A 57,671-nucleotide genomic window follows, 5' to 3' on the forward strand; every position below is an offset into this window, starting at 1 on the left:
CATTATCTATTGAAGCAACAAACCAACGCTGGTTTGTTTTCCTTTTTATTGAACCTTAATACAATAAGGCTGACTGCAAGAACATAGGTGTTTACTTCCCCTTACTTTGCCGGACGAGCTACTATCGGACTCAGTTGACCTTATTCGCAGAAATTCCCCATTTTGCTGATCCTATCGGACCCCAATGCACCTATTGGCGCACAAAACATCATATTTAGGGCCCTTTCTAGGGAATAGCTGCACTGGAGTCCGAAACTACGCTAGAACTGCGAAAAACATACTAATAGTGTCATTGGGGTCCGTTAGCCTTGCTTGCCCCATTATCTATTGAAGCAACAAACCAACGCTGGTTTGTTTTCCTTTTTATTGAACCTTAATACATTAGTTAGTTAATTACCCTGGACGAGATACTATCGGACTCAGTTGACCTTATTCGCAGAAATTCCCCATTTTGCTGATCCTATCGGACTCCAATGCACCTATTGGCGCACAAAACATCATATTTAGGGTACTTTCTAGGGAATAGCTGCACTGGAGTCCGAAACTACGCTAGAACTGCGAAAAACATGCTAATAACATCATCTGGGTCCGTACCACAGTGGATGATTATGAGTCGGCGGTGTGATTGAGATTTAGATGTCGATTGTTGATATTGATGTTGGTGATATTGACGATGTTGATAGTGATGTTGGATGATGTTGATGTTGATGATGTTGGTGATGTTGGTGATGTTGGTGATGTTGGTGATGTTGGTGATGTTGGTGTAAATTCAAGCGAACGGAGTCAAAATCAGCTAGTTAAAACACAAAACCGCGGTTCTCCCATATTGGGGAGAACCGCGGTTTTGTTGTTTTTTTATAATCAATAAAATAGTTAATCATTGCTAATGAATACACCAACTTGAATACGTTGACCTATTAATGTCGTGTACGGAGCATGCGTCCAACAAAATAAAGCATTTGTTTACGTGTGAAAAAACGTGACATTTGAGCAGAAATATAGTTTGTAAATCCTGGGACAACAAATACTTTTTTAGCCTGAAGCGACCGAAGAGCCACTTGAACGACATTTTCTGGCGTGTCTCGTTTCCCTACCGAAGCCTCATCGGCTCCCACGACATTAAAAAATTCTGTTTCCGTAGACCCCGGACATAACGCAAGAAATTGTACGCCCCGTTTCCGATTTTCCTCCCATAGCGCTTGAGTAAATGATAATACAAAAGCTTTTGTCGCTCCATATACAGCCATATTAGGGAGAGGTTGAAATGCAGCTGTTGATGCAACGTTTATGATCACTCCACTTTTTCTATTTAACATCTCTGGCAAAAACAAATGGGTCAGATCTACAACCGCCAAAACATTTAGCATCACTTCTTCATGTTGTCTCGAACCAGATAGTTGTTCAAAAAGCCCATGCGTAGCAAAACCTGCATTATTAATAAGAATATCAACGTTCAAGCCACGTTCTACACATTGTTGATAGAGCCTTTCAGGGGAACCTTCTTGAGATAAATCAGCAACCAGAACCTCCGCTTGAATTTGAAATTCTCGTTTTAATTTTTCCGCTAAAGCAATCAGTTTATCTTCAGAACGGGCGACTAAAATTAAGTGACTTCCTTTGGCTGCAAGTTCTCGAGCAAACGCTTCACCTATACCCGAAGAAGCTCCGGTAATCAACGTCCATTTATTTTGAATTGTAATCATTGTTATCCTCTCTCCCTTTAACGACCATTTAGAAACAGTGTTTCAATAAGAATCATTGTATCCAAGTGAAGTTGCGTTGTCAAATAAAGTTCTACACATTTAATTATTGGCTATTTCTCTTCTACATCAGTAAAATAAGGTTTAGAAATAACGGCTATCTAAAAAAAGCTAAAGTAAAGTTCTAAGGAAGTGAAACTACATGCAAAAATCGTCCAAAATATCTTCTATAGATGCACAATCTGTTACAACCTACCCAAAAGCAAAACAACAGCATGCGGAAACATTAAGACTCAACATTATCGAAGCCGCTGCGGCCATTATGCATGAATCTGGACCCGAAGGTGTAACCATCCGTAAGGTTGCTGAAAAAATGGAATGTCCCACAAAAATCATTTATAACTTGTTTGGAAACAAGGAAGGTTTAGCGAAGGAGCTTTTTCTGCAAGGGTGTAAATTGTTGGCTGCTGCCTTTCAAGCGGTTCCAAAACAAGACAATCTAAATTTATATCTTCGCGAGCTTGGACAAGCTTATTGGGATTTCTCACGGAATCATACTAGCTATTATATGGTTATGTTCGGAGGAGCCTTTAGCGAATTCAAACCGGAGGAGGAAAGCTTACATGCTATCTTTACGGCACTACAACAAGTGATAGCCCTTATTACAGAAGCCATCGAACAAGGATTTATTAACGAAAAAGACCCTCTGCTTGTTGTGAACCTGGTGTGGGCGTCATTGCATGGCGTCATTCATCTGCATTTAGGGGGACATATTCAAAATGAGGAAACAGCTAAAATATTATATGATAGATCGGTCTCCAATTTAATTCATACCTTCTTTAAAAAAGATAATTAATTCTAAAAAGGCCTCTTTGCAAGTCCCTACTCAATAAATTCAAGCCGTAATCTTGGGATATCCTTAGATCACGGCTTTTTTAACATGCTAAAAAAACACAAAAAAAAACGGCATTTCTGCCGCTTCTTCATCTCTCTAATTATGTCCGGCGCATATATGCACGCACAGTGATAGGTGCAAAAACCGCAACAATCACAGCAGCTCCGATAAGTGAGATAGCGAAATCCCAGCCTACGGTTCCAGAGTTAGCAAGCTCACGGACAGCTGACACAAGATGCGAGATTGGATTGACTTTGACAAACCATTGCAGCCAGTTAGGCATCGTATCTACAGGCACGAAGGCGTTGGATAGAAACGTGAGTGGGAACAACACAATCATTGATATCCCCTGTACGCTGGAAGCGGTTCGGGCAATCACACCAAAGAAAGCGAAAATCCAGCTAATCGACCAGGAGCAGACAATAACCAAAAGCGCAGCAATTGCGACATGCTCCAGACCGCCATCAGGTCGGTAACCCATAATATAGCCCATGACAAAAGTAAGCACAGTAGCGATCGTATATCGAATCGTATCTGCCAACAAAGCTCCGGCTAGTGGGGCTATTCGGGCAATCGGCAATGACTTAAAGCGGTCAAACACCCCTTTATCCATGTCTTCCCGCAGTTGGACACCAGTGACGATGGAGGTCGTGATTACAGTCTGCACTAGAATACCAGGAATAATAACGGGCAAATAGCTCACTACATCTCCTGATATGGCTCCACCAAAAATATAAGTAAACATTAGTGTGAAAATAATTGGCTGCAGCGTTACGTCGAACAATTGCTCGGGTGTGCGACGGATTTTCAATATCCCGCGATAAGCCATCGTTAACGAGTTACGAACAGATTGTTTGAAGCTCGTATGGTTTTTCAATTGTCGGGTCGCACCTGGACTAATAGTAGAAGTTCTCATACTCATGCTCTTGCTGCCTCCTTATTCATTGATTCTTGTGATGCTTGGGATGCCTCATCCGTAGCTCCATGGCCAGTGATCGTCAAAAACACTTCATCAAGCGTCGGTTTCTGCACACTCATCTCTGCGAGTGGAATCCCCGCTTCGCGGAGTGCAATAAGCAAATCAGTGACTAAATCAGCGTTCGCCATCGGTGCAGTAATTTTTCCAGCCTCATTCGGCACAATAGACTGGATATGCAGCACATGTTCCACAATCCGGCGCGCTTGAGCGATATCTTTAAGATTTTGGACTTTTAAGTGCAGCGAGGTGGTGCCCACTGAAGCTTTTAGCTCATCCACGGTGCCTTCTGCAACGACATGGCCATGATCAATAACTGCAATACGATCTGCCAGCTGATCGGCTTCTTCAAGATACTGTGTAGTTAACAGCACTGTTGATCCTGTGTTCACCAACCGACGAATGGTATCCCACATTTGCGAACGTGTCCGTGGGTCCAGACCTGTTGTTGGTTCATCCAAAAAGATAAGCGGAGGCTGGGCAATCAGACTCGCTGCAAGATCCAGACGTCGGCGCATACCACCAGAGAAATTTCGAAGCGGCCGTTTCGCCGCCTCCGTCAAACCAAACTCTTCTAACAACTCCGCTGCCTTTTGCCGCGCCTCTGCCCGCCCTAACCCTAAAAGACGTGAAAAGATAATCAGATTCTCTGTAGCACTAAGTGACTCATCTACAGAAGCATATTGTCCCGTAACCCCTATCAATTGCCGAACAATCTGCGACTCCTTTACCACATCATGCCCGAAGATTCGCGCCGCCCCCGCATCCGGACGAAGTAACGTAGCCAGCATCCGAATTACCGTCGTCTTTCCTGCCCCATTGGGACCAAGAACGCCGTAAATCGTGCCTGCCTTAACGTTTAAATTTACTCCATCAACTGCGCGATTGTCACCAAACGTTTTGACAAGCCCACGCGCTTCGACGGCCCAATCTCCAGGGTTGGGCTCAATTATTTTTTTGCGTTCATTTACCATTACAATTCCTCCAACGTTTTAGTTTGTATTGTGATGGTAACTCCCTTTTATAAACTGAATTTAAACAACACAAAAAACCGGGGAGCGCGATCTCACGCCTCCCGGTTTATTACTTCTCCTCTGAGTCAGCCTCAACATATTCTTTAAGCGCAAATAATTTATTAGCCCAGTAACCTTCAAAAAAGGCAAGCCAATCTTGCAGCTCCAGCAAAGGTTCTGGCTGAAGCTTATACCGGGTCTCCCGTCCGACTTTCTGACTGCTAACAAGCTGCGCATCGGACAATACCTGTAAATGCTTATTAACAGCGGTTCGGCTGATCGGGTAGCAATCCGTAATAGATGCTATAGACATTTCCTTATTAGCGAGCAGCTTTAGCAGACTGCGGCGGGTAGGATCTGCTATCGCTTGAAATACATCATGTCCTGCTTCTGCAACCGGCATATTAAGCCTCGATATAAGCAGGAAGTTTTTCTTGGACGATTTTTTCCCAGCCGCTGTTCATAAAGCCGCGTACGATTGGATGTGGTTGGCCAAATTCAGTAATTTTTTCAGGGTCCCATCCAGAATGAATCAAGGTAAATTCAGTTTTCCCTTCGATTTCTTTCAGTTCAAAAGCAAGATGCCAATCCTTCCCCCAATTAAAACCAACACGATTCGGAGGATCAACTTCGGTTACTTTACAAGGAGAATCTCCGAATTGTCCAGCATGCAGGATGAATTCATGCCCAACAACAGGCTCAAATGTACTAGGCATCCACCAGGCTGCCATTCCTTCTGCCGTGGCAACAGCTTTCCAAACCTTTTCTATTGGCGCATTTAGTAAAATCGTTTGACGAATTTCTTGTAAGGGTTCTTGAGTTTGCATAATAAATAGCCTCCAGCATTCATTTAATATAACACCTTTTGGGTTCGCTTTTCATTATAACACCTTTAGGTGTTATGTCAATTTACAGATTCCCCTAATTCTCCGTTCGTTATTCAACGTCTCAATCCCTCAATAATATCCTTTAACTGCTATAAAAAAGCCCATCCCTCAGTCATCCCGAAGAAAGGGCCTTCCTATTACATCAGCTCTATGGTCAGTTTCTTGGCTTGACAGTTACTGTGATTTTCTCGCTAGATGTCTCGCCTGATGCATTGACTAATACCGCGTAGTATTCATATACACCTGGTGTCTTATCTTTAAGTTTCGTAACTGTCATCTGAGCCGCAGGGGTAGCCGTGCTTAGTGTCTGTGTGTCGATTACTTCTCCATTCTCATACAAACGGTACTCAGTACCATTGGTTCCCCACCACATATTCATCACAACGTCGTAAGTTCCATCCCCACTCCAGTTGTCGTGGGATACTATAGGCTTGCCCGGCGCTGCATCTGTAACAGTAAGGATTAGCGGATCGCAGGTAGTCGAACCGAAGCTGTTGACTAGCTCGCACGTGTACGTGTAGGTTCCATTTGATTTGCCCACAATATCCGTACTCATGGCTTGTGCATTCGGTGAGCTGTCCGTCAGCATCTGGGTACTGATCAGTACATCGTTTTCATAGAGCTTAAACTCGGTACCGTTGTTCCCCCACCAAAGATTCATCGTGACGGCATAGCTACCATCTCGAAGCCCGGTGTCGTGCCCATTATTGTCAGATAACACTGGCTTTCCAGGGGCTCCACCAGCAAGCGGAGTTGTATTCTGGAGCCATTGTGACCAACGGACTAGAACCTCTGCCTGCTCAGAAGTGAACACCTGATTGCTCTGGAGATTCACTTCACTATTAAAAGCTTCCAGCAAGCTGTGAACTTCTGCGCCAGCATGCTGCTGAGCTTTTTCTTTGGCGTTAGCCAGCTGCTGCTTAAGTGAATTGGTTACATTTTCTAAATCTGGAGCATCTGTCTCAGCTGCAAAATTTTTGGTTAATGCCGACAAGCTGTCAAATGTCGCATATACACTATACGAATGTTTTGCCAACCCGACATTGCCCGCCGCATCCTCGGCTTTCGCAGTTACACTATGAGTTCCCGCTTCCAGCGTATACGCTTTAACATCTGCGAGCGTTGAATCACATGGCGAATAAGTGATGCCTGATACAGTATCAGCTGCACTACAGGTGATGTTTAATGTCTGCTCTATGGTATAGGAAATCTCTCCGTTAATTACCACCTGTGGTGCGGTCCGATCAATCTTCACCACAGCAGTCTTCTGCGGCTGTTCCACATTACCCTCTCTATCAACGCTCCAATAAACTAACTTATGTGTTCCTTCATTGGACAAAATAACTGAATTCCCGGTTTGCTGCTCGCCATCGTTTACAGTGAAATAGGTTGCCGCAACACCAGAGCCCGCATCTGTAGCTGTGAAGGTTACCAACGTATCCTTGTTGGTCCAACCTTGTGGTGCATCATCCATTGTCACCGGAGCTGTATGATCTGCCCCTTTCACTACACCATAAAAGCGTAATTCTGCCATGTTTCCAAACCAATTACTACTATTATAGATACGGATATAACGATAGGCTTCTGCGTTACTAATACTTAAGGTCTGCCAATCCATCGTTTTTCCTGCAGGAGAGGAGATTGTCGTCCAGCTTGTATTATCATTCGAACCCTGAACCACAGTCCCATTGATTCGTGTAAAATAATTATCTTGCCTGGAAAGCACCTCTGCCTTGAACAGCTGAACCCTATTCCCTTCTTTAAAATCAAACGTTATAAATCCTCCATATCCACTGCCATTTACCCGAAAATCCGTAATTGAGCCTGCATTTCCATCGAATAATAATCCCGCAACATTCCTGAGATCAGTTGGTGTTCTCCCACTGGAATCACTTAAATTAGTAATCGCAAGCACATTACTAATCAACTCGGTCTCATCGGGAATGTACAGAGATGAACCATCTGTAGTTGATGTTTTTTCCGGCCCCTCGATTCCCTCCTTTGACTTGTATTTAATACTAAAGTTCACAGGCCCAGGTTGTACGTTATTGCCCATGACCGCTTCAGCCGTCCAATTGATCTTATCGACAGTAGCAATGGTTGCGACTTGACCCTGAATATTGACATTCACTTGGTTAATTGCATCGCTTGCTTTAAAAGACAATTTCACCGTGTTCCCAGACACAATTCGTTTCTGGATACTTTGGTCGGAGCTAATGGATACCGCATCAAGCTTTGAATTGATTGTAACATCACCATACAAACGTAGTTCAGCCATGTTTCCATACCAGTTGTTTCCATTGGTGATGCGGATATAACGATAGGGTTCTGTGCTGTTAATCGTCAACGTCTGCCATTCCGGCGTATTTCCTGCTACATTAGAGATCGTGATCCACGTCACATTGTCATTGGAGCCTTGCACCACTGTTCCATTAATTCTGCCCGCATAATTATCTTGCCTTCCGATTACTTCTACCCTAGACAGCAATGCCTGGCCGCCTTCTTTAAAGTCAAAGGTTAGATATGCACCATAACCACTGCCATTTAAACGAAAATCAGTGATGGAACCTAAATGATTATCAAATAAAACTTTTGCTGTTGCCAAAAGATCAGCCGGATTTCTTCCACTGGAATCGATTAGGTTTGCTATCTCAAGCACATTAGCGACAAGTCCCGTCTGATCTGCAATGAATAAAGTAGAACCATCTGTTGTAAAAATAGTCTCTACTGCATCCGCTCCAGCTGCCGTTTTATAATTAATCTTAAATTTCACAGTACCTGATGGAACATTTTCATTCACCACAAGCATAGCTGTCCAGTTGATATTGTCCACAGAACTGACTGCAACAGGTTGACCCTGTATATGGGCCGTGACATTATGGATCATTTCTGTAGACTTAAAGGATAATTGAATCGTATCCCCGGGTATAATTCGATTTCGTAAGCTTTGGTCCGAGTGAATGGACACGGACTCTAATAGATTTACTGTCTCATACCGCTGGCCAAAGATTCTAAATTCAGCAATTTCCAGCATAGTACTCGAAGGCTTTATCATTTCCATTTTCAAAAATCGGAATTTTTCATGCTCCAGGCCTGCTTGAACCTCAAGTCTCTGCATATCTTCAGTAACTGTTGTCAAGCCGGGGGTTAAGCGGGTCCAATTTTCTTTGTCATTCGATCCGAACATTGCAACGCCGCCAATTCTCTCCGGAAAACTAGCTCTTACCTGAAGCTCAAAGCTTTCTGCTGATATTTGAAAATCCGGTCCTAAATCCATGTAATGCGCCCGATCCTGCGCTGTATAATACCCCACAAAACTATCATTTGTGTTGTCCAGCAGATTCGGGACAGCGTTACCAAAGGTTGAGCTAACAAACATATTCGTAAAATTAACACTTCCATCTTTCATTAATGGCGTCAATTCTTTAAGACTTTGCACTGCGAGATTCAGGTCAAATAACTTTTGATAGAAGACCTCGTCAGTGGCAGTAGTAATTACATCCATTACCTCAGCGTGCACTTGCTTATAGTAAGCTAACGTTGCCGAAATGTAAGGCACATCAACATGATAAGGAGAAATGACGGCGTTGACGGCAGATTGCCGATCATTCGCTACTACAACACTAACATCCTTGGCTGTAACCGAAGTTCCATCTGCGGCACTCACTACAAAGGAGTAGGTTCCCGCATGTGCTCCAGACCAAGAGAAAACACCTGAAGTCTCATTGAACACTGCACCCTCAGGTAACTGATCCGCTTGATAGGTAACAACATCCGTTGCACCTGCGTCTGTCGCAGAGAAATCAAATTGAATTGCAGCTGTAGATCCCTCATAGGTAAATAAAGATACTGGTGCCTTTCCTGATGTAAATACTGGAGGGGTAAGCTGTGCCCCAGCTTTTAAATTAATATGGTCAATATCGACTGTTGTTCCATTTCCTTTTACATTAAAATAGACAAGATCGCTGAAGCCTTGGAACTCATTGAACTCATACTGAATATACCTCCATTGCCCCTTTGTATCAGGCAGCGTAACGGTATCGCCAAACACCTCCATGGTTGCTATGCCATTAGTCCGAATCTTAAAAGCAATGATTCGTTCGCCACTGCTTGCACCCACAAAAGCAATTTTACTGCCCTCATCTGTTGCGGTAATTTCAACGTAAGTAGTGTCTCCTTCTTGTTTTGTGGTGGAGTGACCATCAAGCTTCGTGTACCGGTCTTCTAGTTCTCTCAAATCTGGATTCGTTATCACCTTCGGCAAATTGAGCGTACCCTCGCCCTCTGCTTCTTTAGGAATGTACAGCCAATAATCCCCGCCTCCATCCGGAGACTCCCAATAGAAAGGCAATCGCTTAGCAAACATCTCGCTAAAATAAGGAGCTTCAACCTCCATATTTATTCCAGCTGTATATTTATAATAATAATAAAGATCATAGACATTACCGCCAATTCTCCCCCTGTAACCGCCAGCCAAGTGTTTATAGATAATCGTTGGATTTCCATTTACATCTGTATGTGCCGCCACTGGAATCCATGGTGTATCATGGCCAATCATATACTGAGCAAAGTAGTCGGCAGCTTTTAAAATCCGTTGATCTAGAAATTCATACGGACCCACCGCATTTGGCGCACTAGAAACAGTCCCCTCTACCGGATCTACCTTTGTTTCCTGAGCCAATAATAAACGTGATAAAATCTCTACATTCGTTATATCCCCAGCGCCATGCGCCTGATCTCTGCCCATTTCAACATGCTGAACTACGGGTGGATTAACTTTTTCCCCTGTTACAATATTTGTATCAACCCATCTGAATAAAGCTTTTATCGCGCCATTTTGCCCCTGATCGACAGCGGTTTTATTGACGGTAAACCATTCAACTCCCTCATTGTACCTCTCTGTATTTCCTGTAAAAATATAACCTGACATAGCTCCAAGCAGCGGATAAAGATGCTGGTTCATAAAACGATCATTTGTGTGTTGGAACGTTTCAATAACCGGATTAATAAGATTATTCGTAAAATCAGCGACATCTTTTTCCGTCCATTTCAGCTCTTCAGTTTGAGCACTTGTGTACCTTAAGATTTCCGCCGCAGTAACCATTCGATTAAGTGGAATTCCTGTATGAATATGTGCATCATTAAAATACACGTATTTCTCAGGGTCCATCTGTGACCAAATCCGGATAATATGCATGGCATTGGCTCTGTAAACCTCATCACCCGATATTACATACAATAGAGCTTGTGTATAAGCCTTCAAACCATCCGCTATAAATCTTGAATTAAAGCCCTGGCTATTAAAAGCATCGCTCGCTGGTTTCAACGGATCCGCACCACTTTGATTGTTGGAAGTGACCGTCCTTGAAGCTGCCGGAGAGAGAAGCATCTGATTATAATAAGCGATCCAGGGTTCTTTTTGCGCCCGTACCTGTGTCCTAATATTCTCAAGAATATCCTTGGTCAGGCCAACACCCGGATGTTTGAATCCGCTTTCATCTATAACCTCATTAATGGTAGGTTGGTAATCCGTAATTATCGACAGCTCTGTCGATTCTACTGCGGCTCCTTCTGCCGATAAAGGCACTAGCGTTACCAACAAACTTAAGGAAACTGTGATCCTAAAAATACGTTTAAGCGATTTTCCAAAGAGTAGCTCTTTAAATGAATTCATTGTTCTCCTCCATTCATTTACATCCTCTGATTTAATGCAAATAAATACCGCTGGCAAATTCATTCACTACAAAATGTTTGTTATTCAGGTCGACAATAACCTCTCCATTAATCTGAAGATTATAAAAATAAATATCCTTCACACCTCTTTCCTCGTCATAGCCGAATATACGGGAAGGATTGATATTCTTCCCATTGTAGGTGATATCGCTAAACTCTATATTTTCGATACATCGTCCTGGCACCGGATTATAGGTTTTATTCCACACCACGCGGACATCAAACAGCTGCCCCAGTTCAAAATCCTCCACCCGGATATTTTTGAAAGTAACCTTACGAACGGTATTGTTATCCCCTGCACAGATTGCCATAACCCCCCAATAATTTTCCTGCGGCTCGTGATGCTCAAGCACATCGATATTTTCAAACCAAATATTTTCTATAAAATCGCCATTATGTTGGTGATCACCATGAATACCGACATGCATGGCATGAGCAACGTCCGCCCAGAGTATGGAATCTTTAACTGTGATATGGCGTGAGTCTCCATAATACTCTCCACGGCTGCCGTAAATGGCAATGCAATCATCAGAAGTTCTCAAGAACACATCTTTAATATCCACATTTGAGCTAGCCATCATATCAATTCCATCACACCAGCCGCGTGTACTGAAAGCTTTGAAGTTATGAATGCGGATATGCTTAGACGCTCCGATATATATACTGTAATGCGGAGGATCAAGCGTGATGATCCCTTCGATCTCAACCTGTTCAGAATGCTGGATTTGAACGCCTCTTAAATAAGTGGTTTTCTCCATATCCGCCAAATACAGAACACCTCTGCCGCGAACAACAACATTCTCAGCATGGTCAATCATTATGGATCCGCAAAGGATCGCGCCTCCGGCAATATAAACTGTGGTCCCAGAAGGGATATGCAGCATTGGATTCTCGAATTGATGAAGCCCGGGCATAAAATATATCGTTTGACGCTCCCCATTAGCCCTTTCTGACAAATGCTGAGCTTGTTCTGCGATAGCCGCAAATTGATGTATTCCTGGTTGGACAAGCACTACATTATCATCGTCAAGTTTAGGTGGGGCTGTCTCCAAGGGGTTGGCAAAAAGATGCAAGTTACTAAAACGTTCTCCATTGATTTCAATGGAAAGCTTACACGGGTGCTCCAATGTGAACAAAAGGGTATTCTCTTCGATTTGAAAGGGAATATGGGTTGCCAAAGGGCGAATAACCGCTTGTTCAATCTGCCGGTTATTACAATGAACAGAGACCTCCACCGTGCCTTCCATATCAAAATAAACCATCGATGTCGATCGAACCTGATGCATATCCACCTTTGCTTCAAAAACAAACAGTGCTTGCCATCCCCCACCAGGCTCTCGTACACTCACTGTAAAATCGTCTTTCCCCAGGGCTTCATTCGGCTGCTCATAAATAATTAATCCGCTCATTTCTACCTCCGTTATCTTAAAATCAACTCTCTTAAGGGTTTAATAAATAGGCTGGAGCAAGCTTTTGCTCCAGCCTATCATCCAGTACTAATCAGCGAACGCTGCTATTTACGATCTGCCAGCACTTTATTTACCTCATCCGTTACTTCCTGACCTCCGGCCTTTAGCCAGCTATCCTTGAAATTATCAAAATCTTTACCCGTGTTCGCTTCTCCTGTAATTGCTTTGATAACAAACGTATCTTGCAACGTCTTCAGATTGCCCCAATACTTGGGTTTGCTTGTTAATACGGCTGGTCCCAGTACATCTAGCAATGGTGTAACACCTGGAGTGATCTTGTCTCTCAAATCTAGCAATTCTTGTTTTACCGTATGTTTTTCCATTGAAGTGTCTGTGGAGCTAAGTGGATTATAGAAATTGCCCGCTCCCATCTTCGGAGCACTAACCTCTTCATCCGCTTTTGGAATGGCAAGGTCCCCTTCCATATCATAGCTCACACCCAATTGACCGAAACCTGTCAGCAGAAAACCTTCGGAATCCGTAGACACATATTCGAGAATTTCCATAATCTTATGACGTTTCTTCTCATCCTTTTCGAGTTGAACACCGAACAATACTGGCGCCTGTCTTGCACCATACGCGAAAGAATAAGCAACGCCATCTGGAGCTGTAAACGGCTTGCCAGGCACGAATATTTGACCTTTCTCTAGACCAGGTTTTGCGACAAACCCAGATTCTTTATAAAAATTGCCCCACTTCCCGTTATCCACCATACCCACTTTTTGGTCAGCAAATTTAATATTGATTTCGTTATTATCACTAGTTATGAATTCAGGATCAATCAGACCTGCTTTGTACCATTTGCTCAATAACGCCAATGCTGATCGCGTCTCTTCTGTAATGCCTCCATAAACTACGTTCCCGGAAGCATCCTTTTTGAACTGATAAGGGGAAACAGCAAATGCTGAGAAGACACTTGTGAACAATTGCTCTGGAAGCTTGCCGCGGCCGATTAAACCGTAAGTATCCTTCTTCCCATTTTTGTCCGGATCTTCATTAACAAATTTGGTGAGTACATCCTCAAGCTCTTCCAATGTCTTGGGTGGTTCTGAGTAGCCAATATTTTTCAGCCAGGCTTCATTATAGCCCGGAATAAATCCATCAAGACCACCTGGCCAAATTTTCGGGATCCCCCAGTTTTTTTCGTTGTATAAGCCTACGCCCCATGCCCCGGAATCAACCGAATCCAATGCTGCTGCATATTTCGGCATCAGGGATTCAATTTCAGCCTTATCAATCGTCGCAATAATCCCTTGATCTGCCCATTGCACCATATCCGTTTCGTTTGCATCGACCGGGAAGATATCAGGAATATCTCCAGAAGCTAGAAGCACTGAAAATTGTTCTTTCCAAGTTCCACGTTCCAATTTAATATTTTTGATTTTCACATTAAATTTCTTCTCGAGCTCGGTTTGCACATAGTTACCGTCTTCTTCTGGCGTATTAAAGTTGTTCGCCCAAATAATTTCAATCGGAGCTTCAGCTGCTGATGCCCCCCCTTGACCTTGATTCGTCGGCTTCGTTTCGTTAGTGTTATTATTCGCCGCATTCCCGCCGCAACCACTCATGACAAGTGAAGCCGATAGGGCTATCGCAGCAATTTCCAACCATTTCTTGGATGTATGCCTCATATTCTTTTATTTCCTCCCTTTTTTTGTTCATCTATATATTTAGACAGCCCGCGGATATAGCGGACTGTTTAAACCGTTCTGAGCCTTCTAACCCTTAAGTGATCCAACCATAATTCCTTTGACGAAGAAACGTTGCAGGAATGGATAGATCATTAATATAGGCAGCGCTGTAAACATAATAATAGCCGCTTTGACCATTTCAGGAGCCTGCTCATTGGTAGGAAGTGGTAACATCGGATCTCCTTCGGCTGAAATAACAAGCCGTCTTAAGAAAAGCTGCAGTACAATCTTTGATTGATCCTGCATATACAACATTGCATCAAACCAAGCGTTCCAGTGCCCTACTGCAGTCCATAGGGCTAATGTTGCTAGAACAGGCTTCGACAGCGGAATAACAATCGTAAATAAGATCCGCATATCATTAGCCCCATCTATTTTAGCTGAATCCTCCAGTTCCTCCGGTATACCCATAAAGAAATTTCGCAGGAGCAGAAGATTAAACGTGCTGAGCAGGCCGGGGACAATATAAACCCATAACGAATTTATAAGTCCCAGACTTTTGATTAGCAGATAGGTAGGGATAAGCCCGCCGCCAAAAAACATCGTTACGACAATGAACATTGTATAAAATCCCCGGTGCGGCAAATATTTACGAGATAGCGGATATGCTCCCAGTGACAGAAACACGAGTGTCAGAACTGTTCCTACAACTGTGCGGAAAACCGTATTCCCCATCGTTTGCCAGACCGTATCTGTTGTCAGTACACGCTTCCAAGCAAAGAAGGAAACTTCTTTGGGATAGAAATGAATTCCCGGCCGTAGTGCTTCCGCAGGGGTGCTAAACGATATAGAGAGCACATGCAAGAAGGGATAAATCATCGTAATACAAAGAATGATTACAAATAGGATTAGAAAGACTTGGAATACTTTTTCACCAGTGGATAGCTTCAATTGTAGTTACTCCTTCCTTACATTCATTCATTAATAAAGACCTTCCTGCCCCATTTTTTTCGTTATGAAGTTAGCAAATAACACCAGGATAAGACCCACCACATTTTTAAATAATCCAACAGCCGTCGTTAGACTGAACTGAAAGTTTTGCAGACCTATCCGGTACACATAAGTATCTAACGTATCCGCCACCCCATATACAGCTGGTGAATAAAGTGTTAAGACTTGATCGAAGCCAGCATCCAGCACACTCCCTACCCGAAGAATAAGCAGAATAGCAATCACCGGCAGGATCGAAGGAATGGTGATAAATAACGTTTGTTTCCAGCGATTGGCTCCGTCCAGAACTGCAGCTTCGTACATTTGGGAATCGATGCTTGCTAATGCTGCTAAGTATATAATCGTTCCCCAGCCGATTTCCTTCCATATTCCTGACATAACGAGCGTAAAGCGGAAATATTTCTCGCTGCCTAAAAAGTAAATGGGATCAAAGCCGAGCCACTGAATAATATAATTGACCACACCGGAATTCGGAGATAACAAAGCGATCAATATCCCCCCAATAACGATCCAGGATAAGAAATGGGGTAAATAGGATATCGTCTGTGCAACCTTCTTGAAGAAGGAAAACCTAAGTTCGTTAAATAACAGAGCCAATATGATCGGTGCAGGAAAACCAAAAATGATATGGTAAAAACTGATAATAAGCGTGTTCTTAATGATTTTCCAAAAGTCGGGTGAAGCTGTGAACAAATATTCGAAATGCTTTAAGCCGACCCAAGGACTTCCCCAAATTCCATCACGAATAAAATAATCTTTAAAGGCCAGTTGAATGCCATACATCGGGCCATAAGCAAATACGGTATACCAGATGATCACGGGAGCTAGTAATAAGAATAAATATTTGTTTTTTTTGTATTGGCGCCAAGTATGTGTCCACCTCGAGACTTTCGGCTTAAGATTCTCTCCCTGTTTTTGAATGCCAGCAGTGCTTGCCGGGTTCATAGTTGTTTTCTCCTTCCGAATACGATTTTGCGTTAAGACTGTGTCTGAACACCCCTTACGTTAGGGCATTGTAAGCGCTTTTTCTATTGTAAATTCATTAAAATCAGTAAATTATCTTCGTATTGGGGCTATAATTTTTCGAACAAAAGAAAAGACAATCGCGAGACGATTGCCTTTTCCACATGGATTGGAGAATTATGCACTTGAATGGTTCGAATGGTTTGCATTGCCTGCGTTCCTATACTGGACCGGTGTAACTCCGTAACGTGTTTTGAATTTGTTGTGAAAATATTGCGGGTTACGATAACCCACCTGAGCAGAAATCTCAGCCACGGACAGCTGCTTTTTTTCTCTTAATAAATCAGCCGCCTTCTCCAACCGCACTCGGGTTACATATTCAGTGAACGATTCATTCATAACGGTTCCGAACAAGGTAGAAATATACGATGGCGCCAACGAAGCAACCTCAGATAATTTATTTAGCGATAAATCCTCTTGAATATTATCATCGATAAAGATTTTTAATTTATGAATGATCTCTGTATGTGCGTGATTTCCTGACTCTTGAATATAAGCTGTAATTTGTGCCGATAAATCACGAATGGAATCAAGGGTTTCGGCCAACGTCTCCTTTTTGAACTCATCGAACAGACTGGAAGGCGAAACGATTTGTTGCAGATCAAGCTCAATAATGGTCTGATACAGGACCGTAACCAACTGAAGCAGGCCTAACTCAACCGTCTCCAATTGGACATCACCTTTCTCCATGACCCTTTGGAAATCGTCCATAAACCTGTTCATCGTAACGTCATTGCCCGCCTTTAAGGCATTTTTATAAAGATCAAAAGAGAATAAGTGTGGCGTAACATCGTTAAGCGGGATATGTGAATACCGCGCAATAGCTTCCGAACCATAGATAAACCGATATCGATAGGCATGTAAGGCATTTTGATACGAAAAGGGGATTTCTTCAGGTGCCTGAACCTTCGATCCAAGCGCTGCTCCAAAGTGTAGTTGCTCAGGCAACACATTTTTTATAAGCTCCAGTTCCTTCAATAATAAAAGCTCCAGCTCCTCGTGATCCTTATTCAACTCACTGAAATAGATAAGCGCCGCTTCCTGGGTATTTAAGCTGACGAATTTATAAAAGCTATAGGCAGCATGCTGTTCATAAAAAGCCCTGAATTCCTCGCAATCTCCCTTAGTTATACGAATATAGCTAGTCATGTAATGACATTGCAAAGGTAAATAATCGTAGTAATCCGAGCCAACGCCTGCACCTAATACCAGATTTTTTAGTTCATTCACTTTAGCTTTAGATTCTAAGGTTTCGATTTTTTGACCTAGCTTTGAGATTGTACTACCAATAATAGCGAATTCATTTTGCGAATAGTTTACGGTGCCTGGATGATAAAAGCTGCGAACATTGTTAACAAGCTTCTTCATCGGAACATATACACGTTTGGAAATCAAATAAGCGAATAGAAGCCCAATTAACAATACCAGGATACAGCTGACAAATATTTGGCTCTTCAGCTGCTTTGATGAGGATACAAATGAATTCATAGGCCGTATTAATACGTATTTCCATTGATTATTCGAGGTTTGGTCATTTTTAAAAGACAACACATATTTGTCGCGTTTATTATAATGAATTTCCTTATTATTCCTTGCTGACTTCATCCATTGCTTAGCAGTCTTAAGCCCCTCTTCGACGTTCGAGCCCGTATGGATAATAGGGCTGCCCTTTTCATCAAAAGCATATAGCTTTTCCATCGGCGAGCTCATCGTGCTGGAAATCATTTTATTGATGTATTCTAAGCTAACGTCAATGTACATGGTGCCGGTTGATGTTTTTGATAAAGCACCATAGGGAAGGGCGATTGCGTAAGTCAACACCTCTTCTTCATCCGATAACGTTCTATATGTCCAGCGGTTTAAGGCTGGTGTCACTGAAGTTTTCAAGAAGGAAGCATCTGGAGAATTGTCCAGCTTCGAATAAAATTGGCTGTTATCGATGATATAATTTCCTTTCTCGAAGTATGTGGATATTTTGTAAACGCCTTCATTAGTAAGCTTGAAAATTTCGAGATCCTTGCGAAAAGCTAATATTCTGCTCGTATTGCCTTCCCATTCACTATCCAGTAAATAATTCAGCATAGATTGATTTTCTAACGACAAGGTAGACACTGCTCGGTTGCGGATACTGTTTTCGTATTTTTGCAGCAGCGTATTCTCCACAAAATCACTTGAAGTCATCAGTCGTTGCTTACTGTCTCTGGCAATCTCATCCACCATTAAGCGATTAGCCTGAACATACAGATAACTGCCCACAAGTCCGATTAAAACAACGGCTAATAATGTGAATGAAAAAATCAGATGGGTAAACCATGTGCCTCCATTTCTTACTCTGCCGCCGATCTTCATCACAAGCCCCCCTTTAGTTCATAACCCTATCTCTGTAACTTTCTAAATTGAAAGCATTTATAATTAAAGATACTAAAATACACCAACTTTAGCTATTATAAAATCTTCTGTTTAAAGATAACGCATCTTATAAAACCGAAAAAAAACAGGCTTCCCCGAAATTAATCGCTGGAAACCTGTTTATTAACCTATACAAAACATCTATCGCGACAAAGAAAGTAACTTCAATGCCCCCGCTCCCTTTTTGAATATTCCTTCACCCATGCAATCCATTCTAACCTGTGCGTATACACAAGGATCACAAAGCTCCCAAACCATACCCACAGGATAGGAGCAGACCACTTACTGATGCACAAATAGACAAAAAGGAGCAGCATTCCGCTAACCACTTGCACACCATCCGAGACAGGTGAATTCCCTCTGCTTTTGTACCCGCTGCCGAGCACTTTCAACACTGCCAGGATAACTGCTAACGCTAAAGAGGCCTTGAATCCTGTCAACGCGCTCCATACCCCAAAGGTTACGGCAATCGCCTTCCCTCCTTTTCCTTTAAGAAATGGAGAGAAGGCATGACCGGCAATAGGAGCTAAGGCTAGCGGAATAATGAAATAACCCTGACTATAATGACTTTCCATTACCCATAAAAGAGGCAGATATCCTTTTAAAAAATCCAACAACACCCCAAAAATTCCGAATTTATAGCCAGATGACTTCCATAGATTCAAAGCCCCCGGATTACCGTCGCCAATGTCTTTCAAGTTCTTTTTACGCGCAAGACCAAGCCAATAGGAAAACATAAGAGATCCCGACAAAAATAAACCCGCGACCCACAATATGATCATTAGTCCCTAGGGCCTCCCACCTGAATATGCCTTCCTTTCCAGCTTACATGCCTCAGAAAAACAACCTGATAAATCGAATACAGCATGATCAAGATAAAGAAAACAGTTGCCACCACGTGAAATACAGGAATAACGATGCCAAATACACCTACATATTTTATAAAATAAAAGAGCTGGAACATATAAAGGAGATAACCGATCAATAAAGGCATAAACCATGTAGTATTCGCAAAAATAAACACAGTTTCTGAGATGATGAGTCCGATCACCCAAAGCGCGATTGGAATAATTGTCCGCGGGCTTATCGTTGAGGTGCTTAAGACAGCCCCTTTACTGAAGCCTTCAATCTCACTTTTTATCCCCTTCGGATACATACGAAAAGATACTAAGCCATAACCGATAAAATTTCTAATGGGAACACCTGCAGCGATAAACTTCTCTCCTAAAGACAAATCATCCAGCACTTCAGATCTAATGCTTTGATGGCCATTAACTTTTTCATAATCCTGCCTTAAAGCTAGAATACACGAACCGTATAATCCTTTTTTAGCGTTATTCTTTTCAAAAACAGAGGTGAATGTGAAGATCCCCAGCATATTCATGATTAAGGCAAGTTTCTCAAACAGCTTTTCTGTATGATGAAAAGGAACTACCGAAATGACACCTTTCGATAGCTCCCTTGCTTTTAATAATGAGGCCAGAGCGTTAGGCTTTAACCGGATATCTGCATCCAAGAAAGCAAAAATATCGCCCGAGGCTTGTAAATATCCATTCCAGACTGCCCAGCTCTTGCCCGTCCATCCCTCAGGGAGACTGCTGTTGGCAATAACCTTAACTCCATAGCTTTCGGCAATTTCCTTGGTCCGATCCTCCGAGAAATCATCCACAACAATAATTTCATAGGGGGCAATGGTTTGGAGCTGGAGTGAGTCGAGCAGAAAACGCAAATTGTATTCTTCATTTCTTGCGGGGATAATGATGGACAATTTCTCCGGTCCTTGAACATGTTCGTGATCGGCGGCCAATATATTCTTTCTAAACAATATAAAACCGGAGAGACATCCAACACCTATAATAATTAACAACCACATTTACAGCTCCCCCCTCCTATAGCTATATATATGAAGGGTTAGTCCGTAATATATTCAATTCAAATTTAACCGACATTTACTTTTGCTGAGTATTGATTAAGCTTTTCTGTACACAAGAGCATAACGATGGCGAAAAAAACGATCATCGCAGGAAAAATACCCAGCGTGAATTTCGAAGCTAATAAGCCGATAAAAGGCGGCATCAGCGTGGTGCCGGTATAAGCTGTTGCCATCTGAAAGCCCATAATCGACTGAGCATGTTTCTTCCCGAATCGTACAGGGGTTTCATGTAGCATACACGGAAAAATAGGGGCTAACCCTAAACCTATAATCATAAATCCTACAAGTGAAACTATAGTTGGAAGCGGCAATACTAACAGCACCGTACCGATTAAAGCAATGAGCTGGCCATATCGAATTAGCTGTTTATTACTCATTTTAAAAGTAATGAAACCCGTCACCATTCTACCAAAGGTAATCCCTAGATAAAAAAATGATACCCATGTCGCTGCAGTTGATGCAGGAATGTCTTTAATGTTTACAAGAAAGCTGCTCCCCCATAAGCCCATACTCGTTTCGATGGCAGAATAAAATAAAAAGGTTAACATTGCTAGCTTTACCCCTCTTAATTTCCATGGTTTTGTGTTCTCTGCGGCATGCTCTAGCTCCGGATGATTGAACTCAGGATCACTTTCAGCATTCGGGTGGTTATTGCTCCCAGCCACTCTATCCCATAAAGGCAGTGTAACGAATAGAATAATGACTAAGCACAATTGTATGTAAGCAACCGTAAGATAACCTTGCCGCCATAGACCTTCTCCAGAGATAAAAGAGCCCATAATAATAGGACCCAGCGTGGCGCCCACTCCCCAGAAACAGTGTAACCAACTCATATGATGGGCTTTATAATGCGTAGCCACATAACTATTTAATCCGGCATCTACAGATCCCGCACCTAAACCAAGTGGAATTGCAGCAATAATTAACCAGACTAACGAAGGTGACCCTGCAAAACCAAGCAACGCTACAGCAGTCATGATACAGCTAATAAGAGTTACTTTCCCTGTACCAAAACGTTTAAGGATAACACCACTCATTAAACTGGACACAATTGTCCCTACTGCAATAACCATCGAAAGAATTCCAGCAGTACCTAATGAAGCATTTAAGTCCATTCTCATCACTGGCCAAGCGGAGCCAAGCAATGAATCCGGCAAGCCTAAACTAATAAATGCTAAATAAATAATAATAAGAAAAAAAGTTGCCATCGTTATCTCCTTAATTGTTCTCATCTATTTGTTGTGAAACTAATAAGCCTAATCCAAGACTTTGTAATCCATTCAGATAATCACGTTTCAAGTTACTTACCGCTAACGCTGGAAGATGCTCCTTCGGAACGTATGTTGCACTCCGTTCATAGATTTGATTAAGCATGGCTGGAGCTAATTCATCCTCACAAAAAATAATATAATGCGGATTCAAAATAGAAGTCATAGTAGCCACTAATCGACTAATCGCATCCACACTATGATTCGATTGCATATTTGATCCACCAGGATCTCCAGTTAATGCCTCTATGAAATTTTTATGATCATACTGTGGCAAAAATTGAACTTCTCCTGAAAAAAACGTCTTTCCTCGCACGATTTCACCATTGACCGCGATCCCAGCCCCCGGACCATTTTTCCCTAAATACAGATACATTAGAGATATATTCTCTTTCAAATTTCGTTGCGTCATATAGCCGATTACAGCGGCATTCATATCATTTTCCACGATTGTCGGAATAGATAGTTGATCTTCTATGTGTCTTTTCAAATCTAAATTCTGATATTTCTCATAACCCGGAATCAGAAAAATCTGCCCATGATTCACCGCACCTGGAACTCCAATAGCCACAGATTGGATTTTAGGATTGGCCTTTTTTTCATCTTCAATAAGCATGACCAGTTTACTAACATCTTCCTCAAGAATACTGGGCAAACTCCCTTCTTTGATTACCTCGCCAATGCAATTATAGATGGTAAAATTGGTTTCATTTTTTTCCAAAAAAACAGCCATCCCTAACCGATAATTCGGATTATAGGTGTATCTTATTGCCCTTCTTCCCCCACTTGACTCATCCAGACCGCTGACCGTTATTTCCCCTGCCTCTTCCATCTGCATTAGAAATTTACTTATCGTTGGGAAACTGTATTGCAATTTATGGCTTAACTCTGCCTTCGTTGCTTTTCCTAGTTCTAATAATGCTGTTCGAATATTTCGGATAATTTCAGATTTCATTTGCTGTGAAGGAAGTCGTTTCTCACTCGCCATGGCTCTCCCACCCTCCCACCTATAGTCATACCGACAAGTTAATTCTTGAATCAAGTTTCTTCCGTAGGTGCCAGAATGAAATAAGGAGGCGTATAGCCCCCCTAATCCCTAGCATTAATCATTATCAAAATCAAAGCCTTTGCAGGATTCGGTCCCACCTTCCAGGATGACTATCGTCTAAGTACACCGGCTGAAATCCTAATTTCAAATAAATACGGATGGCGGGCAATCTGAAATCATCGGTTTCTAAAGAGGCTGCCGCTCCACCTGATTCTCTTATTTTGTGCAAAACAGCAAGACTTACAGCATAACCGAGGCCTTTGCCAGAATATTCCGGAAGCACTCCAACCATATGCAAGTACCAGCGCTTAGGGTCTCCACTGCTTAATTCCCAGGCCGTAGCTGTCGCTACAGGCTGATCCCCGCGGCAAATGAACAACAAGCGATCCGAATACAAGGGTACATGATCACTGATTTTATCTACGAATTTAACTTCTCTCGTAAAAGAATGACGGATAAGATCCTCCCAATTTCGCTCGTCCTCCGGCTGGAAGGACGTAAGCCGATACCCAGCGGGGCAATGAAAAGCAGGCAAGTCGGACAGCATTTCTTTTTTCATTACAAGTTTGGAAAGCGCCTGTTCCACCGTCAAATTCTCACCATCGATCTAAAATCAGGAAAAGCTATAACTTTCCCACCCATCTCTACAGATTCCATAGATAATGTAAACACAGAGCTCCAAGTAACGGCATCATATACGTCCACCGAAGGGGTGCGATCCTCCTGAATCGCGGAAATGAATTCCTCAAGCACCATAAAATCACCTCCGCCATGTTTCGTCCCAGCAGCGTATTCGCCCCATTTTTTCCATGTTGGATGATCATAAAGTGGCTGATAGCTGCTTAACGGCTCCCACAATTCCTCTCCATTCTCTATATTTTTGGGCGAAAGATTCCTGAACCAGATCAAATCTTCCTCTTGCTGATGGCGGCCCGTAATATACGCCCCTTCAGTTCCTTGCAGCAAATAATGAGTTTTATTATGAGGTCGTACAGAGCTCCAGTCTACACGCAGCTCAATCAGTACACCCTTTTCCGTTTGGATGACCGCAACCGCACTGTCGCCTTGCCGCCAGAAACCTTCACGCGCTGCCGGATGATCTTTTCCATAATGCTCTCCAAAATAATATTGTAAGGATCTTGATTTAGAAACAAAAGTCGAGATGCTTTTTAATCGATCTCCATCAGGCTTTTTGAGATTAATCCATTGGGCAACTGGACCTATAGAATGCGTCGGATAATTGATCCCGTTATAATGCTGATGTAATTGCCCCCGCCAAGTCAGAGATCCATCCGGATGATGAGTCAAGTGACGTAAATCATGGATGTATCCGCCTTCCAGATAAGTAATTTCACCGAACATGCCTTGATCCGCCATATGTTTAATCGTCAGATTGGAGCGCGAGAAGCAGTAATTTTCAGACATCATATATTTAAGTCCAGTTTGTTCAACAGTTTCGATAAGCTCCCAAGCTTCCTCTAAAGATTGGATCGAAATCACTTCGCTTAGGACATGCTTACCCGCTTTTAAAGCATCAATAGATTGTCTGGCATGCAAATGCATGGGGCTTAAGATAAACACCGCATCAATTGCCGAATCTTTTAACATTTCATGATAATCCCGATACGTTCGGATGTCCGGAAATTTCTCTTTCCATTGATTAAGCACCCACTCATTCAAGTCACAAGTGGCGGTCAGATGTATCCGATCCGATAGAGAGTATAGTGCATTCATAAAACTGGCCCCGCGATTCCCGCCTACGATGGCTAATCTTACTGGCTGGCGATTCATTGCTGGTCCACCTGCTTTCTGTCCCTTTGAAGTCGATTGATGATTAGTTCCTGATCTCTCGCCTCCCCTTCAGCCTGCGGATATTTTTCATAATCAAAAATGCTGAGGGTAAATAATGAAGACCATTTACTTAATTGCTCGCTCGCCAGACTCACCATCTCTAACCGGATCTCATCTTCAAGCACAGTGAGAATTCGAGCAGCAGGAATATCCAGAATGGAGGCCGTTTGAATGAAATGCCAGTTTTCTTGTCTAACGATAGAATGCACATGATTATGCCCGTTGAAATAGAAACCCACACCTTGCCATTGCTTCAATATCGGCCAAATATCCAAGCTGGGATCCAGTGACATCATTGGCTCAGTTGATCTAGCCGTCGTATTATACAAGGGATGATGGCCAAAGACGAATAGTGGCTTATCTGTAGTCCGCTTCATTTGTGCTTCGAGCCAGGCTAACTGTTCATCATCAAGCGTTCCGCTCCAATCGTCACGATTTTCCCGTGCGGTATCCAGCAATATAATGATCGCATGGGTCTCTTCAATCACACTGTATCGCTGCTGCCGGGTGACGGAAAGGATTTCTTGCTTAGGATAAGTGTACGTATCATGATTGCCAAGAACATGTAGAAAACGCCTGGAATGCTTGCTGTCCTTAATCTTACCCATGATATAATTAAATTCGCTAAATTCTCCTGCATGCACCATATCTCCCACAGAAATATGATAATCGGCTGGGATGGACAAAAATAGATTCATAAATTGCTCGTAAAAAGCATCTCGTGCCTCTTTAATCAAAACCTTGTTGTTTAACAATTCGTCCGGATAATGTAAGTCTCCGATAATCGCCAGCCTCATAAATGCCTCCTCCTAACCTTTAATGCCAGAGCTCATAAAACTACCTATCACTTGCCGTTGGAACAATAAAAATCCAATCATTAAGGGTGCCGAGACAATCAGCGTAGCCGCGCAGACATCAGACCACTGTGCGCCTGATTCCGTGGCTTTTGCGAACATGGCCAATCCTACAGTTAACAAGCGATTTTCCTCTGAATTGGTTACAATTAACGGCCACAAGAAATCATTCCAATGAAAGCTGACCGACACGATGGCAAAGGACACATAAATCGGGCGTGACAGTGGGACATAGATTCTGGAAAGAATATGCAGCCGTGAGGCGCCTTCCACCCGGGCAGCTTCATCGAGCTCATAGGGTAATTGCTTAAAGGATTGTCTTAAGAGAAACACTCCAAAGGAGGAGGCAAAGTAAGGCAGCATAATCCCCAGCTTGGTATCCAGCAGACCCATTTCGTTCAACACCTGATAGTTGGAAAAGATAAGAACATCCGGCGGCACCATAATTTGCACTAAAAATAACAGGAATAGCAGCTCTTTTCCAAAGAAACGTACTCGTGCGAACGCATAAGCAGCCATTGTCATCGTAACGAGTTGCACAGCTAGCACAACACCGCACACCAGCAATGTATTCATTAAAAATCGTCCAAAAGGCGCTCCATTCCAGACATGAATCAAATTCTCGAACGTAAAGCCCCAAGACCAGCCCGAATCGATAGCGACGTCTTTAGGTAAAAAAGCCGTTCTGACCACCCATAGGAAGGGAATGATCCAGACCGCGGCAAAAGTAAATCCAACCGCATGCCATAGTATCTGCTGGATTCGGCGCTTCGTTCTTTCTGAGTTCAACATACACTCCTCTTCTAAAGCTTTACGTGTATTCTGCCTTAATACTAAGGGCAGCTTTAATGGATTATCCTCCATGGAATCCACCTCCTATTCATAATGGATTTTCCGATCCCAGCCAAAAAACTGCAAAGAGGAAATCAGGAGCAGCAACACGATCATGACCACCGTCATCGATGCGGCCATTCCTTGATCGTAGAAATTAAAAGTGGACTCGTAGATATAATAAAGCAGCAGGTTGCTTGCATTGTTCGGGCCGCCTTTTGTCATAATCCAGAGATGGTCAACCAGCTTAAAGGAATTCGTTATCGCCACAACAGCCACGAACAATGTTGTTGGCATCGTGAGTGGAATTGTGATTCTACGAATGGAAGTGAACGTACTGACTCCGCTTACTGCAGCCGCTTCATATAAATCCTTAGGAATCTGCTGCATTCCTGCTAAATAAAAAATCATAAAATATCCGGCTTCTTTCCAAATCATCATGATGACTAATGCGCCCATCACCGTATCAGGTGTTCCCAGCAAATTCACAGGCTGATCTGCGATCCAAGAAGCCAGTCTGGCGAAAAGCCCAAAATGAGGGGTATACAGAAACAACCAAATGTTCGCCACCGCGATCATTGGGATCATATTCGGATAGAAAAAGGAAAGACGTGCCAGTCCCCGCCCTTTTATCGCTTTGTCGGCAAACAGTGCCATCAAGAAAGCCAAAACTATTGAGGTTGGTACTGTGCCAAGAGCGAACCATATATTGTTACTGAACACCTTCAAAAAAACATGGTCATGCAATAGATTAGCGTAATTCTCAAATCCTACGAACAAAGGCTCAGGAGTTGCTAAGTTTTTCTCATAAAAGCTGAGCCAAAGCGATTTAAACATAGGGTAATAAGTAAACAAGCAAAGAAAAAGCAGCGAAGGTAACACAAGTCCCCAGCCGAATCCGTTTCGTCTAAGCCTCTCACTCCATCCGGCATTCATACCATTCAATCCTTCCCTGTTAAAGGTTTCTACGATTATTGAATAATGGAATGACGCCAGAACATGCTACCAAGGCTGTCCTGGCGTAACCCATACCTTAATAATTACTTATTGAAGGGAGCTAGTGCCTGATCTGCTTCTGCTTGCGCTTTTTTGAGCGCACCTGCGGCATCAATCTCTCCTGCCAATGCCGCTTGAATCTGATTCGTTATTGCCGTCGATACTTTACCATGATTATGAGTGGATAATTCCCGGAAAGCATATTCCAGCTGGTCTCTTGCAACCAATGCTTGCGGGAAATCCGCCGTATATTTCTTCATTGCATCTGTATCATAAGCGGACTTTCTTACGCCAACATAACCGGATGAGCTGCTGAAGAGGGCCGCCTGTTCCGAAGCCGTCATGTATTTGGCGAATTCCCAAGCTGCAGCTTGTTTTTCAGGAGATGTGTCCTTGAAAATATACAGATTGCCGCCACCAGTGGGTGATCCAAATTGCTTTTGTGCAGGTGGGAACGCTACACCGAATTCGAATTTCGCATTATTTTTTACATTGGTCAAGTTGCCGCTTGTATGCATCATCATGGCTGTTTTACCTTGAATGAAATCCGTTGGAACCGTAGCCCAATCAATAACACCTTCCGGCATCGCCTTATATTTATGGGATAAATCCAACCAGAATTGCAATGCCTCCACATTCTCCGGTGTATCAAACATCGCTTTTTTGCCATCGGAAGACATTATGTTTTGCTTCGGATCAGAAGCATTTTGCCGAGCAAGCATTTGAAACATCCAATACGAATCATCATTGCCCGGAATTTCCAGCCCAACGTGACCGTCTTTGTTCAGCTTCTTAGCATAGGTTACAAGCTCATCCCATGTAGTGGGTGGCTTCTCTGGATCAAGTCCTGCGGCTTTGAACATTTCTTTGTTGTAATACATAACAATCGTACTTCGCTGAAAGGGCAGGCTGTACGTTTTACCTTCAGACTGAGTATCCTCCACAAAGGCGGGATAAAAGTCTTCCATTTGAATGTCCTTGTCCTTCGCAATATAATCATCCAGCGGAACAATCGCATTCATATCGAGCATGCTGTATAGCTCTGTTGACATCATGACCGCGACATCCGGTGGCTGTTTGGCTTGTACACCCGCTTGGATTTTTACGGTATTATCACCGTAATTGCCTGTGTACACGGGATTAACCTTAATTTCCGGGTGCTGTTCCATGAATGCATTAGCCATCCCATCGATTACTTTAGTAAGAGGCCCCCCCACATTAACCGGATAATAAAAGGTAATCTCCACCGGCTTAGTAGCTGGAGTCTCTGTGGATTCAGGAGTTGCTGCGATTGCTGTAGGCTGAGCGTTATTAGTTTTCGCTTTGGCTTCAACTGTACTGTTATTGGCTTGACCGCAGCCCGCTACTGCTAGCATGGAAATGGATAATAGCGTTAGAATGGTTTTGGATTGCTTTAGCATTTCTGTTAGCCCCTTTTTTCGCTTGGATTTGAATTAGAATGCATAATGGCGAAAGTTCACACTAATACGATTTGAGCCTACATCAAGAATATGAAGCTGGGCACCATCAGCGGTGGGCAATACAGCAATTCCTTGAGCCTCTGTACCACTAGGCAGATTGCGATCAAAGGCCACAGATACGTTTCCAGTCTCCGGATCAATCTGGTAAACCGTTTGGGTCGCGTTATCCGTAGAGGCATATAGAATACCGTTGTACACTTCGGCACCTTGAATTCGATCAATGCTTTGGGAAAGTGGAACGGTTGTGATTACATGCATATCGTCGAGGCTAAGGACATTCAAGACGCTTGCATTACTCCACTGAGCTGTATAAACCTGACCGCGAGCGGCATCCACCGCTACCCATGGTACACCGCCAATATGCAAATTCAGCGGCAAAGCATAGGATGTGCCTGTATATTTCAAAGTGTTCACATCATAAAGGGCGATGTAAGGATGCTGATAGTTTTTACCGTCTTCAATAGGAGCGTATATTTTACCGTTATAGTAGGAAATATCACCGATATGGTCTCCACCTTGAGAGGCAATCTCCAGTGGAATAGCCAATTCATTCCTTGCTTTTACGGATTTTCCATCAAGTCCAGTCCGTAAGAGCCCATACGAGGAATTAAAGATCCATGAATTCCCGTCTGTAGCCACCCCTTGTCCTCTTTCAAGAGCATCTAGTAACCAAAAGGTTTGCTTGGATACTTCATGCCATCCAGCAGTGATCATTGAATCTGAAGTTGACTCTGCGCTGGACTCTACCACGGTGTTTACTAGGTTATCCGGTCCGACAGGTGTGGCAGATGCTACTAAAGATAAAGAACTGGTCGTAAGTACCCCCGCGCAAATCAGACTGAATAATCTTTTTAATCTCATGTTTTCTCTCCTCCTAATAAGGTTGTAGTTCGGCATTTGTACGCCTTACTTCAACCTTATTATAGGAGCTGGCTGCAGCTCTCTAATTGAACAAAACACTTCATTCCTTGAATAAAACTCTCATTTACAAGAATAAAATTAATAAACCATATGATTAGGCTTGGAGGCGCTTTGATTCGCATACAGCTTTGGGGTTAGGCCGGTTTCTCGTTTGAACAATCTAGTAAAATGTCCTTGATCGGCGAAACCCACCTGAGACGCAATTTCCTTCAACCCAATTTTCCCGGAACGAATAAGAAATTTAGAACGTTCGATTCGCAGCCGGATTAAATAGTTATGGGGGGTATATCCTGTCTGTTGTTTAAAAATCCGAATAAAATGTGATTGGCTCATATTAGCCATGGTTGCGAGATCAGTCAGTTGAATCTCATCTTCCAACCGCTCACGCATAAATTGAATGACCTGAAATATCTCTTGGTTGGCGGGCGTTTTACTGTTTGAGTGCTGGGGGATCACAGAAGAATAGTGTTGTAACAAATGAATAATTAACATATTTGATAAAGAGTCGCTGTATATTTTCCCTTTGGCACCGCCATTCTGCAATTCCTCCAGCATCCAAAGCCCTAATTGCAGCAGCTTGGAATCCTTGACATGAAATTTGCGGTCCAATTGGATATGGCCTTCCTTCAGATAACCTGATTCACGAGCAATCTCTTCGATGACCGCTGGTGTAATTTCAATTTTCAAAAAATAGAGCGAGGTTCTGCCCCAAGGACAAAGAAGGCTCTCATTACAAGGGCTAATATGAATGGTGTAATAGTTTTCGTAGTAGGCTGTGCAGTGAATCCCAATTAAATATTTTGACTCCGAGGATGGGGTGAAAGCTTGCTGCGGGCTATACCATTGTGAAACCTGAAGCTTATCCCAACCATAAGTATCGCTTGCAAGAACAGGCTGGGTAGTGGTAAAGGACGATTCTTCCATTTCTCTCATATTTCATCCCCCTTTTCCCCTCAATATAACAAGCCTATATACGCTCCGCGTCAATGAGCTGTAAAAGCTATATTAATTTCCTCTCAGATTCGAAAGGTGTATACTTCGAAACAGCAAAAAAGAGGGGTAGCCCCCTCTTAGTATTTTTGCATATTCCGTTTCTACTTATTGAAACTATCTACTCTTATTTCTCATCCAACCACAAAATCGCTGTAACGCCACGCGGATAATATTTACTGCCCGTGATCTCACCGGAAATAATCTGATCGCTCCAGCTCCAGATGGAAAGCTCCGGATGGGTGAGCCAAGCTACGTGAGCACGATCCGCTGCCGCTCCCCGTTCCTCCCATTCCAGTCCCAGAATGCTGCGGGCGATGAATTGGGAGAGATAGATTTTACTGAGCCAGCTATTATTGCTGGTTGAAGAGATTTTCCAGCCTCCGTCTTCGAATAAGCATACTCCCGGCTGTAACACCGCATGCAGATGCTTGTCGAGTGCGCCAATATAGGCGGCGAACCGTCCATTACGATCAAGAGCTTCTTTGCAGCCTGTAAAGTAAGGGAACACAAGGCCTTCGATAGCTGGAATGATCTTGGAGTCATTTCCTTCTCCAATGACAGCCGGAATATATCCGTCTGCTGTAACACTTGCCACCATTGTTGCGGCGCATTTTTCAGCCTGATCCCCTGCTGTTTTGGACTGTTCCGCACGCCCATGCTCTGCAAATATTTTCTCCATAGCCAAGTAAGCAGCCCAGCATTTTCCTGCCAGATAAATATTGTTACGAGCCTGACCTAAAGACACATCCAGACTGTCATACGTAGTAATTTCGGCTCCGCCCATCGTACGTGAGCTATCAAGCCCCATGACACCATTTCTTTGTTCAGGATCTGGATGATCGCGATTTACCATGCTATCCAGGCATTTCTCCATAATACTCAGATTACGTTCCATCCAGCCGCGGTCGCCTGTATGCTCTACATAAGTTGCTGCACTCAGCACCCAGTTAACCAATTGTTCATGTGTCATATGTGAGAAACAACCATCAATGCCATAGACCTCATAAGCAGAATATCCCGGACGTGAAACTACGTTGGCTACACCCATATCATGTGTGAAGCTAATTCCACCTGGATACTCTGTATCATCACCCGGGAAACGCACCGTATCTTCGTAGCTGAATCTTTCCACGAACATATCTAGTTCATTACGTACAGTCCAAGGATTCAAACGCAGCTCATAAAATAACTGATCGACGGTAAGATCAAAGGTATTCATCATCCGGTATTCGCCTTCGTTGACGATCCAAAATGGCTTATTCTTGTAGTCCAGCAATTGCGTGGAGCCATAATAACTACGAATCGCATGCGCTAACATAAAGGTTTGATCTGCGGATAGGTCATCATGAGTAAATCTATCGTTAGCTTGCTCCGCTTCTTGCTTAAGGATATCAAATCTAGCTAATGCATATTCAGCCACTGCCTCTATATTGTTGAAATAATGATTGTAGTAATAAGAAGCATCAATTCCTGAGGTGACATAACCTGAACGGTGAAAACAAATAGCAAAACGGTAAGTTTCTTTTACTCCGGCTGGAACATCCATGATCAAAGCGCCGACTCGTCCCAGTCCAAAGGTCCAATTCTCCTGCAGCTCCTCCGTTAGAATATCCTCCATCGTGAAATGCAGTGCGGATTTTGCAGTTCCTTTTTCCGCAGCAATCGCAATAAATCTTCCTTGGCCAACGCCTGTAATCTCCGATGATACATCATCCAGTCTTCTCATTCCGCTATACACATCTGTTCCCTGAAAACCAAAGAATGCACGGCGCGAGGTTGCGGATGAGGAGTTGTCCACTTCGAGTTCAACCAGCACAGCAGGCAGCAGCACATCCTTCATTTCTTCTATAGAGGCAGTTTCTGGATCCGGTACAGAACGAACGGGGGACAGAATCCGGAAGGTCAAATCACCCGCACTCCAGCTGTCTGTGGCTACATGAAAATCTCTGGAAATCTCACGCTCTTGAAAAGGGAACAGAATATTCTCCTTATCAGGATTAGGATCCGGATTCTCAATATCATAACGTTTGCTTTCGTCCTCACCCCCGATTTCATGAAATGGCAGTGTATCATATCCCTTCCCGTCAGCACGTTCTAATCCTATGAATATATTTTGTCTAGGTGGTTTTCCAATCTCCAGATCGAAACCTCCACTAGCTCCTTTGAATCCTAAAGTGAAACTCGCAAATGCACCAATCGGTGAATGATGGGCATTAAAAAATTGATTATGCGCCATAAATAATAACACTCCTTCCAGCATGGTCCCGGATACCTCCGGGCTATATCTCCATGTTATCGATCTTTCCGGAAGTACAACAGGGTTAAAGCCTTCTTTTATTTGGGCAAATCAAACATCGATAAAAACCTATGTTATAATGAAGCCAAACTTTACAGTAAAAGAGGATTGAAATGATCTCGAATGATCCCGCTTTTCATAATTCTATTGATGGCCAGATGTCTCCAGACATCCAAGCGGCTTTCCATATCTTCGCCGCGCATTGGAGAAAAGTAAATCCGGATTGGCAATATCCCGTACACACTCATCCTATGTTTGAGATTAACGTTGTACTGCAGGGTGAGCAACATATGACGGTCGGCAATAAATCTTTTATCCAGCAAAGCGGTGATATTTTGTTCATTCGTCCCGGTGTAGAACATAGCAGCCTCGGTTCGAATGCTAGTCGTGACATGACTTATTACTGCCTACATTTTGATATTGATGATCTGATTTTACGGCGAGCTTTGCTAACAGCAGACGCTGTTAGTCTAAGTGGGAATACCCCGGAGCTGCGAGCCATTCGTTCCGCTCTAGATGTCATCATAAATTCTTCCATCCTGTCAGAGTCAAAGGACACACACAGAAATCGCCTGATTACATTGCATGCTTCGCTGCAACTTCTAACCGCGCTCAGCGGCTGGGTACTTTCGGAGATGCCCCTCCTGGCAGATACAGAAGCTACGGAAAATACCGTCGCCTTAGCTAACGCCATCGAAGGATTGCTGCAAGGATCTGTCTCCTCCGCTGCAAGCACAGGCGAAAGAGGCGGCGGTATTGAGCACATTGCGGCAAAACTCGGATACAGTACAACTCACTGCAATCGTGTTTTCCACCAAATTTATGGCATGTCGCCAAGACAATATTTATCCCGCTTGATCATTCGTCACGCCAAACTGCTGCTAATGGATAATAGTCTATCTGTCGAATCGGTTGCCCACCGGCTAGGATACCGGGATGTGTCCCATTTCAGCAAGCAATTCAAACGCTGGACAGGTCTCCCGCCAATGGGCTACCGCCGTTTAACCGCGAATCCAAATACGCTTTAGTAATTGTTTCGCATACAAAAAAAAGGGATGTACCCCGCAGCCCACTAAGTGGTTACAGGATATATCCCTTTTTATGAATTAACCCTTCGTTGCACCAGACGCAATCCCCTTAACAAAATACTTCTGCAAGGCGATAAACACAATCAGCACAGGCACAACCGACATTGCTGTTCCTGCAAAAATCATATCCCAACGTGAGGAGAATTCTCCGATATAACGGTAAATTTCCACGACCATAGTTTTAGCCTGTCCTGAAGGCAATACCAGCATCGGCATCAGGAAATCATTCCAGATTCCAAGTCCGTTTAAGACCACCATACTGGCTGTGACGGGTCCTAGCAGCGGGAAAACAATTTTCCAAAATATCGCATAACGAGAACATCCGTCGATCTCCGCCGCTTCTTCAATTTCTCTAGGAATGCCTTTGACGAAGCTTGTATACAGCAGGCATCCAAAACCCACCGCACCGGCTACATAAATTAGAATTGGACCGGCAAGGCTGCCGTATAACCCCAGCATTCTAAGCTCTTTAAACAGAGGAATCATATACGCCTGAAAAGGGATCATCATTCCTGCTAAAAAGTAAACGAACATGAACCGAGTCCATCTGGCATTTCTGCGTTCAATTGCGTAGCCCGCCATCGGAATAATTAAGACCTGTGCCGCAATAGAAACTGCTGTCAAAATCAGACTATTCAGAATAGCCCGTGGAAACTCTGTTTCGGTTAACAGATATTTAAAGCTGTCCAGATAAAGAGTTTTCGGAAAAGCAATGGCATCCTTCATAATCTCTGCATTACTCTTGAAGGCTGACATCAAATTAAAGAAAATAGGAAAGAAAAAGATAATAGCCACTAATAATGTAACAATGAAAAGTGCGATTTGCCCAACTCTTTTGCGTGTCTGCATCGTCATCTTAGAGCTGCACCTCCCGCTTCTGGAGAACCTTCACTTGGAAGACTGTAATGATAAGTATGATTAAGAACAAGACCATCGCCAGCGCAGTACCAAAACCTTGTCTTAATTCACCAAACCCAACCTTATAAATAATATAAGTTAATGTCTCCGTCTCAAAGCCCGGACCACCATCAGTCATGACGGCAATCTGATCAAAAATCTTCAAGGCGCTGATCATCGATAATACCATACATACAGTCATTGACCCCGCAAGCAGCGGAAAGGTAATATGCCGGAACTGTTGCCAGCCCCCTGCTCCATCAATACTGGCCGCCTCATTCAATTCCTGCGGAATACCTTGCAATCCAGCGAGATAAATGATCATATAATACCCCGCGCCTTTCCAAACGGTAGACAAAATAATCGACAGCATCGCATACTTAGGATTGCCTAACCAATCCACAATCCAGGTTCCAAGCCCAACAGACTCCAGAATCTGATTAAATACACCAAAGTTGTAATTCAAGATCATCGCCCAGACAAAACCCATTACGATCCCACTAAGCAACGTAGGGAAATAAAATACACTTCTGAATAAATTCCGGAACCAGCGTACCTTATCGACCATCATTGCCATTGCAATTGCTGCAATATTCTCTAGAACAACAAGTGAAATGGTCATGATCATCGTATTTTTCAGTGCGTTATGCACCCTTGGACTATTCCAAATTTCCACAAAGTTAGCGAAGCCGATATACCTTACGTTGTCGCTAATGCCATCCCATGAGGTGAAGCTTAAATAGACACTGCCTACCGTAGGGACGATAACGAACAAGGTGTACAAAATAAATGATGGTAATATGAACAGCAGAGCGTAGGACTGCCATTTTTTCTTTTTCTTTTTGTGCTGCACAGTGCCTATCAATGACTTGTCAGCATTTACTGCGGATGTAGCCATGGCTACTCTCCCTCCCTTAAAAGACCGCGCTTGTTAAAAAGAGAACCTCTGCAGCAGCAGAGGTTGCTCGATCAGGCGCTGCTCTTACATCTGATTAGCTTTCACTTGGTTGTCATACTCTGTATCCGCATCTTTCATGTACTTCGCTACATCTCCATCTTTTACCACGAGATCCTGCAACAGCTTGTAGTACCAGTTACGGAATTGTGGAGGGATTAGATTGTCTCCCCACCAGTTATTGATCGCCAACGATTTCACTACATTCGGGTCAGCAATAAGATCCAAAGCCACCTGCATTTGTTCACTTGTGTCATAGGTTACTTTCTCTTTTGTTGAAGGAATCGCATTTATCGTTGCTAAATAGTTCGAATACTGTTCTGGGGCGAAGAAGAAACGGATAAAGTCTTTGATGGCTTCTGTTTTGTCTGCATCCTTAGCGGCTTCAGCCGATAAAGACCAGCCTGCAGGTGACGGAAGACCTATGACATTGATTTTCCCTTCACGGTCAGGAAGAGCATAGAAGCCAAATTCAAAGTTCGGGTCTGCTTCAGCGATTTGTGTAAACATCCACGTACCGGAGTACAATTGTGCTGCTTTGCCAGAAACAAGAATCGAAGCGGTCTGATTGTCGCCCGTGCTGAGCCAACCTTTATCTACATAATTCTTGAACAATTCTTTGAAGTCCGTTATGCCTTGAACTACATTAGCATCCGTGAAGCTGACCGTTTTAGCGGTACGTTTGGAGTTCCAATCTGCATCTTTCGAGTAGACCTCATCAATCAGGAATTTGTTAACCCAAAAGCCCATATGGAAAATATCTTTTCCGCCTACTACAATCGGAGTAATGCCTGATGTTTTCAATTTTTCTTGGATGGCGATGAATTCGTCATAGGTTTTTGGAAGCTCGGTGATCCCTGCATCCGCATATGCTTTTTTGCTGTAGATAATCCCTTGGGGAGCGTTCACTTGCAGCGGTGCGTTCCACACCTTACCATCCACTTGTGGAGGGGCTTCGAACAAATCTAGCAGATCGGAAGGCAGCTCTACAATCTTACCCGCATCGGCAAAAACTTCTGTATCCCGCATTTCCACCAGGTCCGGGAATTCACCCACAGCATCCTTGGTTTTCAGCCAGTCAAGATAGGCAGCGGATGAAGTTTCGCTCAAATCTTTAATAGTGACATTCGGATTAGCTGCAGTAAACTTTTTGACCGTATCTGAGATAGCTTTTTTGGTGGCCGGATCTCCGGAGGCGTAACCTATCGTAAAGCTAACCTCTTTTTTGGTCTCTTGCGGTGTATTTGAAGGCGTCTCGGATGCTGGCGTATTAGTTGCCTTACTTCCTGCATTATTATTATTTCCACCGCAAGCAGTCAAAACTGTTGTTGTGGCAAGTAACAATACGGATAGTTTCATCATTGTTTTTTTGTACATATCATAATAGCCTCCCCTTTTAGTGAACCGTGGAAACTGAAGCAAGATGTGCGCATCATCTCTCGAAAGCGTTTCCGTTGCTAATAGAATAGCATTCCTTATAAATAGTTAGAATGAACTTTTTTAAGCGGGATATGCGGTGAATTTAAGAATAAGTAAAAAAAGAACGAAAGACCGCAGTCTTCCGTTCATCGTCTATCCTTTACGCATTCTCCGAATCCGAGATTTTATACGGATCCTCTACAATCGGAAGCAACAATAGAATTGATGTCCCAATATGCTCCCGGCTGCTGATAGATACCCCGTATTCTGCACCGTACACTGTACGAATTCGTTCATGTACATTTTTTAGTCCAACATTTTTGCTAGGCGAACTAGGCTCTTCCAAGGTTTCAGCCAACTGCTGTACCTTTTCCTTGCTCATACCGATTCCATCATCATAGATCGTAACCAACAGCATTTCATCTTTCTTTTCGATCGTCAATCCAACTGTCCCTCTGCCTTGACTGCGTAAGCCATGCTGGATAGCATTTTCAACTATCGGCTGAAGTGACAATTTCAGAATGTACCAGTTCAGATCCACTTCGGGTGAGAGATCGACTACAAGCTCAAATTTATTCTCATACCGCACAGAGATAATATAGAAATAATCCCGTAGATGCTCCAGCTCCTGTCGTATGCTTACCCTGTCCTCTCCATAGTCGATTACATATTTCAACTGGTTAGAGAGCGATAAAATCATATCTGCGACCTCATCATTATCTTTATCCACCGCATTCATTCGAATGACTTCCAGGGTGTTGTATAAATAATGCGGACGAATCTGACTCTTCAGAGCATTTAACTCCGTCTGCTTCTGCTTGATCTGGGCAACGTAAGCTTCATCGATATAGGCTTGTAAACGCTCGACCATTCGGTTAAAACCATGGCTAAGTCTACCCATTTCATCATTGCTATTCACGACCATCTGGGTATCCAAATTACCGGATTCTACGATAGCCATTTGCTTAATTAAGTTCCGAATCGGAGCAGCCAGCCGCCTAGAGAACCAGACGCCCATGATGATCATTGCAATCGCACAAATAAACATCGCTATAAACACCGTCGTACGAGCTGAAAAAAGCTGATCGAATAAATTTGCTCGATGAATTCTGGCAGTCACCGTGCCTTTAAGAAAAGGAATCTCTTCACTGAGAACGATCATCTCCTCGTCCTTTTTAGCCCGAAAAGCCTCTCCATTCGCCGACCTTGTCTCATTCGTGAAATATACATTTCCGTCGCCATCCAGCAGGAATAATTCATCCTGTCCCCCCAGATTTAATTCTCTGAAGAACTGATTAAATAACGAAACATCCACATCCATAAACAAGGTCCCTACTATCTTGGGATCTTTGGTGACACGCCCGGAAATATCAATTAAAGTACGGCCGATGGTGAACACACTGCGCTTTGAACCTGTATAATATTCTTCGGAATGGGTAGGGAAAATTGCCACTTGTGAAGGATTTGGAGCCATTTTAGTTAACCACTCTTGATAAGGCAGCAAATCAAAATTGACCCCTCTGTTTTCTTTTTCCTGATAGTAGAGCTTATCGTCTGACTCCCTATGAAAATAAACACTGGTGATGTAGGAATCACTGTAGAGAACTGTTTTTAGAAAGGTTTCAATAGGAATCGTATTGATCTGCTCCAGCTCATTTACATTATAGGTTTGATTCTGCGAATAACTCTCGATAAAACCTTCATATCGTCCCGTATACATCAGCTTAGAGACCTCATTGTACTGATTAAAGGCTGAATTCAGGTTATAGCTCATATATAGCACCATTTGCTGCAAATTGCTTGTTGTGTAACGCTCGACATATCCGGAAAACGTCTGCACAGAAATGTAGCTAAGTGCAAAAAGCGGAATTAGGCCGACTAATAAAAAGGAAGCGGAGAATTTAACAAATATACTTTTGGATCTTCGGCCCCAGATAAACATGAATGAAGGCATCCCCTTTGCTATCCATCTGACTATTGGCTTTTGAAGGATTGCTTATATTCTTGTGGCAGCTTGCCATATTTCTTCTTAAACATATCGCTAAAATGCCGGGCATTGTTGTAGCCTACACTATCGGCAATCTCATAAACCATCATATCGCTTTGCAGCAATAAACGAAGGGCATGATTCATCCTCACCTCAGTGACATAATTCTTAAAGTTCTGTCCGGTATGTTTTTTGAAAAAGCTGCTGAAATAATAGGAATTCATAAACATCATCCCTGCCATAGATTCCAGTGTAATATTTTCTGGATAATGCTCCTCAATATAAGTCTTCACCTGGGAAAGCTGCTTCAGTTCCTTACTGCCCATGCGACTGCCAATTTGCCCGGACATTTTGTTCAAAAGCACACGGAAATCTTCCTCCACCTCTTGGAAGGTAGAATAATTAGCCAATCGTTCAAGAATCGGATTTGTATCCTGAAGTGATGGACCTGCCTCCACACCGAATTGAATAAGCTCCTGTTCAAGCTGCAAGAATGTATTGTATACGGTAGAAACGGCTTGGTTTCTATTCCCGCCTGCCGTCTGCCGGATCGTCTGAAATAATCGCAGGCACTCTTGCTCAATTTGTTCTTTGTGTTGTGATTTCATGGCAATCCCAAGGGCGGACTGGATTTCATGCAGCGGAGCTTGAATCAATGATTCACTCTCATACCTGCTCTCTTTAACAGGAATCACACGATTAGGCCCTGTAAAATATTTATAATTTAGCGCTTTCAAAGCTTGGCGATAAGATTCATCAGCATCATCCATACCGTCAACAGGATTGCCTACCCCAAGGGTCACCTTTAATTTCAGAAAACTTGTAATTTTGTCATGGAGGTCTAAGGCAATTCTCTCTGGTTCCTCAGCATATTCATGCTGGAGCAGGATACAAAAACGTTCCCCTTTACGGAACATATAGCTATTATCGCTTTGCTCCACGGTTTCTTTAATAATGTTAGACAGTGCAAAATCAATTAGCTTACGTTCGCGTTCTTCCCATCTGGAAGGCTGCCCCGACGACTCGTCCGTCTCTACCAAACAAATACTGACGTAGCGACTTAACGCTATAATTCCCATATCAAGCAAGGTGTCTGCTGTTCCCTTATTGCCGTCCGTCAGCTTGTCGAGCAATTCTTCGATCGTTAATCTGCGGTTTCTCTGTTCATAATGGTTCAGCTTCTCTTTGTTGCGCTCGCCTTCTGTTTCTTGACGAATAAGGGAAACGGCTTTGCTCACAACCTGTTCCAGCTGATTTTTGTTCACGGGCTTCACCAAATAATCCAGCGCACCATATTGCAGTGCTTGACGGGCATACGTAAACTCCTGATAAGCGCTTATAAAAATAACCTTCACCGCTCTGCCAGCTTCATGAATTTCGCGGATGATATCAATCCCTGTATATCCTGGCATGCTTATATCACTAATAATCAGATCAGGATCACAATCCTCGATCTGTTGTTTCAGCTCAATTCCATCACTGGCCTCTCCAACAATGGTGAGTCCAAGCTTCTCCCATGAAATCAGTTTTTTTAGGCCTCGCAAAATCACCGGTTCATCATCTGCGAGCAGTACCCGAATACTCTTCATTATGCAGTCCTCCTACCTTAGAGAAATCATCCCACAGCTGTCCAATCATCTTAATCTTATGATAACAGACAAACAATCTTTGGTGCAGCTTCAAGCGGATGAACTTTCTTAAGAAGAAACCGCAGTTTCTTAAGAATATTATATCTACGCTTAAAAAGGTGGCAGGCGTAACTGCGGGGAATGTTTGGACTTCCCCCGTTACTACTCACCTGTTATTTTTATCTAAAGTTCAATGAAACAAACTATCCTCAACTTTAATATTGTTGAAATAGAAACAAAAAATCAATATAATTTGTTAATGTAAGAGCGCTGGGAGGACAGGCCATGAACAAAGAAGATCAGGTCATGATGGGTTTCAGGGATGTATATAACAAGATGGTTTGGCTTAATAAGGATAAGATGGAAGACAGTCTTAAGGGTTATAAACCTTCTGAAGTACATTGCATCGAATACATTGAAAAAAATGCAGATTCCAACGTCACAAAACTTGCAGAGTCCTTTTATATGACTCGCGGTGCCATAAGTAAATTAACTAAGAAGCTCATCCAAAAGGGCCTCATCGAAAGCTACCAAAAATCGGATAACAAAAAAGAAATCTATTTTAGGCTTACTGAGCAAGGGAAAGTAATTTATAAAATCCATGAGGACCTGCACAAAGAGTTCCAAGAGCGGGATAAAGCCGTATTTGAGCAGGTAACTGAGGAGCAATTTGACAGTATGCTTAGCTTCGTAGAAAAGTATAGTAGGCATTTGGATGCAGAAATAAAGAAACAGGGTATAGATTTTAATCCGAATTAATTCGAATAATGAAAATGAAACTCCATGCAGCCGGGCTCTTATGAGAAAGGCTGCATTTTTTTGGTCGTTATTTTGTTGACACGGAAACAAAACCGTGATAAAAATGGTGATGTACCAAATTTGTTTCCAAGGAATCAAAATTTCAACTTTTGAGGAGAGAATTTAATGTTCAAATTCAGATCACATAATGAACAGAACACAGAGCAAACCGTAGATAAACACGCTCTAATCTTCGGTTTGATCTCTGTGTTTCTGTGCGGAATAGGCTTCAGTATCATCATGCCCGTTGTCCCATTTTTAGTGCAGCCTTATATAAGCAATCCGGGAGAACAGGCTATAGTTGTCACGCTGCTGACGTCTGTTTATGCAGTCTGCGTATTTTTTGCAGCCCCTGCACTTGGAGCTTTGAGTGACAAATACGGGCGTCGTCCATTACTTTTGGTATGCCTTTTGGGTTCCGCGATTGGATACTTAGTTTTTGGGATAGGAGGAGCGTTATGGGTACTTTTTGTTGGACGTATAATAGAAGGTATAACTGGCGGAAGCATAGGTACTATCTTCGCCTATTTTGCTGACATCATTCCACCAGAACAGAGAACCAAATACTTTGGCTGGGTGAGTGCGGTTGTTGGTGTCGGCACCGTCATTGGTCCAACGCTAGGCGGTTTACTTGCCAAGTTTGGTTATTCTGTACCTATGTATTTCGGAGCAATAATAACCTTATTAAATGTTGTTTACGGATTCTTTTTTATGCCTGAGAGCCTTGACAAGAACAATAGACTAAAAGAAATTACCTTGGTAAGACTGAATCCATTTACACAGCTTGCAAGCATATTGTCCATAAAAAACTTAAAAAGGCTACTGGTCTCAGCATTCTTACTTTGGATACCCAACGGATCTTTACAGGCTGTTTTTTCACAATTCACAATGGATACTTTCAGCTGGAAGCCTGCACTAATCGGACTGATGTTTTCAATTATGGGCTTCCAAGACATCATTTCACAGGGTTTCATCATGCCTAAGCTTTTGCTGAAATTTAGGGATAAACAGATCGCAATTCTTGGAATGGTTTCAGAGATTATAGGCTACAGTCTTATTGCACTATCTGCTTTGTTCTCATACTATCCGCTTTTTATCGCTGGAATGTTTATATTTGGTTTTGGGGATTCGATCTTTGGGCCTTCATTCAATGGGATGCTTTCCAAGTCTGTCGATTCTAGTGAACAAGGGAGGATTCAAGGCGGTAGCCAATCTATTCAGGCTTTAGCAAGAATGATCGGGCCTGTCATTGGAGGTCAAATATATGTATCACTTGGCCATGCTGCACCCGCTTTTATGGGGATGATCCTGATAGCTGCGGCAATATCCGTTTTGTATAAGGATACGCATGTAAATATGTAATCTTGCAATCTCATGTTACAATACAACCTGAACTTATATTTTTAGAAGGCGGTTGATACTGTTGATTTACATCATCAAATTTGTATACAGCTTTGTGCTTCCTCCCGGCCTGTTTATCGTGCTTCTGCTAGGTTTAGTCATTTGGTTATGGAAAAAAAACTGCCGGCCAGCACTAGTTCTACTCGGGGTTACACTATTAATGTATTTCTCCATGACACCCTTAGTCAGCGATGCGCTGATCGGCAGTCTAGAACGGAAATATCCGCAGCCGGAAACTTTGCAAGGAGATGTCATCGTCGTACTCGGCGGGGGCGCCAGCTCTGGCACACCGGATATAGACGGCGAGGGCAATTTATACGGATCAGCGGCAAATCGCCTGCTTACTGCTGTTCGCCTCCATCGGCAGACAGGTCTGCCAATCTTATTTTCTGGCGGACAAGTATTCTCCGACAGTGGTAATGAAGCGGATATCGCGCAAAGACAACTACTGGGTCTCGGCATACCCGAAGAGGACATCCTGATCGAAAATCAATCCCTCAACACGGAGCAAAACGCTGTAAATACCGCAGCCATCCTGCAACAAACCGGACTTATAAAACCTATACTAGTTACTTCAGGTTTTCATATGTCCCGAGCGATGTTGCACTTTAAGAATGCAAGGCTAACAGCGCAAGCCTATCCTACGGATTATATCGCCAGCGCTGATATTGCACTGCAGCCCGCCAAGTTCAGTCCATCCCCGGGAGCGATCTCCACAACAGGGTTAGCATTGAAGGAATATTTAGGCCAGCTTGCTGCTCGGCTATTTGATTAGTTCTGTAAATTTCGCATGTACAACCTCAGCGAGTAACTGTGGGGCTACATCCATTTGCTGGCCAATCTTCCCAGCGCTGACAGCCATTGTTTCCAGCCCTTCTGCGCTGCTCTCAATGAACGTGGGGTACAGCTTTTTCATTCCAACAGGTGAACAACCACCGCGGATATACCCTGTCCATTTCTGCAGATCCTTCACTGGCAGCATCTCAATTTTTTTCTCTCCGGCGGCTTTGGCCGCCTTTTTGAGATCCAGCTCTTCGGCAACAGGGATAACAAATACATAAAGATTTGCACCGCTATGAGCGACCAACGTTTTAAAAACCGTCTCTGCCGCCTTTCCAATCTTCTCAGCCACAGCCGTGCCATGGATTAGTCCATCTTCATTGTCATAGGCGAACACTTCATAGCCGATTTTTTTGGCATCCAGCATTCGCATCGCGTTGGTTTTGGTTACTTGCATTGTTGACCTCCCTTTCTATATCCTCTATTCCTTACCTTTATGATCAAAGAGGCCCCAAAGCTATGATAGCTTTCAGGACCTCCTGTTGCTGCCGTGCCCATTAATCTCTGGGATAATTAACCTGCATGATATCCATAAAAGGAACTTTTATGATTTCTTCATGGTTACTGAGGTGTACTTTCCCGGTTCGCGAATCCATTTCCACGATCATACCGCGTACCTCTTCTTCTTTTCCCCATACGGTCAATAAAATCTCAGAACCTTCTTGCTTAGCTTCAACTAACTGATTACCTAACTCCTCAAGCACAAATTCATCTCTTGTGGGCCGCTTGGCCACCTTTGCTTTTGCCACACTAATCCTCCAATAAGCTATTACGGATATTAAGTATATTAAATACTAAGTATGAATGCTCTCATTTATTATACCATGTTTCAGATTAAGGCTCGAACCCCTTCTGGCTCAAGAATAGCTCCTCTTCGGAAAAAACTTGCTGAAGTCCTTCATACACTCTGCGATATGCTGCAGGATCATACCAATCTTCCAGTTGCAGCTCTTCATATAGGGAATAAATCCCTAATCTCCGTGTGCGTTTGCCGCCGCTGCCGTCGCCCATAAAATAGTCATCCACACAGACTCTATCCACCAAAGCCCTTAAGGTTGCTGGAAAAGTTGGACTGCTTGGCAGTACTGGCGCTATAGTAGCTTGAATGGGGATGCCAGCTTCACGTAAAAGCTGTAACGTCTTCAGTCTTGCAGCAATGGGAGGAGCGCTTGATGTGAATTTTTGGCGAATATCTTCTCGGTCTGTTTCTACAGTTATACTTACACGAACCTTATCCTCTAAACGTAATAATAAATCTATATCTCTGCGAACCAGCGGACTACGCGTCTGCACGAATAGGAAATCGGGCGGATCTTGAACCATAACCTCCAGTAAAGATCTCGTCACCTCTTCCTTATGCTCTACCGGTTGATAGGGATCTGTGCTTGACGACATAAAAATAGAGACGGGACCTTTCGCCTTCGCTTTGTGCAGTTCTTTTTGTAAAATTGCAGCCGCTTCTTGTTTAACATCTACCCACGTCCCCCACTCCTCTTTGCGGAACAGCGAGACAGGCATCTGACGTACATAACAATAGGAACAGCCATAAGTGCAGCCCGTATATGGATTTAAGGAATGACTGTAGCCTGACAGATAACCTGTTCCTTTATTCAGCAAGGTTTTTGGGGAGGTGTAATTGGACTCTATTTTCATATATCTGCTGTATACTCTCCTCTCTCCAACTGAAGTAGCTTGGTCTTCATATCCAAACCACCCCGGTATCCTGTTAATGTCCCATTCTTACCAATAACCCGGTGGCAGGGCACCGTAATCAGAATCGGATTCGCGCCAATGGCAGTCCCTACCGCGCGCACCGCAGCTGGTCTTTGAATATGTGTGGCAATATCCGAATAGGACCAGGTTTGTCCATATGGAATTTCACATAACGCCTTCCACACTGCAAGCTGAAATGGAGTTCCCTGATAATCAAAAGGAATGCCGAAGCTCTGCCGGTTCCCTTGCAAATATTCACTAAGCTCCCTCACATAAGGCGCCATCTTCTCATCGTTCTGCACCAGTTCACTCCCCGGAAAACGACGTCTAACCCATTCGCTTAATTCCTCAAAGGGTTGCTGCTGCGAACCCACATAACTTAACCCCTTCTCAGTGGCTGCAATATAAAAACTCCAATCCTTATCGGTTAATAATGTCCAGTATAGAATAGCATTTTTTTTATTCTCCATGATTCGGTCCCTCCAAAATAAAATCAGAAGCCAACGTTACTTTCTGTTTGTTAAGCTGACGAAACTGTGTGGGTGTATACCCCGTTTTTTTCTTATATAAAGTAATAAAATATGATGTATTGGGCAGACCCACACGTAATGCAATCTCAGCAACTGCCTGCTCTGTAGTAAGCAAATACTCAGATGCCTTAGCGATTCTCTTTTGCTGTATATAATCCACGGGAGTGATTCCTGTTACTTTCTTAAAGGTTCGATGTAAATGATAAGGACTGCCATGACATACCTCAGCTAACGTTTCAAGGGTGAGGGGGGCCATATAATTATGATCAATGTACTCCGTCATCACAGCTACCCATTCCTTATCAGGAAGACGCTCACCTGTCGGTTTACATCTTTTGCAAGGACGAAATCCGGCTGCCAGCGCTTGTTCAGCATTCTGAAAAACACACGCATTCTCCCGATTGGGTGCTTTGGATTTGCAGGAGGGTCGACAAAAAATTCCTGTAGTCTTCACCGCATAAAAAAATATGTCGTTATAAGCAACATTGTTTTGCAAAATAGCCTGCCATTGCTCCTCAGTCATTTGTTCCTCATCTTCAATCCTGTTCATCGCCTTCACCTCTAATGCAATTATACCCCTGAGCAGGCTCATCTGTACTCAATTTGGAATGGAAAAGCAAGATAGTGAAATCCAAAAGGGTGAGATTGCTCGTAATTACACTTTGTTTAGCGAATACGCACTACCTTTGTCAACCGTGCAGGGAGCCGCTGCTGGACAACGAATATTACTCATAACATGACTACGTGAACTGGAGGAATCGAAATGGATATTCTAAAAACAAAAGATGCCGCAGAGCTGCTGTCAGTTAGTCTAACCACAATTAAACGTTGGGCTGCCATGTTCCCTGATTTTTTTCCAAAAGACCGATTTGGCCATTATGTTTTCTCGGAGCAGCAAATCGACCTGCTCAATCATATTAAAGACCGTATTAATCACGGAGAGGCCTTGGAATGTATACAACTCACACTCACGAATGAGCAGCAAATTTCCACATCACAACAGGAAAATCCACTACAGCACACAGATGCTGAGCCTATGAAGGATATCTTGTCTCGCATCAACAATGTTGAACGTGCACTCGATCAAAAAGCCGATGAAGTAGTATTGATCCAACTGCTCCAGCAGCGTGAGGAGCTTGAGGACCTACGAATAATGATCAAGCAAATCGCGGCATCCATAGAACCGTTGCAAGTGTCTAACGGCAAACCGCTCACCTCTTATGAAAATTCCCAGTCCACTGCCACTACCAGACTAACGGCTCCGCCAAGAAAACGCGGCCTGTTACGTTCTTTATTTTTCTTTTAAGCCTGAAATGTAAAAAAAGAACCTACTTCAGACAATCGCGAAGTAGATTCATATAAGTAAAACATATTTAGGATCTCCCCCTGTCACCCTAAACGGTGGCGGGGGTTTGCTTTTTCCAAACAAAAAGCTCGATCCTCCGGAACATTCTACTCTTTATGCAATAAAGCTGCTCCTGCAATTCCCGGGTGTGTCATTTCGTATGGGTCCAGAATCAGATTAAGCTCTTCTTCGGTCAGCACATTATATTTAATGCACAATTCCCGTACAGATTCCCCAGTCAAAATCGCCTCTCTAGCGATCCGCGATACCACTTCATACCCCAGATGCGGGTTCACAGCCGTAATGATTCCGACACTCCGCTCCACGTCCCGCTCAAGCTTTTCCTTATTGGCTTCAATCCCAGCCAGACAGAAGTCTGTGAAGACTTGGAAGGAATTGTTCATGATGCTGATGGACTGAATGAGATTGAACACAAGCACTGGCTCCATAACATTCAGCTCCAGTTGACCCGCTTGGGAAGCCAGACAGATCGTATGATCGTTCCCTATGACTTGAAAAGCCACCTGATTAATGACCTCTGCCATAACCGGATTAACTTTGCCCGGCATAATTGAAGATCCAGGCTGGCGTGCAGGCAATGAAATCTCATTAAACCCAGTCCGCGGACCGGAGGCCATCAACCGCAGATCATTAGCGATCTTGGACATGTTCATCATGCACACTTTTAGAGCAGCAGACACTTCTGTATAGGCATCCGTATTTTGGGTGGCATCGACGAGATGATCTGCCGTTACGAGCGGCAATTCACTGATCTCAGCTAAGTGCTCTACCACCAATTCAATATAACGAGGATCAGCATTTAATCCTGTACCCACTGCTGTTGCTCCCATATTGACTTCATACAAATGATGGCGTGTATGCTCAATACGTTTGATATCTCTTTCAAGCACTCTGCGATAAGCCTCGAATTCTTGACCCAGACGAATCGGCACTGCATCTTGAAGATGTGTCCGACCCATTTTTATCACAGGATCGAATTCATCCGCTTTTACCGCAAACACATCATGCATTCTGTGCATCGTTACAAGTAGCTGCTCCAGCAGTGAAAGTGTGGCAATATGAATTGCCGTCGGAAACGCATCATTTGTAGACTGCGCCATATTTACATGTGAATTGGGACTTAAGTGACGATAGTCTCCTTTTTCATGGCCAAGCAGTTCTAAGGCACGGTTAGCAATAACCTCATTCGCATTCATATTTAACGAGGTACCTGCACCACCCTGAATAGGATCTACAATAAATTGCTCATGCCACTGACCCTCGATGATTTCTTCTGCTGCTTTCACTACAACTTCTCCAAGCCCTCGATAGAGACGGCCAACTTCCATATTTGCAAGCGCAGCGGCTTTTTTTACAATCCCCATCGCTTTGATTAACTCTTTGTGAACCCGATAGCCCGTAATAGGAAAGTTCTCGACTGCGCGTAGTGTCTGAATCCCATAATAAGCGTTCTTATCTACCTGTTTACTGCCTAGAAAGTCATTTTCTACACGAAATTCAGTTTCAATCACTGTTATATCCCTCGCATTCATTATGATTAGGTTTATTAGAAAATAAGTAAGCGCAATCATTTCTATCTCACTTAGATATTAACCTTTATTGTGACAAATGTCTCTCAGAAAAATAGGGTTTAATGTAATTAATTACTATTTAGTAACCTGACACCGCTATTCTAAAGGGAAATGTGCTTAGGGAGGATTGAATTACCAAATCGTTAGGTCTAGTTTATCCAGATAAATCGTCGCTCACCCCAATTATAAGTATTTTGGACAAAATCACGTTTACGGATACTTAGGTATCTATTGCGGGCTGTGCAATGGGGCATCACATCCTTTCATGTAGCTCCTTATTAAAGAAGCCGGCCAAAAAGGCCGACTCGGATTACTATTTATCACAGTAATTGTGTTTTTTTATACTGAATAATGATCTAATGAGATCTGAATTCCATTAAGCTGAGCTTGCGGTAATTCTGACTCCCTACTAATACTCAAAACTAAGCTTTCACCATCCATGTTGGTATAATTCGCTGCTAATACCTCTCCCACTTCGAAATTCCTTTCTTTATGAGCCATAGCTGCGGCAAAAGCCTCTAAACCAATAATACCACATTCGGCAGCTTTCTTAATGCCCAATGCTTCAACGATCACACCGCCCGGCATCCCTGCGACGGATACCTCTATGAATCTGGACCGTTCCTGCAGCTGATAAGGGTGAGATAAATAAATAACAAAATACGTCTCACCAACTTGCCCGTACAATGTATACGGCTCTTGTTTCCATTCCCCTTGGGGAAGTACACCTATGATCGTATTCTTCTCACCCTGAGGGATTGGGAATAAAGAAATGATGACATTCTTGTGATAGAGAACCTCCATATAACGGCTTTGATGGCGGGGATCTCCCTCATTGTAGCCTTGTCCCGGGTGGAAGAAATACAGCTGATTTGCGCTTCCCTCTCCACTCACAGGTAACGAAAAAGCCCAGCGAAGCTGCTCATTATCGAATTCCTCAACCCGCTCCCACATCCCGCCTGCTGCAAACTCCTCTGTAATATAAGCATAGGAATGAAGCAAAGGCTGCGGCTGTGGATCCGTTGGGACAACCTTCTGAGTAATCTTCCCTACTTCCACTGGTGTCTGGCGATTCATGGCTGCGGCTAATATTTCATCGGATACTTGATAGAATAATAAACCGGCATACTCAGTGCGCGGCATCCTCTCAGGCAGCTGGAAGTCTCCAAACTGAACATAATCATGAAGTACATTAGCATCGCCGGGAACATCATGCGGCCAGCCTCTAGAATGCGCACCAACCCAAGCACCACGCAGATAGAATTCAGCTCGTACATTCCATAGATGGTCAAGCATTTCTTTAAGGCTTGTAGTAAGCTCCGTATCCTCAGGCGGGACAAGTTCCAACGCGCAGGTGAATGCCTGTACCCAATGCCAAAACCACGGAAGACTGCCGTATTCCGGCATCCCTTTAGTACGAATATAAGCCAGCGTATCCTTCAGACTCTGCCGGCCATCCTCAAGCAATATTTCATCCGCAAACAGGGTGCCAAAAATCAGCTTAGCAGCTGTATATTTAGCTTCATGATGCCCAAAAGTAACCACCGGCTTACGGTAGAAATCACTGCGATAAATATGTCCAAACGCTGTATTCAGAACTATGCGAAGTTGAGCATTTAATGCTCCTCCGTATCTTTTGCAAAAATACGCCATCAGGTTGCCCATAAGCTCCACTGGTAACTCATGCGGTGACGCATCTCGCGGAACCGGATTCAAACCGAGCGGCCAATGACCGTATAACTCTGTGCCGGGCTGCCGGTTCTGAAGCATTAAGATCTCCAGCAGTACATCCTGTGCTTTCTGTTTCGCTTGCTCACGATCAAAAGGCAGCTCAAAAGAATCATCAACAGCCGCTGCAAAAAGATACGAAGCATAATAAAAGTTATTTCGCACATCATCATGGAACCAGAGTCCACTTTCCAATAAAGGGCGTTGCTCTGCTTCCAGTGCTATATTAAAAATAATTTCTTGCTGACGTTCCTTAAAAGTACTCTGGATATTTTTCAACCCCGGCATTACTTTTCAACCTCCATCATTTCAGTTTTATATCATCTTCCGTCATTCATGAAAATCGAGCATAATAGCTCTATTGTGCACACTTTCCGTTCATTTTGCAATTGGAAAAACCAATAAATAAACATAAATAAACGAAATAAAAAAGATTAGTACTTGTAAAATGAACATAAATGGACTAAAGTGTACCTATACGAACGATAATATGTACACAAAGGAGATTGAACATTCAATGGAAAGACGTTTCGCATCCCATCCTAATGAAGTAAAACAATTTGACACTGAGCGCCTCCGTAAGGAATTCCACATTCCCGTTATTTTTGCTCCTGATGAGCTAAAGCTTGTCCTAACCCATGAAGATCGTATGATCGTTGGTGGAGCTAATCCTGTAAAAGAAGAGGTTGCGCTAACTACTGACCTTAAAGAACTTGGGGTTACTTATTTCTTGGAACGCCGAGAACTGGGCATCATCAATGTCGGTGGTAAAGGCTCCGTGGTTGTAGATGGCACAGAATATGAAGTGGATTTCAAAGAATGTCTTTATGTAGGTCAAGGTTCTAAAGATGTAGTCTTCAAAAGTGCAGACGCTTCCAAGCCTGCTAAATTCTATTTGAATTCTGCTCCTGCCCATCAGTCCTACCCTACTACCAAAACCACACTGGCCGATTCTGAATCCGGTGCGATGGGTGGTCTGGAGAACTCTAACGAGCGGACAATCCACCGCTTCATTCACACAAATGGTGTGCAAAGTGCCCAACTGGTTATGGGTATGACCCAACTGAAACCAGGCAGCATGTGGAACACCATGCCAGCACATACCCATCCACGCCGGATGGAAGCCTATTTCTATTTTGATCTTCCGGACGATTCCGTTGTGTTCCACCTGATGGGAGAACCTGACGAAACCCGCCATATCGTAATGCATAACGAACAAGCCGTTATTTCTCCAAGCTGGTCCATCCACAGTGGTGTCGGCACTCATAACTATACTTTTATCTGGAGTATGGCTGGCGATAATAAAAGATATGATGATATGGACCCCGTATCCATGAAAGAATTACAATAGAGATAAATCAACTACGGAAAGATGAGGCAGGCGGATGAACCCGATACGACGACACGAGATGATTATGGAAGTTATGCTGAACCAAAAAGATGTAACGGTGAATGAACTGAGCGATAAGCTTCAGGTTACTGGAAAAACAATACGCGAGGATTTAAGCAGGCTGGAGGAACAAGGGCTGATCGTACGTGTACATGGCGGAGCTGTGCTGGCACAAAGCGACCAGTTTGGTATTTTGCCCTCCAAGGATCCGCTGGATAAATACTCTGACGAGAAGACGGAGATTGCCTTGCGTGCGCTTGCTCATATTGAACCGGACGATATTATCGCTCTTGATGGCGGTAGCACTACGCTTGAAATTGCTCGGCGTCTGGACAATATGCCACTAACGGTAGTCACCAATGATGTATACATCATCAGCGAACTGGTTCCCAAAGATAACATCCGTCTGGTCGTTCCCGGTGGTTATCGTGTCCGTAATATGTTGGCTGGTCCTGAAGCCGTCTCCTATGTACAAAAGCTTAATATTCAAAAAGCATTCCTTTCATCGACTGCTATTCATATAGAGCATGGGCTCTCCATTTATACCGGAGATTTAATTGAGTTCAAGCAAGCCCTTGTATCTACAGCCCGTAAGGTATTCGCGGTTGTAGATCATCATAAATTCGGCCATACTGCACTGCGTACCTTTGCTTCCCTACAAGAAGTTGACGTGATTCTGACGGACAAAGGGCTCTCCCCCGAAACGGCAGATCAGTTCCGCAGTGCAGGCGTTACCATTGAATGCGGGTAAACCCGGAATAACAATCCATTTACAATAAAGGGGCGTAATTTATATGTCATCATTATTCAGCTTGGCAGGTAAAACAGCTATTGTAACAGGCGCAGCTCAAGGTCTTGGACAAGGAATCGCGCTTGCATTTGCAGAAGCCGGTGCAGACGTTGCGTCTGTCTCCCTTAATTCGAGTGAAGAAACTGTAAATGCAGCAAAAGCTTTTGGAGTAAAAGCAGTTAGTATCGAATCTGACTTAAGTGATCACAGCAAGCTGCAAAGCACTTTTGACCAAGCGCTAGAGCTGACCGGACATGTTGACATTCTCGTAAACTGCGCAGGAATGATCCGCCGTGCACCGGCAAAAGATCATAGTGAAAAAGACTGGTTTGATGTCATCAATTTGAACCTGAACACAGTTTTCCTTCTGTCGCAAATCGCAGGCCGCCACTTCCTGGAAAGAGGATCCGGCAAAATCATTAACATCGCCTCCATGCTCTCCTATCAAGGCGGAATCAATGTCCCTGGTTACACTGCGAGTAAACACGGGGTTGCGGGTCTTACTAAAGCTTTTGCCAATGAATGGGCAGGCTCCGGTCTGAACATCAATGCAATTGCACCAGGCTATATGGCTACTGAAAATACCGCTCCAATCCGTGCCGACCAAAGTCGTTCGGACTCTATCTTAGACCGTATCCCTGCAGCACGTTGGGGAACGCCTGATGACGTTAAAGGCCCTGCTGTATTCTTGGCTTCCGCAGCATCTGACTACTTGAACGGTCACGTTCTTAATGTGGATGGCGGATGGATGGCTAGATAATCCATAAAAATGGGTGTCCCATAGGGGCACCCATTTTTTGTGTGGATATGAAGCACTATCGGACTCAGCTGAACAATCTGCACACGCAGCAGCTAAAGGACTCAGCTGACCTTATACACCGTTTTATCCGCTATTTGGATAGCTATCGGACCTCATAGCCGCTATTGGTGCAAAAAACACCAATTATAAGCTCTTTCATGAGCAATAGCGACGTTGGAGTCCGAAAACCTGCTCAAAAGACGATAAATTCGCAAATAGGGGCATCTGGGTCCGAAAATCTCAGTATCAGTGGTTGTGGATCGTTCTGCATCATTTAAATAAGCTTGCAATGGAATTCACATCAAAATCACTAGTCATTCTAAAGTTTCCCGAATTGTATTTATCCTTCTTATCAAGATCCGTCACATACAGGAAGTTAGTATCCGTAAGATTCATGCCAAACCTCAAGCTGTTATTTACAATAATACTTATCCAGTAGGTCTCCGTAGATTTGTCCAAAGCACTACTTCTTCTCAATTTTACATCTGAAAAAGCATAAATGATCTTTTCAATTTCCTTCGGATCTTCAATCACTACCTTTTCATCCACTAAAGATTTCTCAATCTCGATTGAGGTGATTTCAGTTTCATCGATTTGATCCAACACTAAATTCTCAAATGAATTATAACTATGGTAGAGATTAATGATTACAGGGATTTCGATTAATAAAAAAATGAGTACGAGAAATACATAACGTTTCTTCATATTCATAATTATGAACACCCTATTTCTACAAACTCCTCTGGATGAGTGCGAATATAATTGCCGATAATTCTATGCGTATTTGGTGTCAGGTTCTTATATCGTTCGAATAACTCACTAATTACTTCTAACAGCTGAGGGTCTCGATCCAAATCCGTGATGGCCGCATCCGCCCACTCTTTACCCAGTCGATGATTTCTTTCCTCGAGAAATGTCTTTGTTTCCTGAAGCAAAAGAATCATGGGTGAATCGTCAAAAAATCGTATGCCTCCTATCACCCCTGTCCAATACCCTGGCAGGTCTTGCATGTAGGAAATCCAAGCATAATATTCCCCTTCGGAATTACAGCTGTGACCATATAGCACTCTGAACATGCATAAGGCTTGTTGCCCCTCTGTGAGCTTCGAGATCACTTCTGATTTGGTCGATGGCGATTTTCCGCGAATCAGCTGAAAGGTAGGCTCCATACAGGCCCATCCTAACCTTTCATCACTTAAAGTGTCCAAGTCTTCCCGCTTCATGGCTACTAAATTCATTTAACTCCTCCTTTGATTAACATCCAAAAATATACATATATTTCTTAACGATGTCAATAAAAATCACTTGGGGACATTAAGTAATTCGATCGTTTTTATGATAGGCTTTAAGCAGTAGATATTTTCACAAAGGAGCTTTTCTATGCATAATGAGATACTTACTATATTTGATGAAGCGGGTCACCGAATCGGTACAGCTCCACGGGCAGAAGTACATCGGTTAGGACATTGGCACGAGACCTTCCACTGCTGGTTTATAAGCAAAACCCAAGAAATCCCCTATATTTATTTACAGCTTCGTAGTGAGCAGAAACAAGATTATGCAGGATTGCTGGACATCACGGCCGCTGGACATTTGCTGACACACGAAACGGTAGAGGACGGGATTCGCGAGGTTCAAGAAGAACTCGGTTTGGAGCTAGCTTTTGATGAGCTGATTCCCTTAGCTACAATTCCTTACAGTATGATCAAAGAAAATCTTATCGATAAAGAACGAGCGCATGTTTTTGTTTATAACAATCCTTATCCTCTGGACGATTTTAAGCTGCAAGAAGAAGAGGTTGCAGGAATAGTTATCACAAAGTTTGCGGACTTCCGAAGCTTTTGGCAGGGAGAAATACATAGTCTACAAATCAATGGTTTCAAAGTAGATTCAAACGGACAAAAAATCAACATTCAACAAAGTGTGGATCGGACTCATTTTGTGCCTCATGAAGCAGCTTATTTCACTCGGATCATTGAGGGCATCGAAGCAATAATTCTAACATCACCCATCGTCACGGAGGACATATGATCATTAATCCTCAAACATTTACAGTCAATGGAATCCAATACAGCATTAGATCTGCTGCCTCTAAAGACGCTAAAGTGTTATCTGAATTAAGAGTGCGGATCGATGGAGAAACCGAGAATTTAGATCGGGAACCAGGCGAAGCCTTTATTGACGAAAAAGGGTTTGAACAGCTTATTCAAGCCGATTCTGAGAAAAATAATAACCTTTTTCTAGTCGCAGTAGTTGATAATCAAATCGTTGCGTTCTCCAGATGCGAAGGTTATCCCTTAAAAAGATTTGCTCATAAAGTAGAATTTGGAGTATGTGTGCTGCAGGATTATTGGGGATATGGTATTGGAAAAAATCTTCTCGCCGAATCGATTGCCTGGGCTGACACTAATGGTATTCAAAAGATCACCCTAAATGTGCTGGAAACGAACACCAACGCTATTAAGCTATATCAAAAGCTTGGCTTTGAAATTGAAGGGATTTTAAAGAAAGATAAACTTCTATCGGACGGCAAATTGTATAACACCATTATGATGGGAAGAGTTAAGAACTGATTCTATTCAAAAAAAAGGCAGAACCTGAAACTCAGGTCCTGCCTTTTTATTATACTAATGCTTTACGCTTCAACATCGCAAGTCCATTCACCGCTAGATTCAATAGGGCCGGAGCTGAAAGACCTGTTTCCAAGTCTGTGTATTCCGCTCCATCCAGCTCTACCGTTTGCGGACTGCCGCTGAAATTTTGCACAAAAACATAATCACTTTCGCCATCTGTGCGAAGTTGTGCAGTCACACCTGCTGGAAGCTCACTATCCATCGCACGGGTAATTCCTGCCTTAGATGTGATCGCTGCGTATAGCTCAACATAGAACGAAGTGTCTTTCACACGGGTAGCAAGATGGTACGCATTTCCTTCACCAAAACGATTGACTGTAAGCGCTGGACGGCCCGCATAGAAATCGTTGCGATAATGCCCCAAAGCCTCTGCACCTTCCAAATGAATCAGCTCGGCTATCTCATGCGCATCGTAGTCACCGCTTAGCTTAAGTTTATTACCGGCCTCCATCACTAACCCGTTCAGATCACGGCTGTGCAGCCCTTCTGTCTCCTCTGCCCAAATCCCCAGTGTTCTGCGCAGTGGACCAGGGAATCCTCCCAGATGACATAAATCCGTTTCGTTAACTACTCCTGACCAATAGGTTGCGAGGAATGTGCCGCCTTGCTCCACATATTTCTCAATGCGCTTTCCATTCTCTTCACTAATCAGGTATAACATAGGGGCAACAACCAGCTTGTAAGCAGACAGATCATCTCCAGAGCCTATAATATCAACTGGAATGCCCAGCTCCCAAAGTGCACGATAATGCTGTAGCACCGTCTCCTCATAACGTAATCCGGAATTACGGATGCCTTGCGCATCCTTTATCGCCCAGCGGTTGTCCCAATCGAAAATAATCGCCGTCTGCGCCGGAGTGGACGTACCCACTACTTCCGTCATTCCCGCCAGCGTCTTTCCTACTTCCGCTACATCTTG

At 43.3% G+C, this 57,671-nt stretch carries 52 protein-coding genes (1 of these 52 only partly in view); 13 read left to right on the top strand and 39 right to left on the bottom strand.

Features of this window, described 5'->3' with window-relative positions:
• Positions 1–673 precede the first annotated feature (673 nt).
• Positions 674–868 (top strand): hypothetical protein, encoded by a 195-nt coding sequence (locus MKY54_RS18325; protein ID WP_339187467.1) that lies wholly within the window; start codon positions 674–676, stop codon positions 866–868.
• Between the two features lie 49 nt (positions 869–917).
• Here MKY54_RS18325 and MKY54_RS18330 read toward each other — a convergent pair whose 3' ends face one another.
• On the bottom strand, positions 918–1,703 hold the full coding sequence (locus MKY54_RS18330) for an SDR family oxidoreductase (protein WP_076182433.1): 786 nt from the start codon (positions 1,701–1,703) through the stop codon (positions 918–920).
• A 199-nt stretch (positions 1,704–1,902) separates the two neighbouring features.
• Here MKY54_RS18330 and MKY54_RS18335 point away from each other — a divergent pair, with 199 nt between their 5' ends.
• On the top strand, positions 1,903–2,556 hold the full coding sequence (locus tag MKY54_RS18335) for a TetR/AcrR family transcriptional regulator (RefSeq protein WP_076182436.1): 654 nt from the start codon (positions 1,903–1,905) through the stop codon (positions 2,554–2,556).
• 139 nt (positions 2,557–2,695) lie between these two features.
• Here MKY54_RS18335 and MKY54_RS18340 read toward each other — a convergent pair whose 3' ends face one another.
• The 23 genes from MKY54_RS18340 to MKY54_RS18450 form a co-directional block, all read right to left on the bottom strand.
• On the bottom strand, positions 2,696–3,511 hold the full coding sequence (locus MKY54_RS18340) for an ABC transporter permease (RefSeq protein ID WP_076129863.1): 816 nt from the start codon (positions 3,509–3,511) through the stop codon (positions 2,696–2,698).
• A 2-nt stretch (positions 3,512–3,513) separates the two neighbouring features.
• A complete protein-coding gene (locus tag MKY54_RS18345; RefSeq protein ID WP_339187472.1) occupies positions 3,514–4,545 on the bottom strand; it encodes an ATP-binding cassette domain-containing protein in 1,032 nt (343 codons plus the stop codon).
• A 109-nt stretch (positions 4,546–4,654) separates the two neighbouring features.
• Positions 4,655–4,987, bottom strand: a complete 333-nt coding sequence (locus MKY54_RS18350; protein ID WP_036688259.1) for a metalloregulator ArsR/SmtB family transcription factor — start codon at positions 4,985–4,987, stop codon at positions 4,655–4,657.
• Between the two features lies 1 nt (position 4,988).
• A complete protein-coding gene (locus MKY54_RS18355) occupies positions 4,989–5,411 on the bottom strand; it encodes an SRPBCC domain-containing protein (RefSeq protein ID WP_339187474.1) in 423 nt (140 codons plus the stop codon).
• Between the two features lie 214 nt (positions 5,412–5,625).
• Entirely contained in the window at positions 5,626–11,145 is a 5,520-nt protein-coding gene (locus tag MKY54_RS18360; protein ID WP_339187477.1) for a discoidin domain-containing protein, read from the bottom strand.
• A 31-nt stretch (positions 11,146–11,176) separates the two neighbouring features.
• Complete coding sequence (locus tag MKY54_RS18365; RefSeq protein WP_339187480.1) at positions 11,177–12,613, bottom strand: glycosyl hydrolase family 28 protein; 1,437 nt, start codon at positions 12,611–12,613, stop codon at positions 11,177–11,179.
• A 104-nt stretch (positions 12,614–12,717) separates the two neighbouring features.
• Positions 12,718–14,304: an extracellular solute-binding protein gene (locus MKY54_RS18370; protein ID WP_076129851.1), complete on the bottom strand. Its 1,587-nt coding sequence runs from the start codon at positions 14,302–14,304 to the stop codon at positions 12,718–12,720.
• 87 nt (positions 14,305–14,391) lie between these two features.
• A complete protein-coding gene (locus MKY54_RS18375; RefSeq protein WP_076129850.1) occupies positions 14,392–15,255 on the bottom strand; it encodes a carbohydrate ABC transporter permease in 864 nt (287 codons plus the stop codon).
• 30 nt (positions 15,256–15,285) lie between these two features.
• Positions 15,286–16,260: an ABC transporter permease subunit gene (locus MKY54_RS18380; RefSeq protein ID WP_339168332.1), complete on the bottom strand. Its 975-nt coding sequence runs from the start codon at positions 16,258–16,260 to the stop codon at positions 15,286–15,288.
• 195 nt (positions 16,261–16,455) lie between these two features.
• A complete protein-coding gene (locus MKY54_RS18385; RefSeq protein ID WP_339168334.1) occupies positions 16,456–18,687 on the bottom strand; it encodes a helix-turn-helix domain-containing protein in 2,232 nt (743 codons plus the stop codon).
• A 224-nt stretch (positions 18,688–18,911) separates the two neighbouring features.
• Positions 18,912–19,529, bottom strand: coding sequence for a glycerol-3-phosphate acyltransferase (locus tag MKY54_RS18390; protein ID WP_339187482.1), 618 nt, complete (start codon positions 19,527–19,529; stop codon positions 18,912–18,914).
• The gene (locus tag MKY54_RS18395) at positions 19,529–20,620 is read right to left on the bottom strand and encodes a glycosyltransferase family 2 protein (RefSeq protein ID WP_339187485.1); all 1,092 of its coding nucleotides are present in this window, start codon (positions 20,618–20,620) and stop codon (positions 19,529–19,531) included. The genes MKY54_RS18390 and MKY54_RS18395 overlap by 1 nt, the downstream gene beginning before the upstream one ends.
• 65 nt (positions 20,621–20,685) lie before the next feature.
• Complete coding sequence (locus MKY54_RS18400) at positions 20,686–21,888, bottom strand: MFS transporter (RefSeq protein WP_339187487.1); 1,203 nt, start codon at positions 21,886–21,888, stop codon at positions 20,686–20,688.
• A 10-nt stretch (positions 21,889–21,898) separates the two neighbouring features.
• Entirely contained in the window at positions 21,899–22,936 is a 1,038-nt protein-coding gene (locus MKY54_RS18405; RefSeq protein ID WP_339187489.1) for an ROK family protein, read from the bottom strand.
• Positions 22,937–23,066: 130 nt separating this feature from the next.
• Positions 23,067–23,582, bottom strand: coding sequence for a GNAT family N-acetyltransferase (locus MKY54_RS18410; protein ID WP_339191229.1), 516 nt, complete (start codon positions 23,580–23,582; stop codon positions 23,067–23,069).
• 2 nt (positions 23,583–23,584) lie between these two features.
• Positions 23,585–24,787 (bottom strand): Gfo/Idh/MocA family oxidoreductase, encoded by a 1,203-nt coding sequence (locus MKY54_RS18415; protein WP_339187491.1) that lies wholly within the window; start codon positions 24,785–24,787, stop codon positions 23,585–23,587.
• On the bottom strand, positions 24,784–25,644 hold the full coding sequence (locus MKY54_RS18420; protein ID WP_339187493.1) for a metallophosphoesterase: 861 nt from the start codon (positions 25,642–25,644) through the stop codon (positions 24,784–24,786). The genes MKY54_RS18415 and MKY54_RS18420 overlap by 4 nt, the downstream gene beginning before the upstream one ends.
• Before the next feature lie 12 nt (positions 25,645–25,656).
• A complete protein-coding gene (locus MKY54_RS18425) occupies positions 25,657–26,493 on the bottom strand; it encodes a carbohydrate ABC transporter permease (RefSeq protein WP_339191232.1) in 837 nt (278 codons plus the stop codon).
• Positions 26,494–26,577: 84 nt separating this feature from the next.
• Positions 26,578–27,468, bottom strand: coding sequence for a sugar ABC transporter permease (locus tag MKY54_RS18430; RefSeq protein WP_076277788.1), 891 nt, complete (start codon positions 27,466–27,468; stop codon positions 26,578–26,580).
• A gap of 104 nt (positions 27,469–27,572) precedes the next feature.
• Positions 27,573–28,949: an extracellular solute-binding protein gene (locus MKY54_RS18435; RefSeq protein ID WP_339187496.1), complete on the bottom strand. Its 1,377-nt coding sequence runs from the start codon at positions 28,947–28,949 to the stop codon at positions 27,573–27,575.
• A 33-nt stretch (positions 28,950–28,982) separates the two neighbouring features.
• Positions 28,983–29,870: a hypothetical protein gene (locus MKY54_RS18440; RefSeq protein WP_076182490.1), complete on the bottom strand. Its 888-nt coding sequence runs from the start codon at positions 29,868–29,870 to the stop codon at positions 28,983–28,985.
• Between the two features lie 138 nt (positions 29,871–30,008).
• Positions 30,009–30,863: an AraC family transcriptional regulator gene (locus tag MKY54_RS18445; protein WP_076304449.1), complete on the bottom strand. Its 855-nt coding sequence runs from the start codon at positions 30,861–30,863 to the stop codon at positions 30,009–30,011.
• Between the two features lie 184 nt (positions 30,864–31,047).
• Positions 31,048–33,159 (bottom strand): glycoside hydrolase family 52 protein, encoded by a 2,112-nt coding sequence (locus MKY54_RS18450; RefSeq protein WP_339191234.1) that lies wholly within the window; start codon positions 33,157–33,159, stop codon positions 31,048–31,050.
• Positions 33,160–33,332: 173 nt separating this feature from the next.
• On the opposite strand from MKY54_RS18450, the gene MKY54_RS18455 reads away from it, so the two are divergent.
• Positions 33,333–34,247 (top strand): helix-turn-helix domain-containing protein, encoded by a 915-nt coding sequence (locus MKY54_RS18455; RefSeq protein WP_076129835.1) that lies wholly within the window; start codon positions 33,333–33,335, stop codon positions 34,245–34,247.
• Between the two features lie 78 nt (positions 34,248–34,325).
• On the opposite strand, the gene MKY54_RS18460 is transcribed toward MKY54_RS18455, so the two are convergent.
• From MKY54_RS18460 to MKY54_RS18480, 5 genes are all read right to left on the bottom strand, one after another.
• Entirely contained in the window at positions 34,326–35,162 is an 837-nt protein-coding gene (locus tag MKY54_RS18460) for a carbohydrate ABC transporter permease (protein ID WP_170914270.1), read from the bottom strand.
• Between the two features lies 1 nt (position 35,163).
• Positions 35,164–36,102, bottom strand: a complete 939-nt coding sequence (locus MKY54_RS18465; protein WP_076129834.1) for a sugar ABC transporter permease — start codon at positions 36,100–36,102, stop codon at positions 35,164–35,166.
• A gap of 84 nt (positions 36,103–36,186) precedes the next feature.
• The gene (locus MKY54_RS18470) at positions 36,187–37,536 is read right to left on the bottom strand and encodes an extracellular solute-binding protein (RefSeq protein ID WP_076190970.1); all 1,350 of its coding nucleotides are present in this window, start codon (positions 37,534–37,536) and stop codon (positions 36,187–36,189) included.
• Between the two features lie 202 nt (positions 37,537–37,738).
• A complete protein-coding gene (locus MKY54_RS18475) occupies positions 37,739–39,520 on the bottom strand; it encodes a sensor histidine kinase (protein ID WP_076182507.1) in 1,782 nt (593 codons plus the stop codon).
• Between the two features lie 32 nt (positions 39,521–39,552).
• A complete protein-coding gene (locus MKY54_RS18480) occupies positions 39,553–41,154 on the bottom strand; it encodes a response regulator (protein WP_076217822.1) in 1,602 nt (533 codons plus the stop codon).
• Positions 41,155–41,478: 324 nt separating this feature from the next.
• Here MKY54_RS18480 and MKY54_RS18485 point away from each other — a divergent pair, with 324 nt between their 5' ends.
• From MKY54_RS18485 to MKY54_RS18495, 3 genes are all read left to right on the top strand, one after another.
• The gene (locus MKY54_RS18485) at positions 41,479–41,952 is read left to right on the top strand and encodes a MarR family transcriptional regulator (protein WP_076129830.1); all 474 of its coding nucleotides are present in this window, start codon (positions 41,479–41,481) and stop codon (positions 41,950–41,952) included.
• Positions 41,953–42,117: 165 nt separating this feature from the next.
• Positions 42,118–43,353 (top strand): MFS transporter, encoded by a 1,236-nt coding sequence (locus tag MKY54_RS18490; protein ID WP_339187500.1) that lies wholly within the window; start codon positions 42,118–42,120, stop codon positions 43,351–43,353.
• Between the two features lie 61 nt (positions 43,354–43,414).
• Complete coding sequence (locus MKY54_RS18495) at positions 43,415–44,167, top strand: YdcF family protein (RefSeq protein WP_339187502.1); 753 nt, start codon at positions 43,415–43,417, stop codon at positions 44,165–44,167.
• Here MKY54_RS18495 and ybaK read toward each other — a convergent pair.
• From ybaK to MKY54_RS18520, 5 genes are all read right to left on the bottom strand, one after another.
• Positions 44,156–44,629 carry a Cys-tRNA(Pro) deacylase gene (gene ybaK / locus MKY54_RS18500; protein WP_076129827.1) on the bottom strand — a complete coding sequence of 158 codons (474 nt, stop codon included), beginning with the start codon at positions 44,627–44,629 and terminating at the stop codon, positions 44,156–44,158. The two genes, MKY54_RS18495 and ybaK, sit on opposite strands and share 12 nt — an antisense overlap.
• 100 nt (positions 44,630–44,729) lie before the next feature.
• Positions 44,730–44,981, bottom strand: a complete 252-nt coding sequence (locus MKY54_RS18505; protein ID WP_036688306.1) for a YolD-like family protein — start codon at positions 44,979–44,981, stop codon at positions 44,730–44,732.
• Between the two features lie 85 nt (positions 44,982–45,066).
• Positions 45,067–45,885, bottom strand: coding sequence for a radical SAM protein (locus MKY54_RS18510; protein ID WP_076129826.1), 819 nt, complete (start codon positions 45,883–45,885; stop codon positions 45,067–45,069).
• The gene (locus MKY54_RS18515; RefSeq protein WP_076129825.1) at positions 45,882–46,415 is read right to left on the bottom strand and encodes a methylated-DNA--[protein]-cysteine S-methyltransferase; all 534 of its coding nucleotides are present in this window, start codon (positions 46,413–46,415) and stop codon (positions 45,882–45,884) included. Before MKY54_RS18515 ends, MKY54_RS18510 begins: the two co-directional genes overlap by 4 nt.
• Positions 46,405–47,025, bottom strand: coding sequence for a bifunctional transcriptional activator/DNA repair enzyme AdaA (locus MKY54_RS18520; protein WP_076281633.1), 621 nt, complete (start codon positions 47,023–47,025; stop codon positions 46,405–46,407). Before MKY54_RS18520 ends, MKY54_RS18515 begins: the two co-directional genes overlap by 11 nt.
• Before the next feature lie 58 nt (positions 47,026–47,083).
• Here MKY54_RS18520 and MKY54_RS18525 point away from each other — a divergent pair, with 58 nt between their 5' ends.
• Positions 47,084–47,215, top strand: coding sequence for a hypothetical protein (locus tag MKY54_RS18525; RefSeq protein WP_256716016.1), 132 nt, complete (start codon positions 47,084–47,086; stop codon positions 47,213–47,215).
• Positions 47,216–47,238: 23 nt separating this feature from the next.
• The gene (locus MKY54_RS18530; protein ID WP_076182537.1) at positions 47,239–47,781 is read left to right on the top strand and encodes a MerR family transcriptional regulator; all 543 of its coding nucleotides are present in this window, start codon (positions 47,239–47,241) and stop codon (positions 47,779–47,781) included.
• 146 nt (positions 47,782–47,927) lie between these two features.
• On the opposite strand, the gene aspA is transcribed toward MKY54_RS18530, so the two are convergent.
• Complete coding sequence (gene aspA, locus MKY54_RS18535; protein WP_094903409.1) at positions 47,928–49,358, bottom strand: aspartate ammonia-lyase; 1,431 nt, start codon at positions 49,356–49,358, stop codon at positions 47,928–47,930.
• A gap of 393 nt (positions 49,359–49,751) precedes the next feature.
• Positions 49,752–51,428, bottom strand: a complete 1,677-nt coding sequence (locus tag MKY54_RS18540) for a hypothetical protein (protein WP_339187509.1) — start codon at positions 51,426–51,428, stop codon at positions 49,752–49,754.
• 229 nt (positions 51,429–51,657) lie between these two features.
• On the opposite strand from MKY54_RS18540, the gene kduI reads away from it, so the two are divergent.
• Genes kduI through kduD form a run of 3 tightly spaced genes read left to right on the top strand, consistent with a single transcriptional unit; the run spans position 51,658 to position 54,080 of the window.
• Complete coding sequence (gene kduI, locus MKY54_RS18545; RefSeq protein ID WP_036688322.1) at positions 51,658–52,491, top strand: 5-dehydro-4-deoxy-D-glucuronate isomerase; 834 nt, start codon at positions 51,658–51,660, stop codon at positions 52,489–52,491.
• Between the two features lie 34 nt (positions 52,492–52,525).
• Positions 52,526–53,281, top strand: a complete 756-nt coding sequence (locus MKY54_RS18550; RefSeq protein ID WP_076129821.1) for a DeoR/GlpR family DNA-binding transcription regulator — start codon at positions 52,526–52,528, stop codon at positions 53,279–53,281.
• 43 nt (positions 53,282–53,324) lie between these two features.
• Positions 53,325–54,080, top strand: a complete 756-nt coding sequence (gene kduD, locus MKY54_RS18555; RefSeq protein WP_036688326.1) for a 2-dehydro-3-deoxy-D-gluconate 5-dehydrogenase KduD — start codon at positions 53,325–53,327, stop codon at positions 54,078–54,080.
• 309 nt (positions 54,081–54,389) lie between these two features.
• Here the strand turns inward: kduD and MKY54_RS18560 are convergent, their stop codons facing one another.
• Positions 54,390–54,830 carry a hypothetical protein gene (locus MKY54_RS18560; protein WP_076182543.1) on the bottom strand — a complete coding sequence of 147 codons (441 nt, stop codon included), beginning with the start codon at positions 54,828–54,830 and terminating at the stop codon, positions 54,390–54,392.
• A gap of 2 nt (positions 54,831–54,832) precedes the next feature.
• Positions 54,833–55,357 carry a hypothetical protein gene (locus tag MKY54_RS18565; protein WP_076217831.1) on the bottom strand — a complete coding sequence of 175 codons (525 nt, stop codon included), beginning with the start codon at positions 55,355–55,357 and terminating at the stop codon, positions 54,833–54,835.
• A 142-nt stretch (positions 55,358–55,499) separates the two neighbouring features.
• Here MKY54_RS18565 and MKY54_RS18570 point away from each other — a divergent pair, with 142 nt between their 5' ends.
• Together MKY54_RS18570 and MKY54_RS18575 are read left to right on the top strand one after the other, a co-directional pair.
• On the top strand, positions 55,500–56,150 hold the full coding sequence (locus MKY54_RS18570; RefSeq protein ID WP_339187514.1) for an NUDIX domain-containing protein: 651 nt from the start codon (positions 55,500–55,502) through the stop codon (positions 56,148–56,150).
• Complete coding sequence (locus tag MKY54_RS18575) at positions 56,147–56,692, top strand: GNAT family N-acetyltransferase (protein WP_076182551.1); 546 nt, start codon at positions 56,147–56,149, stop codon at positions 56,690–56,692. Before MKY54_RS18570 ends, MKY54_RS18575 begins: the two co-directional genes overlap by 4 nt.
• Before the next feature lie 49 nt (positions 56,693–56,741).
• On the opposite strand, the gene MKY54_RS18580 is transcribed toward MKY54_RS18575, so the two are convergent.
• Positions 56,742–57,671, bottom strand: partial view of a beta-galactosidase gene (locus tag MKY54_RS18580; RefSeq protein ID WP_339187517.1) — the end only. Its footprint extends 1,146 nt past the window's final position; only the last 930 of its 2,076 coding nucleotides appear in the window; its start codon lies beyond the right edge, outside the window; the stop codon is at positions 56,742–56,744.

Source organism: Paenibacillus sp. FSL P2-0121 (assembly GCF_037975345.1).
In the GTDB taxonomy this organism is placed as follows: Bacteria; Bacillota; Bacilli; order Paenibacillales; family Paenibacillaceae; genus Paenibacillus_AQ; species Paenibacillus_AQ odorifer.

Excerpts from the sequence above, each read along its gene's own strand:
- MKY54_RS18525 (WP_256716016.1), top strand. The coding sequence starts at position 47,084 with ATGGAAAAGCAAGATAGTGAAATCCAAAAGGGTGAGATTGCTCGTAAT.
- MKY54_RS18425 (WP_339191232.1), bottom strand. The coding sequence starts at position 26,493 with ATGTTGAACTCAGAAAGAACGAAGCGCCGAATCCAGCAGATACTATGG.
- ybaK (WP_076129827.1), bottom strand. The coding sequence starts at position 44,629 with ATGCAAGTAACCAAAACCAACGCGATGCGAATGCTGGATGCCAAAAAA.
- MKY54_RS18490 (WP_339187500.1), top strand. The coding sequence starts at position 42,118 with ATGTTCAAATTCAGATCACATAATGAACAGAACACAGAGCAAACCGTA.
- MKY54_RS18460 (WP_170914270.1), bottom strand. The coding sequence starts at position 35,162 with ATGACGATGCAGACACGCAAAAGAGTTGGGCAAATCGCACTTTTCATT.
- MKY54_RS18345 (WP_339187472.1), bottom strand. The coding sequence starts at position 4,545 with ATGGTAAATGAACGCAAAAAAATAATTGAGCCCAACCCTGGAGATTGG.
- MKY54_RS18405 (WP_339187489.1), bottom strand. The coding sequence starts at position 22,936 with ATGGCGAGTGAGAAACGACTTCCTTCACAGCAAATGAAATCTGAAATT.
- MKY54_RS18480 (WP_076217822.1), bottom strand. The coding sequence starts at position 41,154 with ATGAAGAGTATTCGGGTACTGCTCGCAGATGATGAACCGGTGATTTTG.
- MKY54_RS18540 (WP_339187509.1), bottom strand. The coding sequence starts at position 51,428 with ATGCCGGGGTTGAAAAATATCCAGAGTACTTTTAAGGAACGTCAGCAA.
- MKY54_RS18475 (WP_076182507.1), bottom strand. The coding sequence starts at position 39,520 with ATGTTTATCTGGGGCCGAAGATCCAAAAGTATATTTGTTAAATTCTCC.
- MKY54_RS18450 (WP_339191234.1), bottom strand. The coding sequence starts at position 33,159 with ATGGCGCATAATCAATTTTTTAATGCCCATCATTCACCGATTGGTGCA.
- MKY54_RS18455 (WP_076129835.1), top strand. The coding sequence starts at position 33,333 with ATGATCTCGAATGATCCCGCTTTTCATAATTCTATTGATGGCCAGATG.
- MKY54_RS18400 (WP_339187487.1), bottom strand. The coding sequence starts at position 21,888 with ATGGCAACTTTTTTTCTTATTATTATTTATTTAGCATTTATTAGTTTA.
- MKY54_RS18365 (WP_339187480.1), bottom strand. The coding sequence starts at position 12,613 with ATGAGCGGATTAATTATTTATGAGCAGCCGAATGAAGCCCTGGGGAAA.
- MKY54_RS18445 (WP_076304449.1), bottom strand. The coding sequence starts at position 30,863 with ATGAGAGAAATGGAAGAATCGTCCTTTACCACTACCCAGCCTGTTCTT.
- MKY54_RS18415 (WP_339187491.1), bottom strand. The coding sequence starts at position 24,787 with ATGAATCGCCAGCCAGTAAGATTAGCCATCGTAGGCGGGAATCGCGGG.
- MKY54_RS18380 (WP_339168332.1), bottom strand. The coding sequence starts at position 16,260 with ATGAACCCGGCAAGCACTGCTGGCATTCAAAAACAGGGAGAGAATCTT.
- MKY54_RS18575 (WP_076182551.1), top strand. The coding sequence starts at position 56,147 with ATGATCATTAATCCTCAAACATTTACAGTCAATGGAATCCAATACAGC.
- MKY54_RS18355 (WP_339187474.1), bottom strand. The coding sequence starts at position 5,411 with ATGCAAACTCAAGAACCCTTACAAGAAATTCGTCAAACGATTTTACTA.
- MKY54_RS18360 (WP_339187477.1), bottom strand. The coding sequence starts at position 11,145 with ATGAATTCATTTAAAGAGCTACTCTTTGGAAAATCGCTTAAACGTATT.
- kduI (WP_036688322.1), top strand. The coding sequence starts at position 51,658 with ATGGAAAGACGTTTCGCATCCCATCCTAATGAAGTAAAACAATTTGAC.
- MKY54_RS18335 (WP_076182436.1), top strand. The coding sequence starts at position 1,903 with ATGCAAAAATCGTCCAAAATATCTTCTATAGATGCACAATCTGTTACA.
- MKY54_RS18440 (WP_076182490.1), bottom strand. The coding sequence starts at position 29,870 with ATGAGATTAAAAAGATTATTCAGTCTGATTTGCGCGGGGGTACTTACG.
- MKY54_RS18510 (WP_076129826.1), bottom strand. The coding sequence starts at position 45,885 with ATGAAAATAGAGTCCAATTACACCTCCCCAAAAACCTTGCTGAATAAA.
- kduD (WP_036688326.1), top strand. The coding sequence starts at position 53,325 with ATGTCATCATTATTCAGCTTGGCAGGTAAAACAGCTATTGTAACAGGC.
- MKY54_RS18465 (WP_076129834.1), bottom strand. The coding sequence starts at position 36,102 with ATGGCTACATCCGCAGTAAATGCTGACAAGTCATTGATAGGCACTGTG.
- MKY54_RS18565 (WP_076217831.1), bottom strand. The coding sequence starts at position 55,357 with ATGAATTTAGTAGCCATGAAGCGGGAAGACTTGGACACTTTAAGTGAT.
- MKY54_RS18485 (WP_076129830.1), top strand. The coding sequence starts at position 41,479 with ATGAACAAAGAAGATCAGGTCATGATGGGTTTCAGGGATGTATATAAC.
- MKY54_RS18570 (WP_339187514.1), top strand. The coding sequence starts at position 55,500 with ATGCATAATGAGATACTTACTATATTTGATGAAGCGGGTCACCGAATC.
- MKY54_RS18395 (WP_339187485.1), bottom strand. The coding sequence starts at position 20,620 with ATGTGGTTGTTAATTATTATAGGTGTTGGATGTCTCTCCGGTTTTATA.
- MKY54_RS18340 (WP_076129863.1), bottom strand. The coding sequence starts at position 3,511 with ATGAGAACTTCTACTATTAGTCCAGGTGCGACCCGACAATTGAAAAAC.
- MKY54_RS18390 (WP_339187482.1), bottom strand. The coding sequence starts at position 19,529 with ATGATCATATTGTGGGTCGCGGGTTTATTTTTGTCGGGATCTCTTATG.
- MKY54_RS18435 (WP_339187496.1), bottom strand. The coding sequence starts at position 28,949 with ATGCTAAAGCAATCCAAAACCATTCTAACGCTATTATCCATTTCCATG.
- MKY54_RS18470 (WP_076190970.1), bottom strand. The coding sequence starts at position 37,536 with ATGTACAAAAAAACAATGATGAAACTATCCGTATTGTTACTTGCCACA.
- MKY54_RS18420 (WP_339187493.1), bottom strand. The coding sequence starts at position 25,644 with ATGAGGCTGGCGATTATCGGAGACTTACATTATCCGGACGAATTGTTA.
- MKY54_RS18530 (WP_076182537.1), top strand. The coding sequence starts at position 47,239 with ATGGATATTCTAAAAACAAAAGATGCCGCAGAGCTGCTGTCAGTTAGT.
- MKY54_RS18560 (WP_076182543.1), bottom strand. The coding sequence starts at position 54,830 with ATGAATATGAAGAAACGTTATGTATTTCTCGTACTCATTTTTTTATTA.
- MKY54_RS18330 (WP_076182433.1), bottom strand. The coding sequence starts at position 1,703 with ATGATTACAATTCAAAATAAATGGACGTTGATTACCGGAGCTTCTTCG.
- MKY54_RS18385 (WP_339168334.1), bottom strand. The coding sequence starts at position 18,687 with ATGAAGATCGGCGGCAGAGTAAGAAATGGAGGCACATGGTTTACCCAT.
- MKY54_RS18370 (WP_076129851.1), bottom strand. The coding sequence starts at position 14,304 with ATGAGGCATACATCCAAGAAATGGTTGGAAATTGCTGCGATAGCCCTA.
- MKY54_RS18350 (WP_036688259.1), bottom strand. The coding sequence starts at position 4,987 with ATGCCGGTTGCAGAAGCAGGACATGATGTATTTCAAGCGATAGCAGAT.
- MKY54_RS18325 (WP_339187467.1), top strand. The coding sequence starts at position 674 with ATGTTGATAGTGATGTTGGATGATGTTGATGTTGATGATGTTGGTGAT.
- MKY54_RS18550 (WP_076129821.1), top strand. The coding sequence starts at position 52,526 with ATGAACCCGATACGACGACACGAGATGATTATGGAAGTTATGCTGAAC.
- MKY54_RS18515 (WP_076129825.1), bottom strand. The coding sequence starts at position 46,415 with ATGGAGAATAAAAAAAATGCTATTCTATACTGGACATTATTAACCGAT.
- MKY54_RS18520 (WP_076281633.1), bottom strand. The coding sequence starts at position 47,025 with ATGAACAGGATTGAAGATGAGGAACAAATGACTGAGGAGCAATGGCAG.
- MKY54_RS18430 (WP_076277788.1), bottom strand. The coding sequence starts at position 27,468 with ATGAATGCCGGATGGAGTGAGAGGCTTAGACGAAACGGATTCGGCTGG.